This is a genomic window from Nocardia vinacea NBRC 16497, assembly GCF_000308835.1.
GTDB lineage: Bacteria > Actinomycetota > Actinomycetes > Mycobacteriales > Mycobacteriaceae > Nocardia > Nocardia vinacea.
In genome coordinates, this window is record NZ_BAGN01000182.1 from 1 (window position 1) to 57,130 (window position 57,130).

Annotated in this window: 57 protein-coding genes and 1 tRNA gene (1 of these 58 cut by a window edge); 28 read left to right on the plus strand and 30 right to left on the minus strand. The window is 64.4% G+C overall.

Features of this window, described 5'->3' with window-relative positions:
* The 3 genes from ON44_RS24630 to ON44_RS24640 all read left to right on the plus strand — a co-directional run.
* Positions 1-846, plus strand: an 846-nt coding sequence (locus ON44_RS24630) for an LLM class flavin-dependent oxidoreductase (protein WP_040694214.1), incomplete at its 5' end; no start/stop codon positions are given.
* A 47-nt stretch (positions 847-893) separates the two neighbouring features.
* Positions 894-1,514, plus strand: a complete 621-nt coding sequence (locus ON44_RS24635; RefSeq protein ID WP_040694217.1) for a hemerythrin domain-containing protein — start codon at positions 894-896, stop codon at positions 1,512-1,514.
* A gap of 880 nt (positions 1,515-2,394) precedes the next feature.
* A complete protein-coding gene (locus ON44_RS24640; RefSeq protein ID WP_157187289.1) occupies positions 2,395-3,837 on the plus strand; it encodes a HEPN domain-containing protein in 1,443 nt (480 codons plus the stop codon).
* 461 nt (positions 3,838-4,298) lie between these two features.
* On the opposite strand, the gene ON44_RS24645 is transcribed toward ON44_RS24640, so the two are convergent.
* The 8 genes from ON44_RS24645 to ON44_RS50445 form a co-directional block, all read right to left on the minus strand.
* Complete coding sequence (locus ON44_RS24645; RefSeq protein ID WP_157187290.1) at positions 4,299-5,378, minus strand: AlbA family DNA-binding domain-containing protein; 1,080 nt, start codon at positions 5,376-5,378, stop codon at positions 4,299-4,301.
* Positions 5,379-6,191: 813 nt separating this feature from the next.
* Positions 6,192-6,743 (minus strand): cysteine peptidase family C39 domain-containing protein, encoded by a 552-nt coding sequence (locus ON44_RS24650; RefSeq protein ID WP_083898117.1) that lies wholly within the window; start codon positions 6,741-6,743, stop codon positions 6,192-6,194.
* On the minus strand, positions 6,740-7,813 hold the full coding sequence (locus tag ON44_RS24655; protein ID WP_051182402.1) for a D-alanine--D-alanine ligase family protein: 1,074 nt from the start codon (positions 7,811-7,813) through the stop codon (positions 6,740-6,742). Before ON44_RS24655 ends, ON44_RS24650 begins: the two co-directional genes overlap by 4 nt.
* A gap of 172 nt (positions 7,814-7,985) precedes the next feature.
* The gene (locus tag ON44_RS24660; protein WP_040694223.1) at positions 7,986-8,288 is read right to left on the minus strand and encodes a hypothetical protein; all 303 of its coding nucleotides are present in this window, start codon (positions 8,286-8,288) and stop codon (positions 7,986-7,988) included.
* A gap of 37 nt (positions 8,289-8,325) precedes the next feature.
* Positions 8,326-8,577, minus strand: a complete 252-nt coding sequence (locus ON44_RS24665; RefSeq protein WP_157187291.1) for a hypothetical protein — start codon at positions 8,575-8,577, stop codon at positions 8,326-8,328.
* 3 nt (positions 8,578-8,580) lie between these two features.
* A complete protein-coding gene (locus ON44_RS24670) occupies positions 8,581-8,841 on the minus strand; it encodes a hypothetical protein (protein WP_157187292.1) in 261 nt (86 codons plus the stop codon).
* Between the two features lie 217 nt (positions 8,842-9,058).
* On the minus strand, positions 9,059-9,487 hold the full coding sequence (locus ON44_RS24675) for a DNA-directed RNA polymerase subunit beta (RefSeq protein WP_245567318.1): 429 nt from the start codon (positions 9,485-9,487) through the stop codon (positions 9,059-9,061).
* Between the two features lie 61 nt (positions 9,488-9,548).
* Positions 9,549-9,716 carry a hypothetical protein gene (locus ON44_RS50445; protein ID WP_157187293.1) on the minus strand — a complete coding sequence of 56 codons (168 nt, stop codon included), beginning with the start codon at positions 9,714-9,716 and terminating at the stop codon, positions 9,549-9,551.
* Positions 9,717-10,002: 286 nt separating this feature from the next.
* Between ON44_RS50445 and ON44_RS24680 the strand changes: the two genes are divergently transcribed.
* Both ON44_RS24680 and ON44_RS24685 read left to right on the plus strand, forming a co-directional pair.
* Positions 10,003-11,388, plus strand: a complete 1,386-nt coding sequence (locus ON44_RS24680) for an NsdA family TPR-like regulatory protein (protein ID WP_040694228.1) — start codon at positions 10,003-10,005, stop codon at positions 11,386-11,388.
* The gene (locus ON44_RS24685; protein ID WP_040694231.1) at positions 11,385-11,939 is read left to right on the plus strand and encodes a GNAT family N-acetyltransferase; all 555 of its coding nucleotides are present in this window, start codon (positions 11,385-11,387) and stop codon (positions 11,937-11,939) included. The genes ON44_RS24680 and ON44_RS24685 overlap by 4 nt, the downstream gene beginning before the upstream one ends.
* Positions 11,940-12,079: 140 nt before the next feature.
* On the opposite strand, the gene ON44_RS24690 is transcribed toward ON44_RS24685, so the two are convergent.
* Positions 12,080-12,868 carry a DUF3626 domain-containing protein gene (locus tag ON44_RS24690; protein WP_245567319.1) on the minus strand — a complete coding sequence of 263 codons (789 nt, stop codon included), beginning with the start codon at positions 12,866-12,868 and terminating at the stop codon, positions 12,080-12,082.
* A 1,044-nt stretch (positions 12,869-13,912) separates the two neighbouring features.
* Between ON44_RS24690 and ON44_RS24695 the strand changes: the two genes are divergently transcribed.
* The 5 genes from ON44_RS24695 to ON44_RS24710 all read left to right on the plus strand — a co-directional run bounded on the left by ON44_RS24695 (position 13,913) and on the right by ON44_RS24710 (position 19,618).
* On the plus strand, positions 13,913-14,368 hold the full coding sequence (locus ON44_RS24695) for a hypothetical protein (RefSeq protein ID WP_051182442.1): 456 nt from the start codon (positions 13,913-13,915) through the stop codon (positions 14,366-14,368).
* Positions 14,369-14,511: 143 nt separating this feature from the next.
* Positions 14,512-15,951, plus strand: coding sequence for an FtsK/SpoIIIE domain-containing protein (locus ON44_RS24700; protein ID WP_051182404.1), 1,440 nt, complete (start codon positions 14,512-14,514; stop codon positions 15,949-15,951).
* A gap of 331 nt (positions 15,952-16,282) precedes the next feature.
* Entirely contained in the window at positions 16,283-18,007 is a 1,725-nt protein-coding gene (locus ON44_RS24705; protein WP_245567320.1) for a replication initiator, read from the plus strand.
* A gap of 14 nt (positions 18,008-18,021) precedes the next feature.
* Complete coding sequence (locus ON44_RS50450; RefSeq protein WP_157187294.1) at positions 18,022-18,264, plus strand: hypothetical protein; 243 nt, start codon at positions 18,022-18,024, stop codon at positions 18,262-18,264.
* A 73-nt stretch (positions 18,265-18,337) separates the two neighbouring features.
* Positions 18,338-19,618: a site-specific integrase gene (locus tag ON44_RS24710; RefSeq protein ID WP_040694233.1), complete on the plus strand. Its 1,281-nt coding sequence runs from the start codon at positions 18,338-18,340 to the stop codon at positions 19,616-19,618.
* Between the two features lie 77 nt (positions 19,619-19,695).
* On the opposite strand, the gene ON44_RS24715 is transcribed toward ON44_RS24710, so the two are convergent.
* A tRNA-Ala gene (locus ON44_RS24715) sits at positions 19,696-19,768 on the minus strand.
* A gap of 122 nt (positions 19,769-19,890) precedes the next feature.
* On the opposite strand from ON44_RS24715, the gene ON44_RS24720 reads away from it, so the two are divergent.
* From ON44_RS24720 to ON44_RS24730, 3 genes are all read left to right on the plus strand, one after another.
* Positions 19,891-21,402, plus strand: a complete 1,512-nt coding sequence (locus ON44_RS24720) for a DUF222 domain-containing protein (protein WP_051182405.1) — start codon at positions 19,891-19,893, stop codon at positions 21,400-21,402.
* 1,077 nt (positions 21,403-22,479) lie between these two features.
* Positions 22,480-22,812 carry a transglycosylase family protein gene (locus ON44_RS24725; RefSeq protein WP_040694236.1) on the plus strand — a complete coding sequence of 111 codons (333 nt, stop codon included), beginning with the start codon at positions 22,480-22,482 and terminating at the stop codon, positions 22,810-22,812.
* Positions 22,813-23,219: 407 nt separating this feature from the next.
* Positions 23,220-25,178: an MFS transporter gene (locus tag ON44_RS24730; protein ID WP_040694239.1), complete on the plus strand. Its 1,959-nt coding sequence runs from the start codon at positions 23,220-23,222 to the stop codon at positions 25,176-25,178.
* Between the two features lie 36 nt (positions 25,179-25,214).
* On the opposite strand, the gene ON44_RS24735 is transcribed toward ON44_RS24730, so the two are convergent.
* The 6 genes from ON44_RS24735 to crcB (ON44_RS24760) form a co-directional block, all read right to left on the minus strand.
* Entirely contained in the window at positions 25,215-25,952 is a 738-nt protein-coding gene (locus ON44_RS24735) for a DsbA family protein (protein ID WP_040694596.1), read from the minus strand.
* 119 nt (positions 25,953-26,071) lie between these two features.
* A complete protein-coding gene (locus tag ON44_RS24740; RefSeq protein WP_083898119.1) occupies positions 26,072-27,352 on the minus strand; it encodes an MFS transporter in 1,281 nt (426 codons plus the stop codon).
* 328 nt (positions 27,353-27,680) lie between these two features.
* Entirely contained in the window at positions 27,681-29,321 is a 1,641-nt protein-coding gene (gene pgm, locus ON44_RS24745; RefSeq protein WP_040694241.1) for a phosphoglucomutase (alpha-D-glucose-1,6-bisphosphate-dependent), read from the minus strand.
* Positions 29,322-29,368: 47 nt separating this feature from the next.
* Positions 29,369-29,731, minus strand: coding sequence for a fluoride efflux transporter CrcB (gene crcB / locus ON44_RS24750; RefSeq protein WP_040694242.1), 363 nt, complete (start codon positions 29,729-29,731; stop codon positions 29,369-29,371).
* Entirely contained in the window at positions 29,728-30,102 is a 375-nt protein-coding gene (locus ON44_RS24755; RefSeq protein ID WP_051182407.1) for a DUF190 domain-containing protein, read from the minus strand. The genes crcB (ON44_RS24750) and ON44_RS24755 overlap by 4 nt, the downstream gene beginning before the upstream one ends.
* A 33-nt stretch (positions 30,103-30,135) precedes the next feature.
* Entirely contained in the window at positions 30,136-30,594 is a 459-nt protein-coding gene (gene crcB, locus ON44_RS24760; RefSeq protein ID WP_306306512.1) for a fluoride efflux transporter CrcB, read from the minus strand.
* Positions 30,595-30,772: 178 nt separating this feature from the next.
* Between crcB (ON44_RS24760) and ON44_RS24765 the strand changes: the two genes are divergently transcribed.
* Positions 30,773-32,047, plus strand: a complete 1,275-nt coding sequence (locus ON44_RS24765) for a lipase family protein (RefSeq protein WP_444543893.1) — start codon at positions 30,773-30,775, stop codon at positions 32,045-32,047.
* Between the two features lie 129 nt (positions 32,048-32,176).
* Here ON44_RS24765 and ON44_RS24770 read toward each other — a convergent pair whose 3' ends face one another.
* Positions 32,177-33,676 carry an MFS transporter gene (locus tag ON44_RS24770; RefSeq protein ID WP_040694246.1) on the minus strand — a complete coding sequence of 500 codons (1,500 nt, stop codon included), beginning with the start codon at positions 33,674-33,676 and terminating at the stop codon, positions 32,177-32,179.
* Between the two features lie 117 nt (positions 33,677-33,793).
* Here ON44_RS24770 and ON44_RS24775 point away from each other — a divergent pair, with 117 nt between their 5' ends.
* Positions 33,794-34,468, plus strand: coding sequence for a TetR/AcrR family transcriptional regulator (locus ON44_RS24775; RefSeq protein WP_040694248.1), 675 nt, complete (start codon positions 33,794-33,796; stop codon positions 34,466-34,468).
* Between the two features lie 55 nt (positions 34,469-34,523).
* Positions 34,524-35,819: a D-arabinono-1,4-lactone oxidase gene (locus ON44_RS24780; RefSeq protein ID WP_040694250.1), complete on the plus strand. Its 1,296-nt coding sequence runs from the start codon at positions 34,524-34,526 to the stop codon at positions 35,817-35,819.
* Positions 35,820-35,979: 160 nt separating this feature from the next.
* On the opposite strand, the gene ON44_RS24785 is transcribed toward ON44_RS24780, so the two are convergent.
* Entirely contained in the window at positions 35,980-36,726 is a 747-nt protein-coding gene (locus ON44_RS24785; RefSeq protein ID WP_040694252.1) for an SIR2 family NAD-dependent protein deacylase, read from the minus strand.
* A gap of 123 nt (positions 36,727-36,849) precedes the next feature.
* On the opposite strand from ON44_RS24785, the gene ON44_RS24790 reads away from it, so the two are divergent.
* From ON44_RS24790 to ON44_RS24800, 3 genes are all read left to right on the plus strand, one after another.
* On the plus strand, positions 36,850-37,758 hold the full coding sequence (locus ON44_RS24790; RefSeq protein WP_040694253.1) for an oxygenase MpaB family protein: 909 nt from the start codon (positions 36,850-36,852) through the stop codon (positions 37,756-37,758).
* A 320-nt stretch (positions 37,759-38,078) separates the two neighbouring features.
* Positions 38,079-38,492: an arsenate reductase ArsC gene (locus tag ON44_RS24795; RefSeq protein ID WP_040694256.1), complete on the plus strand. Its 414-nt coding sequence runs from the start codon at positions 38,079-38,081 to the stop codon at positions 38,490-38,492.
* 48 nt (positions 38,493-38,540) lie between these two features.
* On the plus strand, positions 38,541-38,951 hold the full coding sequence (locus ON44_RS24800; protein ID WP_040694258.1) for a VOC family protein: 411 nt from the start codon (positions 38,541-38,543) through the stop codon (positions 38,949-38,951).
* Here ON44_RS24800 and ON44_RS24805 read toward each other — a convergent pair.
* The 3 genes from ON44_RS24805 to ON44_RS24815 all read right to left on the minus strand — a co-directional run bounded on the left by ON44_RS24805 (position 38,938) and on the right by ON44_RS24815 (position 40,740).
* Entirely contained in the window at positions 38,938-39,648 is a 711-nt protein-coding gene (locus ON44_RS24805; protein WP_306306513.1) for a helix-turn-helix transcriptional regulator, read from the minus strand. The two genes, ON44_RS24800 and ON44_RS24805, sit on opposite strands and share 14 nt — an antisense overlap.
* 10 nt (positions 39,649-39,658) lie before the next feature.
* Positions 39,659-39,976: an alpha/beta fold hydrolase gene (locus ON44_RS24810; protein WP_157187295.1), complete on the minus strand. Its 318-nt coding sequence runs from the start codon at positions 39,974-39,976 to the stop codon at positions 39,659-39,661.
* A gap of 281 nt (positions 39,977-40,257) precedes the next feature.
* Complete coding sequence (locus ON44_RS24815; RefSeq protein WP_040694266.1) at positions 40,258-40,740, minus strand: hypothetical protein; 483 nt, start codon at positions 40,738-40,740, stop codon at positions 40,258-40,260.
* 134 nt (positions 40,741-40,874) lie between these two features.
* Between ON44_RS24815 and ON44_RS24820 the strand changes: the two genes are divergently transcribed.
* Genes ON44_RS24820 through ON44_RS24830 form a run of 3 tightly spaced genes read left to right on the plus strand, consistent with a single transcriptional unit; the run spans position 40,875 to position 43,208 of the window.
* Positions 40,875-41,645: a dienelactone hydrolase family protein gene (locus ON44_RS24820; protein WP_040694267.1), complete on the plus strand. Its 771-nt coding sequence runs from the start codon at positions 40,875-40,877 to the stop codon at positions 41,643-41,645.
* Between the two features lie 38 nt (positions 41,646-41,683).
* Positions 41,684-42,625: a threonine/serine dehydratase gene (locus ON44_RS24825; RefSeq protein WP_040694269.1), complete on the plus strand. Its 942-nt coding sequence runs from the start codon at positions 41,684-41,686 to the stop codon at positions 42,623-42,625.
* 40 nt (positions 42,626-42,665) lie between these two features.
* Positions 42,666-43,208 (plus strand): thioredoxin family protein, encoded by a 543-nt coding sequence (locus tag ON44_RS24830; RefSeq protein ID WP_040694271.1) that lies wholly within the window; start codon positions 42,666-42,668, stop codon positions 43,206-43,208.
* Here the strand turns inward: ON44_RS24830 and ON44_RS24835 are convergent.
* Complete coding sequence (locus tag ON44_RS24835) at positions 43,205-43,495, minus strand: hypothetical protein (RefSeq protein ID WP_174415132.1); 291 nt, start codon at positions 43,493-43,495, stop codon at positions 43,205-43,207. The genes ON44_RS24830 and ON44_RS24835 overlap by 4 nt on opposite strands.
* Positions 43,496-43,608: 113 nt before the next feature.
* Positions 43,609-44,769, minus strand: coding sequence for an MFS transporter (locus tag ON44_RS24840; RefSeq protein WP_040694277.1), 1,161 nt, complete (start codon positions 44,767-44,769; stop codon positions 43,609-43,611).
* Positions 44,770-44,850: 81 nt separating this feature from the next.
* Between ON44_RS24840 and ON44_RS24845 the strand changes: the two genes are divergently transcribed.
* Both ON44_RS24845 and ON44_RS24850 read left to right on the plus strand, forming a co-directional pair.
* Positions 44,851-45,294, plus strand: coding sequence for a MarR family winged helix-turn-helix transcriptional regulator (locus ON44_RS24845; protein WP_040694280.1), 444 nt, complete (start codon positions 44,851-44,853; stop codon positions 45,292-45,294).
* A 27-nt stretch (positions 45,295-45,321) separates the two neighbouring features.
* On the plus strand, positions 45,322-45,921 hold the full coding sequence (locus ON44_RS24850; RefSeq protein ID WP_040694282.1) for a TetR/AcrR family transcriptional regulator: 600 nt from the start codon (positions 45,322-45,324) through the stop codon (positions 45,919-45,921).
* Between the two features lie 3 nt (positions 45,922-45,924).
* On the opposite strand, the gene ON44_RS24855 is transcribed toward ON44_RS24850, so the two are convergent.
* The 3 genes from ON44_RS24855 to ON44_RS24870 form a co-directional block, all read right to left on the minus strand.
* Entirely contained in the window at positions 45,925-46,290 is a 366-nt protein-coding gene (locus ON44_RS24855) for an META domain-containing protein (protein WP_040694285.1), read from the minus strand.
* A 95-nt stretch (positions 46,291-46,385) separates the two neighbouring features.
* Positions 46,386-47,099, minus strand: coding sequence for a helix-turn-helix domain-containing protein (locus ON44_RS47040; RefSeq protein ID WP_083898120.1), 714 nt, complete (start codon positions 47,097-47,099; stop codon positions 46,386-46,388).
* Between the two features lie 97 nt (positions 47,100-47,196).
* A complete protein-coding gene (locus tag ON44_RS24870) occupies positions 47,197-48,105 on the minus strand; it encodes an NADP-dependent oxidoreductase (protein ID WP_040694293.1) in 909 nt (302 codons plus the stop codon).
* A 248-nt stretch (positions 48,106-48,353) separates the two neighbouring features.
* Between ON44_RS24870 and ON44_RS54080 the strand changes: the two genes are divergently transcribed.
* Positions 48,354-49,271 (plus strand): QcrA and Rieske domain-containing protein, encoded by a 918-nt coding sequence (locus ON44_RS54080; protein WP_051182409.1) that lies wholly within the window; start codon positions 48,354-48,356, stop codon positions 49,269-49,271.
* Here ON44_RS54080 and ON44_RS24880 read toward each other — a convergent pair whose 3' ends face one another.
* From ON44_RS24880 to ON44_RS24890, 3 genes are all read right to left on the minus strand, one after another.
* A complete protein-coding gene (locus ON44_RS24880) occupies positions 49,272-50,180 on the minus strand; it encodes an EamA family transporter (RefSeq protein WP_040694296.1) in 909 nt (302 codons plus the stop codon).
* A gap of 40 nt (positions 50,181-50,220) precedes the next feature.
* Positions 50,221-51,525, minus strand: a complete 1,305-nt coding sequence (locus tag ON44_RS24885) for a glycosyltransferase 87 family protein (protein WP_083898121.1) — start codon at positions 51,523-51,525, stop codon at positions 50,221-50,223.
* Between the two features lie 65 nt (positions 51,526-51,590).
* On the minus strand, positions 51,591-51,986 hold the full coding sequence (locus tag ON44_RS24890; protein WP_040694299.1) for an ankyrin repeat domain-containing protein: 396 nt from the start codon (positions 51,984-51,986) through the stop codon (positions 51,591-51,593).
* A gap of 111 nt (positions 51,987-52,097) precedes the next feature.
* Between ON44_RS24890 and ON44_RS24895 the strand changes: the two genes are divergently transcribed.
* Positions 52,098-52,295: a hypothetical protein gene (locus tag ON44_RS24895; protein WP_083898150.1), complete on the plus strand. Its 198-nt coding sequence runs from the start codon at positions 52,098-52,100 to the stop codon at positions 52,293-52,295.
* A gap of 50 nt (positions 52,296-52,345) precedes the next feature.
* Complete coding sequence (locus ON44_RS24900) at positions 52,346-55,390, plus strand: ATP-binding protein (protein ID WP_051182410.1); 3,045 nt, start codon at positions 52,346-52,348, stop codon at positions 55,388-55,390.
* Positions 55,391-55,457: 67 nt separating this feature from the next.
* Here ON44_RS24900 and ON44_RS24905 read toward each other — a convergent pair whose 3' ends face one another.
* Positions 55,458-56,321, minus strand: a complete 864-nt coding sequence (locus tag ON44_RS24905) for a helix-turn-helix transcriptional regulator (protein ID WP_040694305.1) — start codon at positions 56,319-56,321, stop codon at positions 55,458-55,460.
* 102 nt (positions 56,322-56,423) lie between these two features.
* Between ON44_RS24905 and ON44_RS24910 the strand changes: the two genes are divergently transcribed.
* Positions 56,424-57,130, plus strand: the 5' portion of a protein-coding gene (locus ON44_RS24910) for an SDR family oxidoreductase (protein ID WP_040694615.1). Its footprint extends 43 nt past the window's final position; 707 of the gene's 750 nt are visible here — the first part of the coding sequence; it begins with the start codon at positions 56,424-56,426; its stop codon lies off the right edge, out of view.

Genomic DNA, 57,130 nt, shown 5'->3' on the forward strand with positions numbered 1-57,130 from the left:
ATGCAGACCCTGACCCAGTCCGAGCACGTCGTCGCACTGAATCCGGCCTCCGATCAGCGCAACCGCGCCAGATTCGACGAATACCTAGCGGTGATCGAAAAGGCTTGGGCGCCGGATGCGTTCAACCACCACGGCGAGTCCTACCAGGCACCATATCCGGCCGAGGGGATCCGCGACTGGGCGCTCGCAGACTGGACACGCACCTACGGGAGCGCCGGCGAAGTCGACGACGACGGCACCGTCCGCAAGATCGGCGTCGTCCCGAAACCACTGGAAGTCCCGAAGATCTTCATTCCGAACACGTTCTCGCAGCAGACCGCGATCGACTCCGCTCGGCACGGCCGCACCTTGGTCCTGGCGGCGGGAAACCGCGATCGAGCCCGCGAGACCGCCCTGCTCTACCGCGAGACCGCCCACGCGGCAGGCCGGGACCTGCGCATCGGGGAGAATTTCGGCATGCTGGTCAAGATCGCCTTCGGCGACACCTTCCAGCAGGCATTCGACTACGCCGTGCGCACATACGGGTTCTGGTACCAGAACTTCTTCCAGAAGTTCGGCTTCACCGAAGTGTTCCGCACCGCTGCCGACGACCCCACCCGGCCATTCGATCTCGGCGACGCACGGGCCCTGACCCAGCGAATGATCGACAGCGGCCAACTGCTGTGCGGGACCGCCGAACAAGTGCACGATCAGGTCGCCGAAGTCGCGAGTGTCTACGGCGGCGGCGCGCTGGACTGGCTGATCTACGAGACCTGGGGCCAGTCACTGCCCGACAGCGAACGCATCGACGCCCACCACTACCAGCTGAAGGCCTACGCCGAACACGTCATGCCGGCTTTTCGCTGACATACGACCGTTCCCGAATCTCCGAGCACGATGAAGGACGACCGATCATGGACAAACCCGACCTCACCATGATGTTCGTGGTGCACAACGCGTTTCGCCGCGATCTCGCCCGGATGCGGGCGGCCGCGGCACACGCCGACGATCCGGATACCCGCCACGCACTACGCACCGGATGGGAAACATTCACCCGCTACCTGACCGTGCACCACACCGCCGAGGATCGGTTGCTCTGGCCGCCGATGCACGCCGCGCTCGGCGACCAGCACCAGGATGTGAAGCTGCTGGCGACCATGGCCGACGAGCACACCCGGCTGGATCCGCTGATGGACCAGATCAGCACGGTATTGCCGCAGGGTTCACCCGCGCGTCTGGGAGCGCTTTTCGACGAACTCGCCGCCACTCTGACCGATCACCTCGACCACGAGGAGTCCGCCGCATTGCCGCTGGTCCAGCAGACACTCACGGCAGGCCAATGGCAGCATTTCACCGACCTGCAACGCCGCAGCGTCGGCATCCGTGGCGTGGCATGGTTCTTCCCGTGGCTGCTGGACGACGCCTCACGGGAGACTCGAACCGCCGTACTCACCTTGGTCCCGCCGCCCGTGCGAGTACTCCACCGCCTGATCTGGGAACCCCGCTATCGACGCCGGTCACCCTGGAGGCGATGACGTCGGTGCGGTGAGCCATCCTCGCAGCGCGTGGGGCCGTGCAGCGCTGGCGGCAGTGTTTTGCGCTGTTCATCGGCGGAATCGACTGGCCGGAAGTCGATCTCGGGTGAGGTTGCTCCCGGTCTTCCGGTCGGGTTGATCTTGCCCGTGTTTTCCGGCATCAGCGGTTGAGAGGAACTGGCTGACGATGACCACCGGCCCGAGCGGGTTCGGTGTTCCTGCAATGCCGGAAACGAACAAAGCCGCAGGTCTCGACCTGCGGCTTTGTCATCGAGTGGAGCTAAGGGGACTCGAACCCCTGACCCCCACATTACGAGAACTCATGACTACCACAGACAACTACGAACGACTCGACTGTCGGAAAAATATCACCTGACCAGCTCATACGACGACAATCGACTACTCAGGACTATCGAACACACATACGGTAGATCGCCACGTTGGTGGAATTTGTTGGGACTTAGTTGGGAGCATCCTGCGGCTGGCATCGGCGTGTCCAATACGTGACACGCCATGACTTTCCACCATTGGTTAACCCTCCGCTATGCGGACCGAGTTTCTCACCTGGTTGCCGGGCGGCGGCAGGCAGCGGTCAATGCGGGTAGGTGCGGCGGTTTGGTTGTGACAGCCGATGGCGACTTCGCCGGTGTAAGCAATGGGTAAGGCTGCACCATCGGTTTGAAGGTGGCCCGCGCAACGTGGACTCACCGAGACCAGGCAGCACACCGGCTTTGCAACGGCGGGATGGAGCACAGCTCGCAGGGTCAATATCTCAGTTACACACTCCCAAAATCCTCGCCTTGGGAAGTTAGAATGGCGCCGGGTGATACCGAACCCACCTGAATCACGTTGGGCGAGAACCGGGATGGTGGTCGTATAGATGGATCCTGATGACAACCCGCTGAAGCTCAAGCAACCGACTGGCACGTTCGCTTGCCAATGGTTGATCCCTGACCCAAGTTCGGGTGCATTCCGAAGTTGCACGGGTGAGGTTGACCTCCGTAGCGAGGAACAACCCGAGGGCCGAATTTCCGATGTTATACCAGGCATTACCCAAGGCGGCTTTCCGCAAAGGCTGCACTTCGAACGTCTTCGCGGAGAGATGGCCACTGGAGCGGAAATTTTGCTCCTTGATGTGACCATTGAAGCCTTCGGCCTGTGGGGCTTCCCTGGATTCCGGTTCCCCGAGGGAAATGCAACCATCTTCGCGGCCGTCGCGCTGGTCGGGCGCGAAGTGGAAAAATTGAATGATTCGAAAATAAAAGCCATCAAAGTTCAAATTTCGAACATCGACAGAATATCCGCCAGCGCTCCAATAGTGAGCACAACTTTCCCGAATAGACTTCGCGACGATGTGGAGAATCGCTTTTCGGCACAAGTCAGATCCGGCGGATGTGAATGGTCCGACGAAACCGCCACGATGACAATCGATTACATTTTCGCCGCGACAGTCACCGGTGGGTATGAATTTGGAGTGCGCTGCACTCCAATAATAATGATTAGCCTCAATAGGCCCGAGGAAGTTCTACAAGCCTACAACAACTGGGTGCGGACACTCTTCCGAGTAATATCGGTTCTCACCGGCCGCCAAGAACAAGTTACATACCTTGAGGTTCAACCAGATGGCGATGGAGACCCCTACTTCTGCCAGGTATTCGCTTCGCCAATCTCGCAATCCCCCTACTTCCCGCCGAAAGGACGCCTGCCTAAACGAGAGGACTCAGCACTCAAGGTAGATCGCGACAACGTATCCCTCCTTGAACTGGTCAAGAAATGGCAAATATTGGAGGATGAACAGAATCCGCTAGTGTATACGTACGACCCCTATTCCCTGGGCGCCGATCAGCATCCGAGGGCGCGCTTCCTTCTTCTAATCCAAGCACTCGAAGGCATCTCGAATCGAGAAAATATACTTAACGACAGGCTCGCCTCCTTCCAGAAAACCAGAAATGAAGTAATAAGCGCGTGCATGAAATTTCTGACCGGTAAATACCGCAAATTCGCCAAGTCGCAGTTTAAAATGTCACCGATCAGCTTGGATGATCGGTTGAAAGAAATGTTCGCATTGTTGCCGGTAAATCCGGCTCCTGCTCTACGTGCATCCTCCCTGGTAACTAAAGTATGCGAAGAACGCGAGGTGTCGATGGAAGCTGCCTTAAGAATAATCAGGAACGACCTGGCCCACGGAAATAGGACATACGACTATCGGGAACTAGCGGAGGTTGCCAGAACCCTTCAATCAGTAGTGCGAGCCCATGCTCTGCGCATCTTGGATCTGAGTCCAGAAATCCAATCGAATGTTCTTGACTTCGACGATAGATGATCCACAAAGTTCGGAAGGTAGATTTGGCCTCCCGCCTGACGTTGGGCCGTATCAGCTATGGCAAGCCCCGAAGGGTCGCGGCAGCGCTACGTCGTAGAGCTCGACAGCGCCCGCCCTTGACTCGGCTGGGCGTCGGGCGAGTGATGGTGGTGTCGGGAATCCCTGGCCCCATCTTTCCGCGCCCGGCTGCAGCGGAGCGAGGAGCGACGCACATCGGCGGGGTGACATCTTCATCACGTACTTCCCGATTCACACCGCCAATGCGGTGTGATGCGGAACTTCACCCCGGTCGATGCCTATTCCAGGATAGGCGGTCTGACCTGCGGAAATCGCGTCTCGCCTAGTTGTCTACCGGACATTTTGCGATGTAGGTGATTTGAGTCCATAGCCAATGGAAGACCCGGCTCGCAGCGACAGCGCTACGGCCGGGCCTTTACCCGCGGAGCCGGAAGGACCCGCCTTCATGACGAGTGGCCTGGTTGTGGATCAAGATTCCTATCGCTGTCGTCGGCGTCATACAGGAGCTTGCCCGCAATCAATGAATGAAGGGATCGTGCTGAAACTGAATAGGATGCGTCGCCGCGCCGCTGCGGTATCATAAAGAAATTTTCATATAGTTCCTCCCCAGCTGCCGTCCCCTCCACGATGAAAGGTCGGGCACGCTCAGACTGCGGAGGGACGTAGACATATAACAATTCGCCCCGCGAAGCCTTGCACACGGAAATTTCAAGATCTGTAATCGGCGGAAATACTCGTTGGTCGATCGTCTTTCTATAGCGTTCGATGATCTTACCCGGTAGAGTCGTCGGTACCAATTTCTCGATCCGGTCGCCGCCACCGCTGTTACGCGTCCGCATCCCGATTACGAGCAGACCTCCACCCGGACTATTGGCGAACTGAGCAACATCTTTTGCAAGCTCGATCCGCTGAGAATGTTTGGTCAGATCGTAAAGTTGCGACTTGGCGTCCAACCATGAATTCTCCAGTAGCCCCACCAACAGCTCGGGGACACCTCCTGTGAGCGCGCGTCGGGCCGACCCCAGATCGACGACACGTCTCGGATTCTCGAGATCGACCAACCGGGCGATGCCATCGAATAAATCGAATAGTTCATGAAATTCGTACTCAACATGTTCGACATAAAATTCAATACACCAGACGTACTCATATTCGGTGTATCTGATGGTTGAAAACTCCAATCCGTCCGTAAAGTTTCTCTCTATAATATTCTTCGCGAGTAAGACCGCACTATGCGATGGCTCCCCGGCGGGACAAATGACTTCCATCGCGATTTCAATTCGACCGAAATTCACCGCCTTAAAGTTCAAGACACCCCAGCGAAATTCTTCCCCGCCATAGACTCCAACTCCGATATAATCGGCTCCTTGGAGGCCTTCGCGAAACGCGTTAATCAGTTCGTCCACGCGGAATTTTGCAATGTTGCTAGGATTGGTAAATTCTTCCAGCTGCAATGTCGGGAAATCATCACCCGTAACGACGACGAATCGGTGATCGTCGGACAGTTCAGCGCGAATAGGCATGCCGAACATCCTCCCAAAAGGACCGACACAGCACTACCGGTTTAGGTCATGACACAGCCGGTCCGATACCCACACGAGATCGGGACCAGCGCCATGAGGACTACAGCTGGTACTTGGTTGACCGCGTGCCGCACGATGACGGGCAGCCGAGCACTCGGTAAGCACCCTTGCTTTTCAATGACCGCCGTAACCGATATGCCTTCGCACAGCTTGCCTGGCGCTGGAGGCCTTGGTCGTCGGCGGGACCACGGGGGGTTAGATGGCAAGCCCCGAAGGGGTGCGGCAGTACTTTGGAGCGGTTCGCCGATGATTTGGGCACCTGATCAACTCCGCGGTGGGTTGTGCGTGGGCCGGTGAGGTAGTTCGGTCACCATCCTGGTTCTGCGCCGGGGTGCCCGCCCGGGAGCGGAGCGGGAGGGCGGGCACCCCGGGCGGCGCGCGCATGCGCGCCGCTCTTGATTCTGTAGAGGGAAATTCGGCAAGTTTTCATACTTGGGTTTTCCGGCTTCTTTTTCTTCTTTTCTTTCTCTTCCGGGGGCTCCCAAATTCTTCTCACTCTTCTACATGAACCCATCAAGCCTGCGGGACAACAGATTTCGCGGGACTGATCGGATTCCCCGCACATCCAGCGACGCATCCCGGCAGGCACTACGGCGCAAGGCTCCAGGAGTGGGGCGGCGAATCCGGCACGACGGGGAACTCACGCGTGCCGGGATCAGGTGACGAAGGCCCCCTCGCCTCAAGATCTGTTCTGGAACCGGGGCCTCTGTTCGTAGGGAAGAGTCCCTTTGCAGCTGGTGCTGGGAGCCTGGATCAGGTCGGTTGCAGCATGATCGCGCGCCCGGTCCAACTGGCCCAGAACCGTCGCGCCGGGACCTCCGAATGCTCGGCACCCCATCGGGACGGGTCGGCGAATCCCGCGATGGTGTCACCGTCGCGATCTGCCTCGCCGGTAAACACGATCAGGTGCCCGCCCTTGCGGCCGTCTTCAGGCAGTTGCCACGTGCAGGAGATGATGCTGGGTATGCCGTCAGCGGCCATACTCTGAAGTGTGGAGCGGTCGACCGCTTCGGCAGTACCGGCGAGGCCGTGCCGTGTGGCCAGCGCGACCAGTCCGGCGTGTGTCCAGCCCACCCCGGTGGCATACGCGTTGGTGTCCAACCCCTCTCGGAGTAGTTCACGCTGTAGCGGCACCGGCAGGCCATGGAACTGGAGCAGCATTCGCAGGCACGCAATGCCGCAACACCGATCACCCCATGTCTGTGGGCCGCCATCGGGCCATGGGAAACCAGAGTCGTCGGTTTCGTCGTCGGTGAAGTGTTGCGGGAACCGGTGGACATCCAGCGGAAGGCGGTGCAATCTCACTCCGTTCGATCCGGGGTAGCCCGCTCAATGTAGGGCAACGCCGCCTCGAGTTGGGGCGAGGGGCCGCGTTGCTGCTCAACAAGCGATCGGAGCGCCCACGGAGGACGAACTCCGTTCTCGATCGCATCCGCAAGCAGCATCAGGATCAGCTCCCGGTATCCGATTCCGACCGCGTGGGCCGCAACGGGCAGGTTGCTGTGCCGCTGCACACCCGGAGTCGTGTTCACCTCTAACGCGTATGCGACACCAGCCGTATCGACCATGTAGTCGATACGGATCGCGCCACGGCACTGAAGGAATCCGTATACCGCCAGCGCACCGAAGGACATCGCGTCGAGGGTGGCCGATGCCAGATCATCGGGAACCTGATAGGTAACCGCTGGACCATCGCCGCCGCCGAGCTTGGTTTCCTCGTCGTAGTAATCGCGTTCGGTGAGGACTTCCAACGGCGGCAACGCTTTCGGCCCGGTCGGGGTGCCGAGCACCGCAACTGTCATCGCACGACCGACGACGAACTCCTCGAGGAAGAATCGGCGAAATCCGCGTTCACGGAATCGGTGCGCCGCGTTGGCGGCTTCGGTCAGTGTCTCGACTCGTTGCAGCCCGACGCTGGAGCCGCCGTCGACCGCTTTGAGCATCGCGGGCATCGGGAACGCCGGGATCGCCGATTCCGTGATCAGTCCGGAGTCGCGCAGTGTCGGGATGCCGACGTATTTGAACACCGCCTTCGAGGCCAGCTTGTCCGCACCGATACCGCCCGCGAGAACACCCGACGACGTGTAGGGCACGTGCAGGTAGTCCAGCAGACCTTGAAGACGGCCGTCCTCACCCCAGGGGCCGTGGACGTTCACGTATGCGACGTCGAACGTGCGGACCCGCTCGACGAAATCGGCGGCGGTCGGGTCGAGGTGTTCGGCGTCGATACCGGACTCGGTGAGGGTTTCCATGATCGCAGTCAGCGACCATTTCTCGTGCGGTGTGTTGCGAATGTAGACGCGATCCTCTTCTGAGACCGGCCCGTACAGGACTGCGACGCGCACGCCCTTCAAATTCGCGGGGACGTTGATCATGTCGGGCTCCTTCGGGATGGCTGAGGGTGGTCTCTGGAACACAGGTCCGAGCCGCGCCGGTTAGAGAGCAACCCGCGGCCAATCGTGGAAGAGACACTCGAATACGTTGTGTAGGTGGGTTATTCGGCCAAGCGGGTGCCCGCACTCCTGGGACCGCACTCTTCGGGCGCGATCACGGTTGCCCGCCCGAACGCGGCACAATTCCAGCCGGAGTCACCAGATCGCACGCCAACGCAACTGCCTTCGCGTGTCCGCCGAAGTGGGCGAGGTCGGGGGTTAAGATGGCGGAAGCTCCTGCCTTGCATACGGTTTCGACTACCAGTGTCGTCGGCATGTAGGTGTCGGTACCGATGGTGAGCAGTCCGGCTAGTTCGTAGCCTTGGCGCTGTGCCAGATGTCTGATTACCTGCTCGTATCGTTGCCGATCCGATCCGGTGATTTCGAGCAGCAGCAGGCCGATTGCCTTGGGTTGCATGGAGAGTCCTTCGCTCGCGTTCGCGGTTCCTACCCGGTCACGGCGTTTCGGTGTCGACGACGCTGATAGGCGTGATCGTGGGGGCGTCCGCTTTGTCCAGGTCTGAGTCCGAGTCGGATATCCACCCGTCCTCGTCAACCCACATCATCGAGCCGTCCGCGCGCTGAAATATCGGACGGCTATCCACGGGGGCACGGTCGAGTTTCTTGTGAGTGTCCTCATGGAAGGCAGCGAGCAGCGCCCGCACCGATGGAGCGATATCCGTTCGTGTGGAACGCAATTCGGTCATCTGCTAGCCGCCTACGCCCGGCGACGGGAGATCCGCCGGATTGAGTAAGGCGGCCCAGTAGTCCTCGCGTACCGCGTCCCACAGGTCGCCATGCTCGGAAAGCAGCTCGCGGGCGTCGACCAAATCCGGGTATGTGTCGAACATGATCGTTCCGGGCTGCGCGTCGGGCGGCTTGGTCAGCGATGGCGGGCGGTAGGCGGTGAATGCTTCGGTGGTGAGCTGCACGCGCAGTATGCGGGCAGCGCGGTTGACGAGCTGCCACACTGCGAGCTTCCCGGGTATCGCGTTGGTGTGCAATGGATTTCGGTTAACCGCGCCTCCTCGAGCCGTTCTGTATCGGCCCACTCGTAGCCTTCGAGGTAACGCTCCATCAGTTCGATCCGTGAAAGGCGCACAGCCGCGTGCAACGTGCAGTCGGCGAGGTTGACGCCGACCCTGCACATCAACGGCCCGAGCCAAGAGCCAAGGGCAACAACGACATTCACCCATGAGCGGCCCGCCGTTGCGCGGGTGGACGCTGACCTGAGCGTGTCCGTATCGCGTCGACCACGACCAGACCAGACGGGCGGAACGTGCACCGGGGCGGTTCGACCCAGCGCCGGAACATCCCGCCGCGATCCGTTGGGGATGGCAATGCGATGGTTCCTCCGGCGCGCACCACCGAGACGTTGAGCCGGAACATTTCTGCGAACAGGCTGTCGTCGTCGGGGAGATCTGGCCTCACAAGGTAGGTCCAACGACCGGAGCGCGGATGCGACAGGATCGGGCCGATATCTGCCTGTCGGCGCTGCATGTCGACCTTGACCGCCTGACCGAGTGGGGCGGGCATCATCAGTGCAAGCACATATTCGGCGTTCATGACGATGCGTCCGAGGTGGGGCGGGTCGATATTCGCGGGAAGATCGCACACGCGCCGGTAGTAGGTGCAGCGTGATACGGGCGTGTCGCCAAATGCTATGTGGTCCATCGGATTAGACCTCTTGGTCGCGGTGGTCTGTGCGGCTCTGCTCGGTCGTATCCCACTCGCGTAGGGCGTCTGCGAAGCGCTCGACCACATCGGCGGGAAAGTCGACGGCGACGGCGACGGGCGGACCAATGAGCGGTATCCGGCGCGGTAGTTGTCGTTCTGGGTTGAGCATGGTGCCCCTTTCGCGTTCGCTCCCTGCGCAATTCGATTCATGAGCACCCGACGCCGGATGCTTTCGCCAAGGCCAAACGATGCTGCTGGGCTTGATGCCGGGACGTGGGTCCGGCGTCGCCCGGTGTCGAGTGCTCTGTCAGACTCCGCCCTGACGCGACCGCTTGGGAACGCCGGGAATAGGGAGGTCTGGGGGAGGTTCGAGGGAGGGCGCACCCGTTCGGCGGCTATCGCGCCATCTAGGTGAAATGATTTGAGGAAGTTGCCGAACGAGGGGAGGGCGGGCGGTGTCCGAACCGAATCACCAGCTGAGCGCCGCGCGGACTCGGATCCGCTCCGCGACGACCGGGCACGCGCTGACGCGGGCCGAACTCGCGGACGCGGTGAACGCGTGGGTGTATCGGCAGACCGGACGGGTGGTCCAGCTGTCCGGCAATTACGTGGGCAAGCTCGAACGCGGTGTCTTCCGCTGGCCGAACGCCGATTTCCGGGCAGGGCTGCGGGCAGTGCTCGGTGTCGCGACGGATGCCGAACTCGGTTTTCGGCCCGCCGAGCGCGGTAGCGATGTGGTTAGCATGGGGGCATCTACGAATGACCCGCCGATGTTCCTGCCGAGCGCAGGGAAAGAGGTAGATGACGTGCTCCGCCGGACCTTCCTGCTCAGCGCGTCAGCAGCTGGCGTAGGCGCAGTGCTCGGCTTGGAATCAGCGCGCCATGGACTCAACCGCGCGATGTCGGATGGGGTGTCGGTCGATCTCGACGACTGGCGTGAGGTGGTACGGGAATACGGATCCGCGTACGTCACGCACACTGCGGACGAACTGCACGAAATGCTGTTGGTAGATGTGCTGGGCCTGCAGATGGCGCTGAGTCTGTCATCGGGCGACGGGGCGAGACTCGAGCTGTACAAAATCGGCGCGTTGCTGAGCCAGTACATGGCGCAAGCGATCGGTGACCGTGGACAGCGGCGTGAGGCTATGCGCTGGTGGCGTACCGCCCGCAAGGCAGCTGACCTTTCGGGAGATCTGCACGCGATGGCATACATCCGGGGTCGTAAGGCAATCCGCGCCATCTATGACGGTGAGTCCCCGCACGTCATCATCGAGAACATTGCAGAAGCCGACCATCTCATTGCCAACGGCCCGATTATCGGGCGTCCGAGCCTGCTCGCTGCTCGCGCGCAGTCACACGCCCTCCTCGGCAACGCCGACGATGCCGAGGTGTCGTTGACTGCACTACGAGAGACGTTCGCCGCGTTGCCTTCCGCGGTAACCAGCGATCACGGCTGGCACTGCTGGGCTTACCCTGAGGAACGAGTCAGGTTCGCGGAAAGCTTCGTGTACTCCCATCTCGGTGAGACCGAAAAGGCCGAGAAAGCGCAGTCAGCAGCGCTTGCCCTATACCCGCCGAATAGTCGTCGTGGACCCGTGCAGATCGAGTTACAGCGCGCGCTGTGCCTGGTGCGTAGCGGCGACCCGTGCGGGGGAACCGCCTACGCGACAACAACTTTGGATGACCTTCCGACCGAGCACCGTACTCGCTTCGTTATGGGCTTGGGGGAACAGGTGCTTGCCGCAGTGCCGCCTGATCAACGGCGCACACCGACAGCCCGCGAGCTGCATGAACTCCTGCGCGACGATGCCTTCGGTGCACAGCGGGCGATCGAACAATGAAGGCCGACGCCGATAACAGCCCGTTGAGTACCGAACGCCACGATGCCGCCGCGACGCTCGGGCTGGCTGACGAACTCAAGGCGGTGTATCTCGCCTCGCATCGCGAGCAGCAAGCCGACCCGTGGTACAGCCCCGCGAGGTTCTGGGAGCGGTTGGAAGAACTGTACGCACCAATCCCGAGTTTCGAGCTTGTCACCGGACGAGTTGGCGGCCGGATGGTCGGTTACGCATTCGGGACCCGGTACGGCCGACCGCAAGCGGTATGGGACAAGGCAGTTCGCATTTACCCCGAGCTTGCGGTTGAAACGTCTGGCCTGGTGTATATCTTCCGCGAGTTTGCCGTTCACCCCGACTATCAGGGACACGGATATGCACGAATCATCCACGATGCGTTGCTATCCGGACACCCTGAGCCGTTGGCCTATCTACTCGTCCGGGTCGGCAATCCAGCTAAAGCCGCTTACGAGTCCTGGGGTTGGCGAGTGATCGGGCAAGACCAGCCGTTTCCCGATTCGCCGGTGATGGACGAGATGGCCAAGCTGATGCGGTGATCGCGCACTGTCGTTTGCCACCCCCGTTGTGGGACCACCACGTTGCCAGTTGTGGGACACCGACGGCAGTACAGAAGTGGAACAGGTTATCGCGCAATCGATTGGCGAACGCTGCGTTCTCGAACGACCGACATGAGGCACTACGGTGCGTTTTGTCTTCCCGGTCGGTTTGTTCCGAAGCGGGCGAGATAGTGCCAGACTTTCTTCAATGACTGGGGATCGTATTCGCGTGACTGCGCGGCCTTGCCGAGGAGGTACGCGTCCAGTACGCCGTTCACCGCGATCGAAATACCCAGGTCTACGTATTGAACCCCGCGATACCCGGGGTACCGGAGCAGACAATCGACGCTGAGGTGAAATCCGTTGTGCCACTCGACAGCACACGGAAGCCTCCGTGCGGCGGCCTCGATGCTGGTTCCATGGTGGCTGGGATCGAGCACGATCGCCTCGACATCCCGATCGAGCCGGACGGGCCCGTGGATGTGCGCCTCGATGTAGGTATCGAGCATGTCAGTGTCGGCGTCTGCCTCGGCCAGTGCGATAAGACTCATACGTGATGTCACGCCGAAATTCGATGGGTTCAGATGGCTGTCGGGGTAGCAGAATGTCGCGCGGTCCAACACTGCCGCGGTCAATCGCAAATGTGCTGATCCGAACCGCGGCGCGGCGCCGAATGGCAAGTTTCGGAAGTTCAGCGCACCGTAGACCGGGCGATGTTCGACTGGTGCTTGGTCATAGGCACCGCCAAACATCCGGCTCTCCCACTGCCAACGGTCGCCACCGGGATACGCGGTCAGGCCGCCGTTGCTAGTTCCCGTGACGAATTGCGAGCGGTAAAACCCATCATCGACCAGGGCTTCAATAATGAGCCGGTCCCCGACCAGCCAATCGGGATGAAAGTTCACTGTCACCGGTACCGAGGAGTCCAACGAGCGCCCCTGAGACTGTGTGGCGACATACTCCACGGCCCGCGTTGCGCTTACGAAAGAGCGGTCACCATACACATGCACAGTCTGCTCGAGGATCGGATGTACGCAACTCGACATGTCCGAGCGTTCAGCTGTCGTCGCCAGGATCGGTCCGCACAACGGATCTGGATCATGTTCTCTCAGTGGATCACCTGCAGTCGGTGTCCCACGACTGGTGGCACGACCGGCGCAAATTCGATGTGGGGCCTTGCTTTCGGTCGCAAGATCAGGATCATGGAGGTTGGGAGAATCAGCAGACGGCGTGGGCACGAGACGAAAGGATGGAACGGATCGTGCCGCTGTCGCATGCATTTTGGAACGGCAGTGATCACCTGTGCGTAGGTGGTCCCGGTTCGTCGTGGCGTGAGAGTTTCCGTGTCGCTGAGGGATTCGCGATACGTAATCGCGGCTGGGCCGCGAACTCTATTGCCTTACTTGATATTTCATCATTGTGCACGCATCGGGCGGTAGTTAGGCCGCCCTAATGGACAATAACGTTGTCACTTGGGGCTCTGGACATTGAGGGGTCGCTGTGGTGACGATGGAATGTTGATCAATGAGAGGCAGGTGAAGAGTATTCGATGATGTGAGCATCGGCTGAGCCGAACGGTTTTCGTGCTGTCCCCCCGCGCCAACGAGGGGACAGCGTGAACGAAACACACTCCTAGAAGGCATACGGGTAGTAGCCCAGCCTTTCGGAGTCCCCATTTCATCCAGTGCAGAAACGGCGGTCTCTGCTGTGTTCAGAGTAGTGCATTCCCGCGTGTTGGAACACCGATCATCGGGTTCTTGCGGCGAATTCGCAACAACCTGGGGCTGTGTTCGGCCGATCGGTGGCCGTGGTGCGCGGGGGTGTGTCGGCGGTCGTGACCCGCCTGTTTCCGCTGCTCACCGCATGTGTGAGCCCTCCCATCAGCGGTTGCGGTGTGCGACCGCGTCCAGGCTGCCGCCGTGGTGCGGGGCCAACTCGAGAATCCGATTTATCACAGATGAAAGGTGGCCGTCGTGGCCAACGACAACAAGTCCGACATTCGCAGAAACTTTCGATACGCCGTGGAGTTCACGGAGTTCTTCGCTGCTGGGCTGTATCAGATCGGGGATGTCCGCCCCGATCTGGAATACACGGGCAACCCGGACCGTCCGGGACCGCAGAAGCGGGACGAACACACGGGGCAGCTGGTGTGGAAGATTCCGGTCACCGACCCGAATGAACCCAACCCTCGCCGCGCCAGCTACGAGGTTCTGCTGTTGTCGGATACAGAACCCGAACCCACCACCCAAGAGATCGCGCCGGGTATGCGGCCGATCGCGTTGGCGGGGTTGACTGTTCAGCCGCGTGTGGGTGGGCAGAACGAGTTCAAATATCTGACCTACACCGTGCGGGCGAGCGGGTATGCGACCCCGCCGGGGTCCGGTAATCGGTCGGCGGGTGGATCGGGTGCGGGTAAGTCCCCGGCCTGACCCTGATCGCTGACCGCTGTTTCTCGTGTGGCGGGTCGGCTCGCCGCGATGGAAGCCGACCCGCCCTAACCCCACCTACGAGCCGTATGAGGCTGTGGGGCAACAACATTCGATAATGCCAACCGAAAGAGGTTGATAGGCAAATGGTTCGTTCCGCAGAGTATGAGAAGCCCCCGGCGCGTCCGCCGACGATCATGGATGATCTCGGGCAAGGGCTGATGTATCTGCTCGAGGCGCTGATGCTGGTGCTGGCGCATCTGTTGTGGTGGGCAGCGTTGTTCCCGATGATCTCGCTACCGCTCGTGGCGACGGGCGCGACGGCATGGTGGCTGGGCTGGCTGTTCGGTGCCGGTGTCGCCGCGCTATCGGTCGCCTCGTGGGTGATCTGGTGGGCCTGGTGGCCTGTCTCGTGGCGGCGGTGGGTATGGGGTCGGATGACCTCGCGCTATCTGTCGTGGAAGCGCTACAGGCGGCGCTGGAAGACACTGACCGCGATCCACGGGTTGACCAAGATTCTCGACAACGGGGTCCAGACTCCCGCATTGGTGAAGATCACCATCGGCGATACCGCCGATGAACTGCTGGTCAAGCTGGTGGGCGGTCAAACGGTGCAGACGTGGGCCAAGCAGTCTGATGCGTTGCGCCACGCCTTCGGTGTGGTCGGGGTCCGGGTCCGCAACGCCGAATCGGGGTTCGTGCGCCTTCAGGTCATCCACACCGATCGGTTGATCGATCCCATCCCGCTGCCTCGGGTGGCACCGAAAACCGTTGACCTGGAAGCGCTCACGATCGGGCTGACCGAACTCGGGGAACCGTGGCGGATTCGTCTGCTCGGCAATCAAGTCCTCGTCGCCGGAAAGATGGGCTCGGGCAAAGGGTCGGTGGTGTGGTCGTTGATCGCCGCACTCGGCCCAGCGATCCGGGACGGAAGCGTGGTGCTGTGGCTGGTTGATCCCAAGGGAGGCATGGAGTACGGGGCAGCTCGGCAGTGGTTCGCACGCTTCGCCTACGACAACGGTCCCATGGCGCTCGAGCTGTTGCGTGACGCTGCGGCGTTGGTGCAGTCCCGGGGCGTGCTCTACATGCCCAAGGCCGAACGCAAGATCACCCCAACCGTGGCCGAACCCCTGGTCGTGGTGATCATCGATGAGGCCGCGAGCCTGACCGCCTACTACAGCGACCGCAAGATCAAAGACGAGATCACACGGTTGATGGGCATCGTGCTCACGCAATCCCGGGCGGTGGCAGTGCCGATGGTCGGAGCCCTACAAGACCCATCCAAAGACGTGCTCGAACTCCGGCAGCTCTACCCCTACCGGATCGGTTTGCGAATGAGCGAGCCGACACAACCGAACATGCTGTTCGGCCAGAGTGGGCGGGACCGGGGCGCGCTGTGCGATGAGATACCGGAAACCACTCCGGGGGTGGCCTATGTCGAGCACGAGACATCGGTGGAAATCACCAGGGTTCGAGCCTATTGGGTGACCGATGACGATATCGAGTGGATCATGCGCGCCTATCCACCACTGCCACGCCACCCCGACGGCACACCCCGACTCGACGACAATCCCGAGCAGCAATGAACACTCAGACTCTCCCATAGGCGATCAACACCCCGGTGATCGGGGAAACACCACATCCCGACAAGATAGGTAGCCTGGAATAAGCCGCGCCGGGCAACAGCACGAAACACCCTCTGCGAGCGGCATTCTCATTCAGCGCGGGTAGCGCATCCTCAATCTTTCGATACAGCGCGGGTAGCGCCCAGTGGCAGCCGAACCGGCGGGGTCACGTAATTTCTGAAACCTGTTCCGGCAGTTGAATTTCGTTCACGACACGGCACCGAGCCGAATTCCGCTCGGTCGGTGTTTCTCGGTCTGGTGCCGCGTCTTCGACTACGGAACAGGTGATCTCATGTCAGACAGTGTCGGTGACGACCAGGCACAAGTGAGCGGGCAAGACGAGCAACCACGGCGGGGGCCGTCGTTCGATGAGGTGGCGGTGGAGACCGCGAAACGGTTCGGGGTGTGTATCCGGCCGATGGTCCTCGAACGTGCCGACACCATAACCGGGGCGATCTCGCATATTCCGGTGCCGTGCGGCAACACCATGGAAGCGGTGTGCCCAGCGTGCGCAAAGAAGGCAAAAGCTTTGCGGCTGGCCCAATGCCGGGAAGGCTGGCATTTGGACCACGAACCCGAAATCCCGTGCGCACGACCGACCTTCGATCAGACCGGGCTTATGGCGTACCGAGCCGATCTGATCGCCGAGTGCGAACGAGTCCACGCCGGGGAAGCCGGAAACCTAGGCGAGATTCCGGAACTGCTCGATGACATCGCCTGGGTGGATAAACAACTGACCGCATTGGGGATGCGAGGCAAAACACCCGCACCCGAACCGGTCGACGCCAGCGACGACGGCACCGACCCTGCCCCTGATTCTGATTCTGATTCTGATCGCAGGGATGGTGAGCAGGATTCCGGGCGTGCTCGGTCGACTCGTCGCCGCCCCGATGTGCCCGAGTTGCCGCGTAACCCGATCCAGAACCGCACCCTCGGGCGCGAATACGCGGGCAAGTTCAAACCATCGATGATGATCACACTCACCCTGCCCACCTACGGGCACGTGGATCACGACGACGGCACCCCCATCGACCCCGACAGCTACGACTACGACCGGGCCGCGTGGGACGCGATCTGGTTCGCACGCTTGTTCTCCCGTTGGATACAAAACCTGCGCCGCGTGGCCGGCTGGAACGTGCAGTATTTCGCCAGCGTCGAACCCCAACGACGCGGCGCACCCCATGCCCACATCGCAATCCGCGGCGACATCCCCCACCGAATCATCCGGCAAGTCACCCAAGCGACCTACCACCAAGTGTGGTGGCCCCACCCGAACGAAATGCTCTACCACGGGGCGCGGGCGCCGCTGTGGGACCGCGAGGCCAAGACGTTCGTCGACCCGGACACGCGGCTACCGCTGCAAAGCTGGGACGCCGCGATGGACAGCACCTGGGATTACGAGAACCCGGCGCACCTGGTGCGGTTCGGTACACAGGTCCATTCCAAAGGCATCCTCGGCGGCACAGAGGAAGCCAACCGCCACATCGGCTACCTGTGCAAGTACCTCACCAAATCGGTCAGTGAGGTTCTGGAGGCGAAAACTCCTCGGCAACACGCGCATTACGACCGGCTACACCAAGCGCTATGCCGCACACCATGTTCTGAACGGTGCGCGGTGTGGTTGTTGTACGGGATCGTCCCCAAAGGCGCGAAATCGCGGATGCAACCCGGCCGCTGCAAGGCACGCGCACACCGCCGCGAAACCTTGGGGCTGCCCGGTAACCGCGTGCTGACCTCGGAGTTGTGGACCGGGAAAACCCTCGGCGACCACCAGGCCGACCGAATGGAATTCGTCCGCGCCACCCTCGCGGCGGCAGGGATCGACAAACCCACCCCCGACCCGCACCGCTACACCTGGTCGAAACTCGCACCGGGAACCCGAATCCCGTCACGGGCGCATCTGCTCATGGCCGCCATCGCTCAACGCATCGCCTGGCGCGCCGAATACGACCGGGCCATGCTCGCCGCCGAACCTCCACCCGGCCCGGAGAGATCGACCGCCATCCGACACAGCTAATCTGGAGCAATCAAATGAGTATTGATCTTCCTGCCGGACCGGGGTCTTCTGAACACGCACGATCACGGCCGGTTCGACAGTGGGCCACCACTAAAGCCGCTGCGGCGCACATCTGCGTACATCCCGAAGTGCTGCGCCGCTGGAATCGCAATCGTGACAAGTACCCGTGGCTACCGCGACCCAAGCGGGTCGGAAAGGATTTCCGGTGGGATCTGAACGCGCTCGACGCGGCGCTCGAGGCACGCACCGACGAGTGAACCGCGCCGCTGAGAGGATGCGGCGGTGAAGCGGGGCAGACCTGCACGCCCTATCGGCGTCCCCGGTACGCCGATGCTGACCGAATTATCGGCCGGGCATTGGGAAGCGCGGATACTCGTCCGCGACGCCTCCGGCAAGCGGCGTGACCTGAGACGGGTCTCCCCGGTCAGGCTCGACACACGCGGCCGAAAGATACCCGACCGCAACGGGTCTCACGCTCTGGATGCGGTGATGGCGGCTGCGGCGGCTATCCGGGTGGACCTCGGCGGGGAACTGTCGGACTCCACCACGGTCCAACAGCTATGGATTCTGTACCGGGGCTATCTGGTCGAACAGGGCCGCGCGGGCAGCACACTGGAACGCTACGACGTGGCAGCGGAACTGTTCACCACCGCGTTCGGGCAGCGGCGGCTACTGGAGGTCACCACGTCATCGGTTGAGGCGTTCCTCAAGCAGGTCGGCGCGGCCAAAGGACCGTCTTCGATGCGGACCGGCCGCAATGTGTTGTCGGGCATGTTCCGCTACGCGGTGCGTAAAGATGCCCTCACGGTCAACCCTGTCCGTGAATCGGAGATGGCGAAGAACGTGGAGGCCAAGGGCCGTACCGGCGGCGCACGTGACATCACCATCGATGAACTGCGGTTCATCCTCGCGGCGGTGCGGACTTCGCAAGTGCCGTGCCCGCGCAAGCTCTCACGCACCGAGCGCAACCGGAAAACTCCGGTGAAGGCGTACACCCCGCCCACGGTCGCGGAATACTGCGACAGTGCCGATCTGGCCGACGTGGTAACCCTGCTGGCGGCAACGGGCCTGCGGCGCAGTCAGATTCTCGGCGTGCTCTGGACCGACATTGATCTCGAGGCCCGGACTCTGCGCAGTACCGGCAAGGTCGTGCGCGTCAAAGGTGAGGGCCTGGTACGCATAGACCGCGACGACGACCCCAAGAACCGCCGGGGAACAATCGCCCTGCCTGACTTCGCCGTCGAGATGCTCAAGCGACGCAAAGCGGTACTAGCGGCCCGCAAGCTGGCCGCCCCGCCGGACCCGGACACACCGACACTCGACCTGGTTTTTCCCTCGGCCGTGTGGACGCTGCGCGATCCCCAGAACGTCGGCCACGAATGGCAGCGGGTACGTGAAGCGCTGGGCATGGCCGATGACATCACCGCGCACAGCTTCCGCCACGCCGTCGCGACGATTCTCGATGACGCGGGCCTGTCGGCAAGGATCACCGCTGACGTACTCGGCCATGCGGACCCCGCCATGACCCAGCGGCGTTACATGGCACGCGGGCGAACTCACCACGCGGCGGCGGAAGCACTCGAACGCGCCGTCAATGGTCCGGGGAATTAGTTGGGAGTTTGTTGGAGGATTGGCCGCTTTCGGTTCGTCTCACCGAACCAAAAAGCGGCCATGACCTGCAAAAAGAGTGGAGCTAAGGGGACTCGAACCCCTGACCCCCACACTGCCAGTGTGGTGCGCTACCAGCTGCGCCATAGCCCCGAGTGGGTCGCTGTCGGGTTTCCCCGACCGCCTGAACGAAGTTACACCACTGGCGTGTCGGCAACCAAATCGCCTCGATTCGGGGGTGGTGGAGTGAGTTGTTGGGTCGTAGAATCGAACATATGTTCGATAGCAATGATCTCTCATCCGCGGACTTCGGGGCCATGACCGACGAGGGGCTGATCGAGGCTCTGCGGGCGGCGCATGGGTGGGCGGCGGTGGCGCAGGCCGCTGAGGTGTTCGCGGTGCGGGAGTTGTATCGACGGCATCGGGCCGAGAGTGCGGAGCCGGGGCCGGGTGGGGTGCGGGCCGGCGAATTCGCCGCCAGTGAGGCCGCGGTGGCATTGCAGGTCGACGAGGGGACGGCGGGGGCGTTGATCGATATCGGTCTGGCACTGGAGGATTCGTTGCCGCGAACGCGGGCGGCTTTCGCGGCGGGACGGATCGATCTGGCCAAGGTGCGGGTGATCGTGGACAGCACCCGAGCGGTGGCCAGGGAGGTGCTGGACGCGCTGGAGCCGCGACTACTCGAGGCGGCGGGACGAAACAATCCGGTGCGGCTGCGGCAGGCGGCGCGGCGGTGGGCGGCGCGGCTGGATCCCGGCGGCACACAGCGCCGGCGGGAACTGCGGCAGGACGAGCGCGACGTTCGGCTCCGAGCGGTACAAGACAGTATGGCGGTATTCGACGGATTACTGCCCGCGCCGGGGGCACAGACAGTGGCGATGCGACTGCGCGAGATGAGTACGCAGGTGTGTGCATCGGATCCGCGGAATATGCCGCAGCGGCGGGCGGACGCTCTGGTGGCGCTCGCGGATGGTTCCGGACGGCTGAAATGCCAGTGCGGACGCGGTGAGCGTTGTCCGAAGTTCGGTACGCCGATCGAACAGCCGCGCAGACCATTGATCCAGATCGGGATTCCGGCGGACACGCTGCTCGGGATTCAGGAGGCACCGGCATTTCTGGCGGGGTACGGGCCGATCGACGCGGCGCTGGCCCGGATTCTGGCCGAACACGCACGCTTCCAGGTCATACCGGAACGCTCGACCGACGACGAGGCGGCCGTTGTCGATGAGGCGATGCCGTGGCGGCCAACGGCGCGACTGGAGCGGGAGGTGCGGGCGGTGGACGGCATGTGCCGCTTTCCCGGATGCGTCATGCCCGCCGCCGAATCCGAACTGGACCACGGTCACCCCTTCGACCACCAACGCCCCGACCGCGGCGGACGCACCAGCCGCACCAAACTAGCCACACTTTGCACACGGCACCGTCGCCTGAAAACGTTGGCGGACAACAAAAGACTCCCCTGGCGCAGCTGGCGCGCCGATCCGGATCGCCTCCAATGGACCGTACCGACCGGCGATATCCACACCACGGTCCGCGAGGGCGCGCGATACCTATTTCCGCGCACCGACATCGACGCTCCCGTTGCCCCCTACACCGGCCACCACAGATCCGAACCGCCCGAAACTCCTCCCGCAATCCCCATCCATCCCGCCGACCGACCAACCGCCGAAGACATCGCCTACCCGCTCGACGGCTACATAGTCGTCCACGGCCAACTCCGGCGAATCCGCCCCGAAGACGAGATCCCGGAGGATAAGCCCCAGGCGGCCCAGTTCCCCGGCCGCTGATCGAGCCATTCCGCTTCGAGCGGGCGCAGGACTATCAGGTACCGGATCCCACCGAGCCGGCACAAAAGTAGCCAGGTACTGGATCCGCGCCAAGCGGGCCCCAAGGCGGGACCCCGCCCCACCCCGAACGGCAGAACACCGACCAGGTCCCGAGCCACCTGAGCGGAGCGCAAGACCGGCACGGGTCCCACACCAAGCAGAGCGCGTAAGCGGTCAGCTCCCGGCCCCAGCCCAGCGGAGCACAAGACCAGCAAGGCCAATCCACCGAGCGGGACGGAAGACGGGCCAGATTCCGAATCCATTCCAAGGGAGACCAGGACCGACAGGACCCGCCCCAATCGGTACACGGGACCGACCAGGACCCGATCACCCGAACATCGTGCAAGACCAGCAGTGCCCGGTCCATAGCTGCCGTCGACGTGCATCAGCGACACCAACCGCGCACGGCATGCCGACCACTGACGTTCGCGCATGATCGCCCATGCGCCGTCGCCGAGTGCACGGGCCGTCGGCACAGCTCGGCTGTGTGGGCGGCGCCAGACCTGCCGGGGTTGCCCGCTGCGGCACAGGCCGATGTCCGCACCGAGCGGCGCCATCGATTGCGACTTTGCTCGATTTGTCTACCGCGAGTTGAGGCGAGCGGATTTCACAAATACCCCAGCGGATAACAACTTCACCATCCGCACCTCGCGGACGTGCATCGAGCCGACAGCAAAACCGGACATTCATCCCAGGATTCGACCCTTAAACGCGACGGACGTCACCATTTCACAGTGATACCGAACACATAACGTAACTATCACGAACGATCGTATATATACATTTTTACGCATTCGAACTGCGTGAATGTCGAAAAATTACACCTGCGGTCGAGAACATTCAGACGTTATCTGCACGTGATCTGTCGCGAATTCTTCGCTAGCGTCGTCAGCAGTCCGGATCAACGCGAAGGACTCGAACTCGAACCGCCGAACGCCGGTAACCCTGCCCCACGGTTCGAGAGGTCCCCCGACATTGCTGGGGGCAGGGACACGGCGGAAGTCCGCCGGTGCCGAGCGGGCGCAGCCAGGAATCCACATGACTCAGAACCGTAAGCTCACCCGTGCCCTTGGTCTCGCTGCCGTCGCCGGTGCCATCGCCGCCGTTCCGTTCGGCCTGTCCACCGCCACCGCATCGGCCTCCGGCCACAACTGGGACGCCGTTGCCCAGTGCGAGAGCAGCGGCAACTGGAACACCAACACCGGAAACGGCTTCGCCGGCGGCCTGCAGTTCACCCAGAGCACCTGGGCCGCCAACGGCGGCTCGGGCAGCCCGGAGAACGCCAGCCGCGAGGAGCAGATCCGCGTCGCGGAGAATGTGCTGGCCACCCAGGGCCCGGGCGCTTGGCCCGTGTGCGGCGCTTACCTGTAAGCCCGAATAGACCTGACGGGGTCCGTGCCATCGAGCACGGGCCCCGTTGTCGTCAGTACGGTCGGTAGATATCGAACGAAATCACCGGTGCCGGAATTATTTCCAGCAACCGAGCAAGCAACCGCCGTACAATTCAACCGGCCGCACGCTCGACATCGGGATCGAAAACCCCTCCGCGGCGGCAGAATTCATAACCCCCACCCCAGCTCGAGATGCCTGCGACGTCAACCGAGAGTCCCACTCATCGGTACCGTCTATTTCAATTCCGCAAATCGAGCGTTCTTATGGTCCAAAACACCTGCGGGGAGTGATTCAGCTCACTACCCTGTGTCCACCCGGCAACTCGTCCTGATCCATGCACGGTTCAGGTCTTTACGAAATGCCGTGGCTAGAAAGGCATCTCGACCATGAGCTCGACCCAGACCGCAGATCCGCCGACCCTGCTCACGGGGCTGTGGCAACGCAAGCTACCGCACTATCCCGATACACCCGCCCGCTCCTGGTATCTGGCCGTCGTGGTCATCGCCTCGATCGCGCTCTACTACCAATTATTCGTCACCGGCGCCGTTGGCAATGAACTCATCGGCTACTTCGACCTCTCCTTCGCCTACTTCGTCTGGATCTTCATCATCGGCGCCGCCTTCGGTGCGGTGGCCTCGGTGCTCGCGGGCGTGCTGGATCGATGGGGCCGGGCGAATATCGTCGCCTACGGCGTGGTGATCTGCTCGCTGCTGACCCTGTTCGCGGTGCCCGCGACGACCACCAAGGAGCAGTACCTGTTCGTGTACTGCCTGGTGAGCATTGTCGAGGGCGCGGTGCTGGTAGCCACACCGGCTCTGATCCGCGACTTCTCCCCGCAGCTGGACCGGGCATCGGCAATGGGCTTCTGGACGCTGGGACCGGTGATCGGCGCCCTGGTCACCACGCAGATCTCCACCCGCACGCTCGACGCACATCCGGACTGGCAGTACCACTACCGGCTGTGCGGCGTGATCAGCCTCGTCATCGCCGTGGTCGCGGTGATCGGATTGCGTGAGCTGAGCCCGCAACTGCGCGACCAGATCATGGTGACCTTGCGCGACCGTGCGCTGATCGAAGCCCGCGCTCGCGGTCTGGACGTCAAGGAACTCGAGCAGGGCGTGTGGCGGCAGATGTTGCGCCCCAACATCATCGGCTCGGCCTTGGCGATCAGCCTGTTCCTCGCCTTCTTCTACACCATCGTGTCGTTCCTACCGGTGTATATGGCGACGAACTTCGGCTTCAGTCCGGCCAAAGCCAATGCGCTCGGCAACTGGTACTGGGCCGCCAATGCGATCGCCCTGGTGCTGGCCGGGATCGTGTCGGACAAACTCAAGGTGCGCAAGCCGTTCATGATCGTCGGCGCGCTCATCAGCATCGTCGGCATGTACCTGTTCATCGGCTACACCGATCAGCCCGATACCGATTACTACTCGTTCGCAACGGTTTTCGTGGTGATCGCGGTCGGCACCGGCATCGCCTACTCCACCTGGATGGCGAGCTTCACCGAGACGGTCGAGGCCCGTAATCCGGCCGCGACCGCGGTGGGGCTCGCGGTGTGGGGCGGCACGCTGCGCAGCGTCGTCACCGTGGTGCTGTTCGGATTGCTGATCGTGGTGAACGCTGCCGGTCCGCTGGTCAATTACGGACCACGGCTGTCGGAGATCGCGCACAAATACTCCCAGCAACTCGCGACCATCCAGACGGTCGGCACGGAAACCCTTGCGGCACTGCAGCAGAACCCCAATGATCAGGTCGCACAGGTCACCGCGCTGACCAAACTGACCGGCGCGTCACCGGCCGATATCCAGACGACCGTCGGCCTCAACACCCGCTACCCGCAGGAATTGGCGACGCTGCAGGCGATCGATTCGGCGACACTGGCCACGCTGACCACGAATCCGGCCGATGCGAACGCAGGGCTGGCAGCGGTCGGACAGGTCGCGAAGAAGTTCGGCATTCCGGTGGATCAGGCGATCGCGCGCCTGCAAGCCGTGCAGCAGATTCCGGCCGCTGACCTCGCGGTGGCGGCGACCGTCGGCCCCAAACTGGCGCAGGCGACTACGCAGTTGCAGTCGGTCGGCACCATTCCGGCCGATGATCAGGCCTATCTCGCCGCGCACGCCAAGGAAGTACAGCAGGCGCAAGCCGATTCGCCGAAGCAGTGGGAACGCTGGTGGTGGATCTGCCTGGCCGCACAGGTCGTGTTCCTGCCGTTCGTCTTCCTGATGGCCGGACACTGGAGCCCGAAGAAGGCGGCCGCCGAGGCCAAGGCGCACGATGAACTCGTCGAGCGCGAACTGGCCGCGATCGCGGAGGAAGAGCCGGAGCCGGAACCCGCCGGTTAGTTGCGTCGTGCCGGGCGGTACGGCCGCCCGGCACGATCACTTGGTCAGGTCGACAACCCATTCGTGGTTGTTCACGTCGATCTTGTTCTTGCCGTCGAAGACCGCGGGCGTTGCGACCTCGCCATTGGCATCGGTCAGGGCGGCACGTGCCATCTGCGCGTGGATCTTCGCCGCGTCGAGTTTCGCGCCGGAGTTGATGCACTGTACCGCCTCCAGCGAGGCGCCCGATTCCTTCGCGACATTCGCGAGATCGTCATTGCCGAGATCCGCGCCGCCTTCGTTCGGCTGCTTCGAGGTGAACAGCAGCGCATGGAATTTCGAATACACCGGACCCGAACCGTTATCCGCGACACATTCGTTAGCGGCGACCGCACGGGTCGAATAATCCTTGCTCTTCGACTTCGGGTCGAGGAATGTCACGAGGTGGTAGCGGACGGCGAGTTTGCCCTCGTCCATCTGCTGCGCGATCTCCTGACCGTAGAGTCGCTCCAGCGCGCCGCAGGACGGGCACAGCGGATCCTCGTACACATCGATGGTCTTCGCCGCGTCCGGGCGACCGAGGAGAATCGTGCCGTTGTTCTGGTCCAGGACCGCGCGCACGTCCGCACTGTGCACCGATCCATAGCCGTCATTGCGGATCGTGGCGTCGTCGCGCCCCCACCGGAACGCGAGGATCACGATCAACACGATGAGCGCGAGCGCCACGCCACCCAGGGCATATGTGGTCGCACTGGACATCGGCCGCGGCGTGTACTTCGATCCCGATTCGCTCACCCCGAACACTCTGCCCCAACCACACCCCACCTGATGCACGGGGTGCTTGATCACCATGCATTGATGCAGGCAAACGTTGAGAGCGCCCGCCAGGGTCACATGGTGATCAGAAGTCCAGATCAGCGGGAGGCGTAGTTGTTGTCGTGGGGGTCGGGGGTGGGGGCGTCGACGAGGCGCTCGGGGCCGTAGGTGTGGGCGGGTGGGCTATCCGCGATGGCTTCCACTTTCGATTCCACAACGCGTCGGTGCAATGGTTCCGGGACGAGTGTCCAGATGGCGGCTGCGATGGCGAGCAGAGCGCCGGTCAGGGCGAGGGCGAGGCCGTAGGAGAAGTGTTGGGCCACGGCGCCTACCGCGACCGGGCCGATGACGGTGCCGAGATCGGCCGCCATTTGGAACCCCGCGAGGACCGGGCCGCCACGGGCCTTCGGTCCGATGACGTCCGCGACCGCCGCCTGTTGGGCGGGGGTGAACATGCCCGAGCCGAGCCCGGCCACGAATGAGGTCAGCAGCAGCCAGGGCAGGTTCGACGCGAGACCGAGTCCGGCGGTACCGGCCGCGCAGATCAGGGATCCGATGATCAGGAAGGGTTTGCGCCCGAAGCGGTCCGAGAGCCGCCCTGATGCGAAAAGCACCGCCACATTGCCCGCGGCGAACACCGTCAGCGTGACACCCGCCATGCCCGGTTGCTGATGCAGCACTTCGACAACGAGCAGCGGCACCAATGCCATCCGCACGCCGAATACCGCCGCGCCATTGGCGAAATTCGACAGCAGTACCGCCCGATACTCCGACCTTGCCAGTCCCTCCCGGAACGACATCAGCCGCAGCCCGCCCACCGGTTCCGGTGCGGCCAGGGTCGAATGCCGCAGGTTCACATAGACCACCGCGGTCGCGAGCAACAGCGCCGCCGCGTAGATCAGGAACGGCGCCCGCAGTCCGAGCCCGGCGAGCGCACCACCGACCAGCGGCCCGCTCACGGATCCGATCAGAAAGCTTGTCGACCACAGCCCGGACACCCGCCCGCGCTGTGCGGGCGGCGACATCCGGATCACCAGTGCCAGCGACGACACCGTGAACATGGTCGACCCGACTCCGCCCGCCGACCGCAAAACCAGCAGCTGCCAATAACTCTGGGCGAATGCGCTGGCCCCGGTCGACACCGCCACGATCAACAAGCCCCCGAGATACACCGACCGCTCCCCCAGCCGCTGCACCAACCGCCCACTGACCGGCGCGAACAACAGCCGCATCAACGCAAACGCACTGACAATCGCCGAAGCCGCGGCAACCCCAACCCCGAACCCCCGCGCAAACTGTGGCAGCACCGGCGCCACCAGGCCGAACCCGACGGCGATAACAAACGATGCCCCGACCAACACCCAGATCTCAACCGGCAACGCCCTGGATGCCGCCCCACTCCATCCAGCCCCCGCCCCACCCTGCTCCCCAACAGAATCCGATGCCCCAACCGATCCCGCCGACCCCCACGCCTTCGCCGACCCCGCCGCGCCCGCCGACGCTCCCGAACCTAGTGACCTCGCCCCCTCCCCACCGGACGCCGCCGCAGTCTCTGCCGATCCCGCCGATGCTCCCGGCCCTGGTGAATCCGACGCGCCCGACGCCGCTGCCTGCCCCGCCCCCACTGGCGCTCCCGCCCCTAACGCGCCCGTCTCCCCCGCTGAAGCTCTCGAACCTAGCGACTCCGACGACCCCGCAGTCGATCCATCACTCACCGGACAGCGCCTGCCCAACCACTTCTTCCGCGGCCGCTTGGACCTGGGTCAGGTGTTCGGGGCCCTCGAAGGACTCCGCGTAGATCTTGTACTTGTCTTCGGTGCCGGAGGGGCGGGCGGCGAACCAGGCGTTTTCGGTGGTGACCTTCAGGCCGCCGAGAGGGGCGCCGTTGCCGCGGGCTCGGGTGAGGACCGCGGTGATCGGCTCACCGGCGATCTCCTTGGTGGTGATCATGTCCGGTGTCAACTTCCCGAGCAGTGCTTTCTGTTCCGGGGTCGCCGCGGCATCGATGCGGGCATAGGCCGGACTGCCGTACCGCTTCTCGAGTTCGACATAGCGCGCGGACGGGCTCTGGCCGGTGACCGCGGCGATCTCGGTGGCCAGCAGGGCGAGCAGGATGCCGTCTTTATCGGTGGTCCACACGGTGCCGTCCATCCGCAGGAACGATGCGCCCGCACTCTCCTCACCGCCGAAAGCCAGACTGCCGCTGAACAATCCGGGCACGAAGAACTTGAAGCCGACCGGCACCTCGTACACATCGCGCCCGAGCACGCTGACCACCCGGTCGATCATCGACGAACTCACCGCCGTCTTGCCGATCTTGGTGAGCGCATCCCAGCCCATCCGGTTCGCGACCAGATATTCGATGGCGACCGCGAGGAAGTGGTTCGGATTCATCAGTCCGCCATCGGGTGTGACGATGCCGTGCCGATCCGCGTCGGCGTCGTTGCCGGTGGAGATGTCGTAGTCGTCCTTGATGGCGATCAGCGAGGCCATCGCATAGCGCGAGGACGGATCCATCCGAATCTTGCCGTCGGAGTCCAGCGTCATGAACCGCCAGGTCGGATCGACGAACGGGTTGACGACCTCGAGCTCGAGGTCGTAGCGCTGCCCGATCTCCTCCCAGTAGTCGACACTGGCCCCACCCATCGGATCGGCGCCGAGTCGAATCCCTGCGCCGCGAATGGCGTCCAGATTCAACACATTCGGCAGATCCGCGATGTAGTGGTCGAGGTAGTCGTAGCGCTCGACGCAGTTTTCCAGCGCATGGCGAAGCGTGGTCCGCCGCACCCCGGCCAAGCCGTTGCGCAACAGTTCGTTGGCGCGGTTGGCGATGGCGTCGGTGGCCTTGGTATCGGCCGGACCGCCGTGCGGCGGGTTGTATTTGAAGCCGCCGTCGCGCGGCGGATTATGCGACGGCGTGACGACGATGCCATCGGCCTGATGCTTTGCCCCACCGCGGTTGTGCCGCAACACCGCATGACTCAGCGCGGGCGTCGGGGTGTAGCGATCGCGCGCGTCGATCATCGCGGTCACATCATTGGCGGCGAGCACCTCGAGTGCGGTGGTCCACGCGGGTTCGGACAATGCGTGGGTATCGCGGGCCAGATAGACCGGACCGGTAATCCCCCGCGTGGCACGGTATTCCACGATCGACTGGGTGATGGCCAGGATATGCGCCTCGTTGAACGCGGTATCCAGACTGGAACCCCGATGCCCCGAGGTGCCGAACGCCACCTGCTGCGCCGGCTCGGCCGGATCCGGGATGCGGCTGTAGTAGGCCGTCACCAGACGCGCGATGTCTTCCAGGTCGGTGGGACGCGCGGGTCGCCCGGCTCGATCATGGGCCATGCTCGGGTCTCCCTTCCGTGTCGGCTGCGCCCGGCTCGTCATCAAAATCATGTCCACAACCACTGGGTCGTGGCCGCGGCGACGAACACCGCGGTCAGGCTGGTCACGACGCTGATCACCACATTGCCCACCGCATAGGCGTAGGCACCCTCGGCCGCGAGCCTGATCGTCTCGTAGCCGAATGTGCTGAATGTGGTCAGCGCACCGCAGAAACCTGTTCCCGCGGTCGCCAGCAGCCAGCTGTTCGCGCCGGCGCCGATCAGTCCACCGAGCAACGCCGAACCGACAATGTTAACGGTCAATGTGCCCAGCGGCAGCAGAGATTCGAATCGCGCGGCCATCGCACGGTCGATGAGATACCGCGCAGGCGCGCCGAGCATGCCGCCGACCAGTACGAGCACCACCATCATCGAGCGACCCCCAGCGTCGGCTGCCAGATCTCTACTTCGGACAATGCGACATTCACCGCGGCGAACACCTCGGAATTCTGTTCGACGAAGTCACGCAACCGCTCGGTCTCGTCAATGATCATCACCAGCACGGGTAGGTGTTCGGCCAGATCGAGGATCCGACTGGTGTGGATGCGCGAGGACGCGCCGTAACCTTCCACGCCGCGCCACACGCTGGCGCCGGCCAGTCCGGTGTCGCGGGCGCGCCGCACGATCTCGTGGTAGAGGGGCCCGTGCCGCCACTTGTCGTCCTCGTCGAGCAGCAGTGTCAGCCGCGCGGCCGACTGCCACTGTCCCGCCGCCGGACCAGTGCCCGTCGGTGAATCTTTCATCGCCTGACCCCCTTCCGTCGCACTCTCCACTATTCAACTCGTCCGCCGTGCCGTACCAGTAGCCCACCGCGCCAAAACCATGCCGAGCACGACCGCCCCCAGGCCCGCCACCACCGTTCCCCCGAGATAGCCGAGCGCCTCGACCGGCGCACCCGATTCGAGCAGTCTACGAACCTCGAGGCTGTAGGTGGAAAAAGTGGTGAAGCCGCCGAGCACGCCGATACCGAGAAATGGGCGGAGCAGTCTGTGGGCTACCCATACCTCGGTGATCAGAACCATCAGAATTCCGATCGCAAAGCATCCCACGACATTGATCGTGAAGGTCGCCCAGGGGACCTGGTGCGGTTGTGCGGGCCACCACACGCCGATGCCGTAGCGTGCCAGCGCGCCGAGACCACCGCCGAGGGAGATCACCACCAGCACCGACGGCTCGACGGCAGGGATGCGGGCCCGCTGACCCATGCGCTGACCTCCTGCCGAGCCGAATGTCACCGGCGCAATGCTAACGGTCGGGTCGGCGGAGCCGAACATCCGGGACGACGGCACGCACCATGACCAGCGTCGTTCGTTGACACGGCGGCGGCGAGAACGTACGAATGCCTGGAAGGTTTGGCCGAAGTTCCCACCCAACCCCAACGGACACAGGTCGGGAGCGATGATGGCGGCACGAATGGCGGTATCCGAAGCGCCTGGAGAGACGGCGCAAAACGGGCGCCAGCAACTGATCGGCAGATCGATTCGTGGCAACTGGGGATCTTCGGTCCGGCGCCTCGGTATCGCGGCATTGGCGGTCGCGCTGGCCGGACTCGGCTATGCGCCGCCTGCCATGGCACAGGCGATCTATCCGATTCCAGAGCCGGATGGTTTCTATTGGGCGCCACCGGATGTGGGCAACTTCCAGCCCGGCGATGTGATCCGCAGTCGGCCGGTGGCCGCGGCGGGCTTTCCAGGCGCGACAGCATGGCAGTTGCTGTACCGGTCGACCGATTCGGCAGGCAATCCCATCGCGGCCATGACCACCCTGCTGCTACCCGCGGGCGGCGGACTCAACCGGCCGCTGGTCTCGTATCAGGCGTTCATCAATTCGCTCGGCCTGCAGTGCGCGCCGTCGCACAGTCTCTTCGACGGCGGCATGCAAGAGGCGCCCGCGCTGAATCTGCTGCTGGCTCGCGGCTGGGCGGTCGCGGTTCCCGACCACCTCGGGCCGACCAGCGCCTATGGCGCGGCCCGCCTCGGCGGTCGGCTCACCCTGGACGGGATACGCGCGGTAAAGCGTTTCGCGCCAGCCGATCTCGCGGCTAGTCCGGTCGGCATGGCCGGATACTCGGGCGGCGCTATGGCGACCGGATTCGCGGCGGCAATGGCACCGGAGTATGCGCCGGAGCTGCCGATCGTCGGGGTCGCGCAGGGCGGGGTTCCGGTGAATATCGGCAAGCTGGCCCGCGATGTCGGCAGGCAGCCGAACCCGCTGTTCGGCCTCGGATTCGCTGCAACCGTCGGTCTGGAGCGCGAATATCCGGCCCAGCTGTCGATGGAGCGGTTCCTCAATCCCGAGGGTTGGGCACTGCGCAGCCAGGTTGCGAATGCCTGCACCTCCGAAATCATCGCGGCGGGCGCGAACAAGGACTTCGACGATGTCTTCAACGGCTCGATGTTCGACGCCGACGACACCACGATCGGGATTCTGGACGAGAACAGCCTGGAGATATATCCCGGTGTACCACGCGCTCCGATCTACGAATGGCACGGCGCCAACGATCATCAGGTGGATCCGCAGCTGGCCCGCGAGGTGGTGGGCCGCTATTGCGCGGCGGGCACGCCGGTGCTGTTCGACCTGATTCCGGGCACCGACCACAATGCGGCGATATTCGCCGGTGCGCCACGGGCATTCAACTATCTGTCCGACCGATTCGCGGGACTCCCGGCGCCCAGCAACTGTGTCTAATCTGCAGCGCCTGCGGCGCTGCGTGTTCGCTCGTAAGACTCGCTCCGTCGGGGTCACGTGTGAAAGTTCCGGCACGACACAAGCCCGCATCTCGAGTGACGCGGGCTTGTGTCGTTCGAGCGGAACAGATCAGTGGACGATTACCGGTTCGCCTTCCGACGGAGCCGGAACCGTATTCGGCATCAGGAATGCGGTGATCACCGCACCGGCCACGAAAATCGCGGTGGCCCACCAGAAGCTGGTCGTGTAGCTCTCGATCTGGGCCTGTGCCACGGCCAGCGGACCCGGCGTATGCGACGACAGGTAGTCCGTCGCGGCCGAGGCGGCGATGGTGCTCAGCAGCGCCGTGCCGATCGAACCGCCGACCTGCTGGCTGGTGTTGATCATCGCCGAGGCGACACCGGCATCCTCGTGGTGCACACCGGCCGTCGCACCCTGGAAGGCGGTCGACATCGCACCACCGAGACCGAGACCCATCAGGATCAGGGCGGGCAGGATATTCGCGACATAGCTGCTGTCCAAGCTGATCTGGGTCAGCCATGCCATGCCGATCGCGGCGACCAGGAAGCCACCGGCGACCACCATTTTCGGACCGACCTTCGGCAGCAGCAGCGAGGGCACCGTGGTCGAGGAGACGACCATGCCCGCCACCATCGGCAGGAACGCCAGACCGGTCTTGATCGGCGAGTACCCCATGCTCAGCTGCATGTAGTAGGTCAGGAACAGGAAGATCGCGAACATTCCGATGCCCATGACGAATACCGTCAGGAACGAACCGCCGCGAGTGCGGTCCAGCACGATGCGCAGCGGCAACAGCGGATTCGCGACCCGGGTCTCGATCCACACGAACACCGCGAGCAGGGCCGCGCCACCGATCAGGAAACCGAGGGTGACCGGGTTGCCCCAGCTGGTCGACTCGGCGTGCGAGAACCCGTAGACGATGCCGAACAGTGCGGCGGTCACCACGACGGTGCCCGGGATGTCGAGCCTGGGCCGCTCGGCGACCACATGCTTGGCCAGCAGCAGCACCGCGCCGACCAGCGCGACCGCAGCGAAGCCGAGGTTGACGAACATCACCCAGCGCCACGAGGCCCATTCGGTGAGCATGCCGCCGAGCAGCAGACCGATGGCGCCGCCCGCACCCGCGACCGCACCGAAGATGCCGAAGGCCTTGGCGCGCTCACCCGGTTCGGTGAAGGTCACCGTGAGCAGCGACAGCGCGGCGGGCGCGAGCAGCGCACCGAAGACGCCCTGTCCGACGCGGGCCGCGACCAGCATTTCGAAACTGGTGGCCGCGCCGCCGACCGCGGAGGCGACGGCGAATCCGATCAAGCCGATAATGAAGGTGTTACGTCGGCCGAACAGGTCACTGAGTCGGCCACCGAGCAGCAACAGGCTGCCGAAGGCGAGCGCGTAACCGGTGACGACCCACTGCCGATCGCCATCGCTGAAACCGAGGTCCTGTTGCGCTGCGGGCAGCGCGATATTCACGACGGTCGCGTCGAGCACAACCATGAGCTGAGCCACGCCGAGTACGGCGAGCACCCACCAGCGCAGGGCGTGCGAGCCGCGGCGGCCCGAGTCGGTTTTCTCGGGGGCGAGTGCCCCACGGTCCAACGTGGTAGTCATGTGTCCCCTTTGTCTCGAGGCTTGATCCGGAGAAGGCACCTCCGCTTACTGAGTTAAGCTAACACAATAACGGAGACATCTCCTCCACTTAATCCCGCTTATTGCTAGGATGTGCCTGTGAATCCCGCCACTACCGTGCCTCCACCTCGGCGTCTACGCGCCGACGCTGCCCGCAATCAGCAGCGCATCGTCGAGGCAGCCCGCCAGCTCTTCGCCGATCACGGATTGGAGATCACCCTCGATGACGTGGCCGAACGCGCCGGGGTCGGCGTTGGCACCGTCTACCGGCGCTTCGCCAACAAGAAGGAATTGATCGCCGAGGTCTTCGAACAGAACGTCGGCGAATTCGCCGTCGCCGCAGAGACCGCAGCCAAGCATCCCGACCCCTGGCTGGGGCTGGTCCAGTTCTTCGAGTACGCCTGCACCCACCTGGCTACCAATCGCGGCTTCAGCGAGGTGATGCTCGAACTCGAGGAGGATATGGAGCGCTTCGCCCAGTTGCGCGACCGGATCAAGCCGACCATTGCCGCGGTCATCGATCGCGCGCGCAAGGCCGGCGCACTGCAGCCCGATATCGAGCCCTCGGACTTCTTCGCGCTGATCCATATGGTCGACGCACTCGCCGAGTTCTCCAAGCCGGTCAATCCGAATACCTGGCAGCGCTATATGGCCATCGCACTCAACGGCGTTCGCAGCGATGACACGCCGCGCCGACCACTACCGGCACCCCCGTTGACGGATGAGGAAGTCGAACAGGCCAAATCGTTCGCCTGCGCCGGCCGCAAGCGCTAGCGCAAAAACCGGAGATATCTAGCGCTCAACTGAGCCAGCCCTTACAGTTGGACGCATGACCAACTCGTGGGGGAACTGGGCCGGGGATCAGCAGTGCGCGCCAGCCGCCATCGTCGCCCCGCGCAATGCCGAAGAATTGGCCGAGATCATCGGCCACGCCGCCACCACCGGACAGACAGTACGCGTCGCCGGTGCGGGTCATTCGTTCACCGATGCCGTACTCACCGACGGCATCCTGCTCGACCTCGCGAAGCTGAACCGCATCCTCGACGTGGAGCGGGAGACCGGCCGCGTTCGAGTGGAGGCGGGCATCACCCTCAATGCCGCGAGCAATGCATTGCATCCGCTCGGCCTGGCCTTCCCCAATCTCGGCGATATCGACGTGCAGACCGTCGCGGGCGCGACCGCCACCGCCACCCACGGCACCGGCGCGACACTGCAAAACCTCTCGGCCGCACTGCAATCCATCGAACTGGTGCTGGCCGACGGCAGCCGAGTCGAGTTGAACGAGGAGTCCGATCCGGACGGCTGGCGCGCGGCGCGAGTCAGCGTCGGGGCGCTCGGCGTGGTCAGTGCGGTCACCCTGCAGATGGTGCCGTCGTTCGTGCTGGAGGGAATCGAGCGGCCGGTGCCGGTCGAAGACGTCCTCACGGATCTGGACGCCTATGTCGACGGCAACCAGCATTTCGAGTTCTACATGTTCGGCCACAGCCCGCTGGCGATGACGAAGCGCAATAACCCCGTCGACCTGCCCGAACAGCCGCGCGGCCGGGCCGCCGACTGGTTCGCCGACATCCTGATGTCCAACTACGCCTTCGACGCGCTGTGCCGACTCGGCAAGCGCCAGCCGCGGCTGGTGCCGTGGATCCATCGGGGCGCGGCGTATGCGGGCAGTTACCGCCGCCAGGTCGACCGCTCCTATCGAGTCTTCGCCTCACCCCGGCTGATTCGCTTCACCGAGATGGAATACGCGATCCCGCGCGAACATTCCGTCGCCGCCATCCGCGAGATCAAGGACCTCGCGACGCGGTTCGATACGCCGATGCCGATCGAGGTGCGCTGGGTCGCCCCCGATGACGCGTTCCTCTCCCCGGCCGGTGGCCGCGATACCTGCTACATCGCCGTGCACCAGTACCGCGGCATGGACTTCGAGCCGTATTTCCGCGCCTGCGAAGCGGTTTTCGACAAGTACGACGGCCGCCCGCACTGGGGCAAGCGCCACTTCCAGAGCGCCGAGACGCTGCGGCCGCGCTATCCGGACTGGGATCGCTTCGCCGAAGTGCGCCGCCGCTTCGATCCCAAGGGCCGCTTCGCGAACGCCTACGTCGAGCGGGCACTCGGCTCGGTCTGATTGCAGCGCCTGCGGCGCTGCGTGTTCGCGGCCCCCGGGTGTCTCGCGTCCGAGCCGTCGAGACTCGCGACTTCGTCGCATGCGCTTCGACGGCTCGGACGCGAGACGGGCCGCGAACGGTCGCTCGTAAGACTCGCTCCGTCGTGGCGCAGTCGCATGGTCAACCAGGCAGCATTTCGGCGACCAAGCGCGGGAGGGCGGTGCCGATGGGTTCGCGGATGACCTCGGTGGCGATGCTGTCGTAGGGCGTCGGTTCGGCGTTGACGATGACCAGATCCGCGCCGCTGTCGACGGCGATCGCGCACATCGATGCGGCGGGCTCCACCTGCAGCGAGGAACCGATGGCCAGGAAGATATCGCTGGCCTCGGCGGTCAGCGCGGCCTTGGTCATGGTGCGGCGATCCATCTGCTGGCCGAACATGATGGTCGCGGATTTCAGGATGCCGCCGCAGGCCGGACATGGCGGATCCGCCTCGCCCGCGGCGACCCGGGCCAGGGTGGCCGCCATGCTCGTCTGGTATTCGCAACCGACACAGACGACTTCGAACATATTGCCGTGGATTTCGATCACCCGGCCGGGTGAGGATCCGGCACGCTGGTGCAGTCGATCGATGTTCTGGGTAATGATCGTGATGGTGCGCCCGGCGCGCTCCAGGTCGGCCAGTGCGGCGTGCGCGGCATTGGGTTGGGCCTGCCAGGCCGGATTGTCGCGGCGGGCCAACCAGGAGCGTTTGCGCAGCTCCGGATCGGCGAGGTAGGCATCGTAGGTCGACAACAGTTCGGCGATGGGGTCTTTCGTCCATACGCCGCGGGGGCCGCGGAAGTCGGGAATGCCGGAATCGGTGGAGATGCCCGCGCCGGTGAGCACGCCGATCCGCCCGTCCCGTTTGCGCCAGTCGGTCGTCACATCGATTCAGCCTAGGGGGCTGCGTTATCAGTGCCCAGGGCGCGCGGTCGACAAGCCAAGTTAGTGAGAGATTGTTACACTAAGTCTCTCAAGTTCTTGGATGGTTGATCAAAGGAGATCGCAATGACCGCCGCCGCCGCATTCGATGCCGATTCACGGACCGCACCGGAGCGCCGCCCGTTCGCACCGGGTACTCGAATGTGGGACGAAACCGGCCTGATCACCTTCTCCCTCACCGCCGGCTCGGCATTTCTGCTGCAGACCATGGAACCGACCATCGCCGCCGTGGTCGACGAACACTCCACCTTCCGCACCGATCCGCTCGGACGCGCGGTGCGCAGCATCGGTTCGGTGATGATGTGGATCTACGGCGGCGACGAGGCGATCGCCGAAGCGGATCGCCTGCGCAAGATGCACGCCTCGCTCAACACCACCACCCCCGATGGCGTCCGGCACAAGGCGCTGGCCTCTGGTCCGTGGGCGTGGGTACTGCACACCGGCACCTTCGCCTTCACCGAGAACGCCGAATACTTCGCCCGCCGCCCGCTGACCCCGGCCGAGAAGGACGCGTACTACCAGGAAACGGTGCAGCTCATGCGCAATTTCATGGTGGCGCCCAAGGAGATTCCGGCGAACTACACCGAATTCGAGAAGTTTTTCACGGATACGGTGGAGAACCACCTGCAGGAGACCGGCACCGCGCACGACTACCTGCGGGTAATCCAGTCGATCGCGCCGCCCGAGCAATTGCCGCGTGCATTGCGGCCGGTCTGGAAGCGCATGGTCGCACCGGTTGGTCGGCTGCAGTATTTCGTCACCGTCGGCACCACCCCGGAGGCGGCCCGGCGCAAGCTCGGCCTGACGTGGTCGGAGTCCGATGAGCGCAAGCTGAAGGCGTTGGGCTGGTTCATCGCTCGCACGGTGCCGCTGCTGCCTGAGCGGGTGCGCTACTTCCCGATCGCGTTCGAGGCACGGCGGCTCGAGCGCGATCGCGCGCGTCTGCGCAAGGTCATCAATCTGCGTCCCATGTGACGCCTCGCGCGCGTCCACGGCCCGCGGTTGCCGCTCCGGCACCGCGGGCCGCGTCGTATCCAGGCAAAATGCCGATTTCCTGACCGACCGGTTTCTTCTTGACCGATATCCCGCGTGCAGCAACAACTCTCGAGCGACGGGCCTCGAGATGCCTTGGCGGACAAAGTCGCCCCCCTCGTCGCGAAACATATTCCACCCGTCCTGGTATACGTATCACGCACCCTACGACGCAGACCCGGTGCAGCCGCCCGACAATCCCGACATTGCGCCCAGAACCACGGCACAGCTCCGATTCACCAGCCTGAAAGGTATTCCCGCACATGGCTCACAAGCCCAGCGTGCTGTTCGTCTGTGTCCACAATGCGGGCCGCTCGCAAATGGCCGCCGGATTCCTCGATGCGCTCGCCGGCGACCGCATCGATGTGCACTCCGCCGGGAGCACGCCCGCCGACGTCATCAATCCGGCCGCCGTGGCGGTCATGGCCGAACTCGGTATCGATATCTCGACGCACGCGCCGAAGCTGCTGACCGTGGACGCGGTGGCCATGTCCGATGCCGTCGTCACCATGGGTTGCGGCGATGCCTGCCCGTTCTTCCCCGGTATCAGCTACCGCGACTGGATGCTGCCCGATGCGACCGGTGAGGACATCGCCATCGTGCGCTCGATCCGTGACCGGATCCGCATCCTGGTGGAAAACCTGATCGCGGAACTGATCCCGGCCACCGCCTGCTGAGTCCGATTTGTTCAAGACGCCTACCGAAGTGCCGCATACGCTGCGGATATGACTCCACAACTCAATGTCATCGGCATTGTCGTCAGCGATATGGCCGCCTCACTCGCCTTCTACCGACGCCTGGGTCTCGAGTTCCCGGAGGCGGATGACGGGCATATGGAGGCACCCTTGCCCGGCGGTATGCGGCTGACGCTGGATACCGAGGCCGTGATCAAGTCGTTCCACTCCGACTGGCAGCCGCCGACTTCCGCGGGGCGACTCGGCCTGGCCTTCCAGTGCGCGGACCCCGCCGAGGTCGACGCGGTCTACAGCGAACTCATCGATGCCGGATACCGCGGCGAACTGAAGCCTTGGGACGCCTTCTGGGGCCAGCGCTACGCGACGATCCTGGACCCGGACGGCAATAGCGTCGATCTGTACGCCCCGCTGCCGGATCGAGCCGTCGCTATGAGCGGGTGAGCAATTCGCTCAACGGCATGCCGGCCAGTTCGCGCACATCGCGCGCGAGGTGGGCCTGATCGGCGAATCCGGTACGAAATGCGGTGTCCGCGAGCGGTACTCCGCTGCGGGCCACCGCGAGCGCCCGCTGCAGCCGCAGGATCCGCGCCAATGTTTTGGGCCCGTAGCCGAAGGCCGCGAGCGAGCGTCGATGCAACACCCGCGCACCGAGCCCCGCGGCCTCTGCCGTCGCCGCGACCGACCATCCGGCGTCCAGCGCATCGACGATCCGCCGCAATACCGGGTCGGGCGGTTCGGTGTCGCCGGCCCGCCGCATTGCGATCGCCTCCAATGCGACGGTCTGATCCGCTGCCGTCCCGACCTGTTCCGCGAGCCGCCGAGCCGCCGCCCCGGGCCACAGATCCGCCAACTCCACCCGTTTATCGCGCAATTCGTGCGCGGGCACCCCGAGCAGTGCGGGCGCGCTGCCCGGTGCGAATCGAATCCCGACCCATCGAGTGCCCGTCGCACCATCGGCCATATACGCCCGGGTGTCCGGTCCGGCCACCAGCAACCTGCCATTGCTCCACAGCAGGTCCATACATCCGTCCGGCAACACCGGTACGGCCGCGGCCCCGGTGACATTGGTATTCGTCCACACCACGGCACCCGGGAACCGCGACGGCCGCTCCCGGTATCCCGGCACTACCTCTGCCACCAATCCGAGGCTACCCGCGACGTCTCGTGCCTCGGTCGAGGAAGGTCAGCAGCCGGTCGGCCAGCCACTGCGGCCGCTCCTCGGGCACGAAGTGACCGCAGTCCGGGATCCGTTCCAGCCGCATATCATCGGCGTAATCGCGATAGCTGTCCGGCACGCCCTCGGAGAGCGAATCGCAGGCACCGTTGAGGTGCAAGGTCGGAACTCGCAGGCGCATCATGCGGTAGTGCCGTGCGAAATGCGGTACCTCGTGCAACACCACATTGCGATTGAAGTCGATGGTCGCCGCATTCGCGCCCGGTGTGCGCATCCGGGACAGATAAGCCACCGTGACCGACCCCCGGCGAACTCGGCAATGCCGATGCCACCGTCACCACCGACCTGCACACCCTGGGTCGCCTCGGCACGCGCCAACTCGATCCGGCGGATGTGGTCGACCGCGTGCACGTCACAGGCGATACCGAACTCGCCTTGCGCCTACTGGGATTGGTGATCGGTCACCGATGGATTCCCGGCAGCCGCGTCGTCGCATCGAGCAGACCGGACCACACCGCCGAGGAGGCACATCGTATGCTCGGGACGCGGGCTGGGCGCCCGCGTCACAGCGATTCAGTGCGGGGTGATGCCGCGCGGGACGACCCGGATCAGGTGATCGTCGCCCGCGGCGATTTTCGACTCCGGATCCTTACATCCGACGGTGACCTCGGCGCCGGCGGGTGAGGAAAAGGTCCACAGCGTCATCCACTCTTTTCCGCCGATTGTTTCCTGTTTTTTCGTATTGGTGGAACGGAGGTCTTCGTTGCGGCCGGTGCTGTCGGTTACCGCGCAGCGTAGGCTCCCGCTCGCCGCACCCCAGTCGACGGGCACCTTGATATCCATTACGGCATCGGCGGGAATCGGCACTTTCTTGGTCTCCCCCAACGGAATCCGCACGCCACCGTCCGGCTCCTCGTTTTCGACGGGCGTCGCACTCACCGAACTCGTTTCCGATGGTGCGGACGAACTCGACGCGGCCGTCGTGGACTTGTCATCGGTGCATCCCGCCACGGTAACGGCGAGTGCCGCCGTCGCCGTCATCCAGATCAGTTTCACAGGTCAACCTCTCTTCGACAGAGCATGACTACAACTTCCAGATGGACGCAGACTACATGGCGCGAAAATCGGCAATTTGTTCGCAAATAAGAGGACTCGGTGGATATCGAAAATCTCCGATAGCGTCATATGCCATGACGATGCCCGTCGCATTCAGCACCCTCGATGTCCGCACCGCGGACGGCAATGCCGACGCCTACCTGGCCCGACCCGATGACGGCACCACCCATCCCGGGGTGCTGTTCAATATGGACGCCTACGGCCTGCGGCCGTGGCTGCGCGAAATGATGCAAGCCATCGCGGCCGACGGCTACACCGTGTTGGCGCCCAATATTTTCTACCGAACCGGGCCCGCTCCGGTGCTCCCGATGCCCGATTCCGCCGATCCGGAAGGGCATGCGAAATTCTTTGTCGCACTTGGCCCGGCGCGGGCGGCGCTCACTCCCGAAAAAGCATTGCAGGACACCCGAACCTATCTCGATTGGCTGGACGCGGCCGACTTCGTGACACCGGGTCCGGTGGCGGTAACCGGATACTGCATGGGCGGCCGGCTCGCCTTGCGCGCCGCGGGCGCATTCGGCAATCGCATCGCCGCAGCCGCCAGTTTCCACGGCGGCCGGCTGGCGGTCGACGAACAACCCGACAGTCCGCATCACACCGCCGCGGGCATCACCGCCGAATTGTTGATCGCCCATGCGAGCCAAGATGATTCGATACCCCCGGAGCAGATCACCCGTTTGGAAAAGGCTCTCGACGCGGCGGACGTCCGCTATGCATCGGTGGTCTACCCGAATACCCGCCACGGTTTCACCATGCGCGACACCCCGGTCTTCGATCAGGCGGCCTACGACCGCCACCTCACCGATCTGCTCGACCTCCTGCACCGGGCGTTCCCCAGCGCCTGACGAGAAGGGCAAGATGATCAGTGAGGACAGGAGCGCGAATGGAACTGAGCTACGGCGATGTGAAGGCCGCCGCCGATCGGATCGCCGGACACGTGCGGCCGGTCGCCATCGCATCCGGGGACGCGATAGCGACGACCGGCGAGCTATGGCTGGCACTGGAATTCATGCAGCACACCGGCTCGTTCAAGGCCCGTGGTGCCCGAAACTTCATCCAGGCGCACCAGGACGACGGGACGCTGCCAGATGCGGGCGTGACCATCGCATCCGGCGGAAACGCCGGACTCGCGTGTGCGTGGGCGGCCCGCGAACAGGACGTACGGGCGACGGTATTCCTGCCGACCACCGCGCCGCTGGTCAAGGTCGAGCGGTTGCGCGGTTACGGCGCGGATGTGCGCCTGGTCGGCGCCGAATACGCCGACGCACTCGCCGCCTGTCGCGAATTCGCCGACACCAGTGGCGCTTTGCCTTCACACGCGTACGACAACCCCTACATCGCGGCCGGAGCGGGCACCCTGATGGTGGAGATCCACCACCTGCTTCCCCGACTGGACACCATCGTCACCGCGGTCGGCGGCGGCGGTCTGTTCGCCGGGGTCGCCACGGCCGCGGGTCACTACGGCGTCCGAACGATCGCGGTCGAGCCGGAACACTGCCGTGCGCTGCACGATGCGATCCAGGCCGGACGGATCGTCGACGCGACGGTCGATTCGGTCGCCGCCGATTCCCTCGGCGCCCGCCGCGCCACCGAATTGGCACTGCACGCGGCCCAGAACTATGACGTGACCTCGGTGCTCGTCCCCGACGCCGACATCATCGCGGCCCGTCTGGCGCTGTGGCAGGACCGCCGACTCGCGGTGGAACACGCCGCCGCAACGGCGGTCGCGGCGCTGACCACCAACGCGTATCGCCCCGAGCCCGGTGAGCGGGTCTGCGTCGTCCTGTGCGGGGCCAATACCGATCCGGCGGATCTGGCGCGATAAAGCGCACTACGCTCGATATCGACTCGGATGGAGGCACATCATGTCGGTTCAATCCCTGATGGTCCCGATCGGAACGCCGGCTCCGGAGTTCAGCCTGCCCGACCTCGACGGTCAGCTGCACACCCGCGCCGACTACGCGGACGGGCCCGGGCTACTGGTCATCTTCGCCTGCAACCACTGCCCGTATGTGCGGCACCTCGAGTCGAAGCTCGGCGAGGTGCTCGGCACGCTGACCATCCCGACGGTGGCGATCTGCACCAATGACGCCGACGCCTACCCGGATGACGCGCCGGAGCACCTGCGGGCCCAAGCCGACCGTGCCGGTTGGAAATTCCCCTACCTGATCGACGAAACACAACAGGTCGGTCGAGCCTTCCGGGCCGCGTGCACGCCGGACTTCTTCCTCTACGACGCACACCTCGAACTCGCCTACCGCGGCGCATTCGACGAATCCACCCCGGGCAACGGTAAACCGGTGACCGGCAACGAATTACGCGCCGCGGTCGAGGCGGTACGCACCGGAGCCCCCGTGCCCGAGCCGCATCGGCCGAGCATGGGTTGCTCCATCAAATGGCGTGCCTAGGTGCCGATCACGGCATTCATGATGGTGCCCGCGCTGGTCGCGACTACACCGCCGATCATGGCTCCCGCCACCATCTTCGGCGATTGCAGACCGCCGCCGGACCACTTCTCCCAGGCGAATCGACCGCCCGCGTAGGTGATGGCGGTAATGCCCGCCAGCAGGATGAACCAGGTGAAATAGCGCACCATCTGCAGGATCTTGTCCGCGAGGGGCGGCGCCTCAGGTGTCGGGTTGCCGAGTTGGGCCAGGACTGCTCCATACGTGTCATGTGCCGCGGCGAGAATCATGCTCACAGTCGTACCCCTCTTCTGATATCGGCGACGCTGGTAAGCGCCTAGCCAGATAATAGCGGCTCGACTCGAGACAGATTGTGCAGCAAGCGGATTCAACGACATTCCGGTCAGCTGGATTCCGACACGGGCTTGCGATCACGCCGCAGCATGTACAACGCGATCGCCGATCCCGATACCGTGAGGACAGCGGCTATCGGATAGATCGAACGCAGTCCCGGTCCGTCATCGATGGCCCAACCGCCGATGCGGCCCGCGCATGCGGCGGCGAGCTGGAATCCGGAGGCATTGACCGCGACCGCCAGTGTGGGTGCCGCGCCCGCCGCGGTCACGACCCGAATCTGCATACCGGGAATGATCGCGAAGGCCAGCACACCCAACACGAAAATCAGTGCCACCGTGATCAATTGAATTTCGGCGACGCCCCAGAGCAGCGCAGGGACGCTCGCCAGCGCGGCGAGCAGACCCACCAGCGATGGCATCAGCGCCTTATCGGCCAGCCGTCCACCGAGATAATTGCCGAGCACCGCGCCCGCGCCATACACCAGCAGCAGCGCGGGAACCACACTCTCCGCGAAGCCGCTCACCTCGGTGAGCAGCGGGGTGAAGTACGTAAAGACCGTCACCACACCGACATTGCCGAGCACGGTGAGCCCTATCGCCAATCGCACACGGCGATCGGCGAATACGCGCAGCTCGCCGCGCACAGATCCGCTCGACGGCGCGGGCATCGTCGGCAGGAAACGCAGCACGAGCAGCAGCGCGACGGCCGCGCACACCGCGACCGACACGAATGTCGCACGCCAGCCGAAAGTTTGGCCGATGGCCGCGCCGATCGGCGTGCCGCCGACAATGCCCAGATTCATGCCGAGCGCCACCTGCGCCACCGCCGATGCCTCGCGGCCGGGTTCGGCCGTCGATACGACCGTCGCGATGGCGACGGCGAAAAACGTTGCCACCACGACTCCTGCGGCGAATCTGGCCAGCAGCACGGTCGAATAGTTCGGTGCGAGAGCCGAACCCAGGTTCGCGACGACCGCCACCGCGACCAAACCGACCACGAGCGGTTTGCGCGGCAGCCCCGCCGTCGCCACGGTCACCACCGGCCCACCGACGATCATGCCGAGCGCATAGGCGCTCACCAGCAGACCCGCCGCGGCCACCGACACCCCGAGACCATCGGCCACCTCGGGCAGTATTCCGGCGATTACGAATTCGCCGGTGGTCAGGCTGAAGACCACCAGCATGAGCGCAAAGACAGCAGGACGCATATATCCACCCCAGATAGTTACAACTCAAATGATTCGAACTATAACTATCACAGTTCGAAGCATGACACTAGACTCGACGACATGAAGGAGCAGACGCCACCGAATCTCGCCGTGGATACCGAGATCGATCGGGATGTCTGCAAGCTGGTGCATCAGTTCACCCACCGCCTCGACGTGCACGTTCGCCGCGTCGCCGAGGCGTTGGATATGACGCCGTCGCAGGTGATCGCCCTGCGTGAACTGTCGGATCCGATTACCGCGCGCGAATTGGCCACCAGAATGTCGTGCGAGCCGTCGAACGCGACCTTCGTACTGGACCGCCTCGAACAGCAGGATCTGGTTCGGCGGCAACCACATCCGACCGACCGGCGCGCCAAGCAGATCGTGCTGACGGCAGCCGGGGAGCGGCGGCGCGCCGAGGCGCTCGATCTGCTCGGCGCGCAGTCACCACTGACCTCGCTCACCGCCGCCCAGCAGCAGACCCTGCGCGATCTACTGCAGGCAATGGTGCCGCCGGTTGTTTAACCATACGGTCGGACGTACTCTTTAGTGATGACGGAGGACAAACGCCTGCTGCGCGGTGCACGGAGTCGCCAGCTCGTGCTGCGCCAAGCGGTCGACACCGCATCCCTCGACGGTCTGGAGGGTTTGAGCTTCGGCAAGTTGGCGACCGATACCGGGCTCAGCAAGGCGGGTGTGCAGACCCTGTTCAAGACGAAGGAGACGCTGCAACTCGCGGCGCTCGATTTCGCCCGCGATATGTTCATCGATGCCGTCATCCGGCCCGCCCGCGCGCAACCGCATGGGGTGCAACGGCTTCGCGCCCTGATCGAATTCTGGATCGTCTACGCGCAGACACCGCTGTTCACGGGCGGCTGCTATCGGGTCGCGAATATGTCGGAGTTCGACAGCCGTCCCGGTCCGGTCCGTGATGCCTTGGTACGCGATCAGCGGGACTGGATGGCGATTATCGCGGGCGAACTCCGGTATGCCGTCGATGCGGGCGAAATCGCCGATCTGGATATCGATCTCGCCGCCTTCCAGATCGACGCGGTCCTCTGCGCCGCCAATACCGCGCTACGCCTCGGCGAAGCCGATGCGGTGCCCAAGGTCCGTCGAGTTGTCGAAAGCTTCCTCATCCCGGCGACCTAGGGATCAGGGGCAGTCGGCGGCCTGCTGCAGCTCGATCCTGATCCGGTCATCGCTGAGGATGAGGGTGCCGTCGCCGGTGGTGGTCCATGTGGGCGCGAGGAGCAGGAAGTCGAGTAGCCAGGAGTCCTGGTCTGCGAATTCCGGCGGATAGGACAGCACGGTGGAGAACGGGGACCGGGTTTTCAGGACGCCGCTGTCGGCATCCACCTCGAACATCACGGTATTGGCGCCCGCGTGCGCGGACAGGCGGCGGGTCTCGTCGACGAACCACAGGGTGATCCGGGTGCCGCGGACCAGGAATCGTGGTCGGCCATTCTCGGTGACGGATGAGGAGACGTAGCGGTGGCCCCAGAGATCGGAATCTTGCATCGGTGGATCGGCCCTTACTCGCATCGTTCGACAGCCCATCTATCCTGATTCCCGCGCCGAGCGTGCAGAACGGCCCGGTCCACTGAACGAACCGATCAGCGAAGATTCTTCTCGATTTCGCGCGCGGCATGCGCGACCAGCCCCGGCAGATTCGGCGGAAACTGTTGGGACAGTGAGATACAGCCGATCGCGGCCGCATCGCACATGCTCGGCTGACGGATTGCCGCTGCGGCACAACAGATCCCGGCGATCAGCTTGTGATGATCTACGGAAACCATTCCGGCATCGACGATTCCGGAGCAGACACGCTGCCATTCGGCGGCAGAATAGGTCGGCGGCGGGACGGTATTGTCGGCCCGTCCCGCGAAGAGCACCTGCGCCAGCGCGGTGCGATAGACCAACTCCGGATCGACGGTGGTGTTGACGAAGAACTCGGCACCCTTGATCCCGGAGACCATCCGAACCTCGCCCCCGTCGAGAATGCACACCGCGACAGTCGAATTCGTCAATGCGGACAATACCCGGGCGGGCCGTTGCGCGGCCCGGCGCAGGATAGGCGCGGCCTGCCAATGCCGCCCGAGCTCGGCCATCCGCTCGCCGACGAAATACCGCTGCTCCACCCGCTGCACGGCACCGAGCGCCACCAACTGTTCGGCCAACCGATATGCGGTGGCCTTCGCCAATCCGGTAGTGCGGGCCAGTTGCGAGAGTCCGCAGCCCTCCGGTGCCACCGAAATGGCCTCCAGTATCTGGAAACCGGCATCGAGCACACCGCGGCTCGCTCCGTCAGCCGATGGGCTACCGGCCATCGCGCCCGCCCTCCTCCTTGCCGCGGCTCCTATCTGCACGCGGCAAGAAAAGATGGTACGCCGGTTGTCGTTCGCAACAAGGCGTTCCGGACCGGGGTCAGCTCACATTGAGGACGACCTTGCCTGGGCCACGCCCCTTTTCGCTCTCCTCCTGCGCGGCTGCCGCCCGCTCGAGCAGGAAGGTCCGCGCCTCCCCCGGCAGCCGGAACGCACCGCTGGCGACACGTTCGGCGACCTGCTCGAGCAGTTCGGTAGGCCGCTCGGGACTGCTGCCCGCGAGGAAGGTGACACCGAGTTCGCGGGCAGCCGGATCGGCGATCGTCACGATCCGGTCGGTGCCGCCGCGCAATTCGATGGCGGCGGGCAGCACACCATGTCCGGCCGCGTCGAAGACCGCGTCGATGCCGTTCGGCGCGAGTTCGCGCACACGCTCGGCCAGCCCGGCGCCGTAGGTGGTCGGGGTGGCGCCGAGTTCGCGCACAATGTCCTGATTGGCCGCGGATGCAGTGCCGATCACGGTGACGCCCTCGGCCGCGGCCAGCTGCACCGCCATCGACCCGACCGCACCGGACGCACCGTTGATCAGCAACGTTTCCCCCGGTTGTATTTTCAGTGCCGCCAATGACTTCGCCGCCGTCGAAACCGCGACCGGGAGCGATGCGGCGTCCGGCCAGGACAATTCCTCGGGTTTCTTCACGACGGCATTGCTGAGGGTGTATTCGGCATACGCCGCGACCGCCCAGCCCAGTACCTCGTCGCCGACCGCCACATCCGTGACATCCGGACCGACCGCATCGACCACCCCCGCGATTTCACCACCGGGATACTGCGGAAACACCGGCTCGCCGAAAGACAACGCGCCGGAACGGATCTTCCAATCCGCTGGATTCACCGCCGTGGTCCGCACCGCGACTCGGACCTGCCCCGGGCCCGGTTCCGGGATCGGGATGTCGACGATCTGCAGTACGTCCGGACCGCCGAATTCGTAGAACGCAATCGCCCGCATCGTCCCAGCCTACGGGTGGGACCGCGCGCTTACGGGTAGCGCCGCCAGGTTTTCTCAGGAGAGTCTCATCGAACACCTGCCCTTGGTCTCAGAACCGTTCCGTTCAATGACCGGTGGCTGCCCCGCCCGGTCCCAGTCTCACCCGGGCGGTAGGCAGCGCCAACTTCGGCAAGAATCCGAAACGACCTCGAACCTAATCGACGGCTATCTCGTAACTCCTACAACAACGAGCCGACAACGCCGAGGTCATGATGAGCGTCGAACACGTCAACCGTCGAACAATCGTCATCGGAGCGGGGGCCGCGGCCGTTGTCGCAGCCTGTTCTACGAGCGAGAACTCGTCGACGCAGGCCACCTCCAGTTCCACCGCGATACCGACGACGACATCGAGTTCCGTTGCCGCCGAACCTTCGCCGCCCCCGACCGAGGTGCCTGCCGGGCCGGAACCCACCCCGGGCACCGCACTCACCCGCACCTCCGATGTGCCGATCGGGTCCGGGGTATTACTCGGCGATACTGTCATCACCCAGCCGAGTCCGGGTAATTACCAAGCTTTTTCGGTGATCTGCACGCATGCGGGCTGTGCCGTCGCCACAATCAGCGGCGGCACCATCAATTGCCCTTGTCACGGCAGCAGATTCAATCTCGACGGATCCGTCGCCACCGGTCCGGCCACCCAGCCGCTCGCCGCGCGCACCATCTCGGTAGAGGGCGACTGGATCGTCGCGGGCGCCTTCGCGCCGCTACCCGCCGCCCGGCAAGAGGTCCAGGAGCAACCCGCACCGGCACCGCCGGTCGAGGAAGGCGCACCGGAGAACGCCCTCACCCGCGCCTCCGACGTACCAGTCGGCTCCGGGCTCATCCTCGGCGATACCGTGGTGACCCAACCGAATCCCGGTAATTACCAGGGCTTCTCGGTGATCTGTACACATCAGGGCTGTGCCCTCAACGAAATCGCGGGCGGCACCATCAACTGTCCATGTCACGGCAGCAAATTCAATCTCGACGGATCCGTGGCGACCGGTCCGGCAAACGAACCGCTGTCGCGCCGCGAGGTATCGGTACAGGGCGACTGGATCGTCGCGGGCGCACCGGCGATACCGCCGGTGATCAAGCCGTGGTGGTGCGAGATCCCGATCTTCGCGCCGGGTAGTGCGGACTGCTGACTATTTCCGCCGCGATGTTCGGGTGGCTCCGATGGAGGCCGCCACCACGCAGATGACGCCCGCCCATTGCGCCGCGTGCATGATCTGGCCGAGGACGATCAGTCCGGCGAGTGCGGCAGCCGCGGGTTCCAGGCTCATCAGCACGCCGAAGACACGCGGTGGAATGCGCCGCAGCGCTTCGAGTTCGACGGAATACGGCAGTACCGACGACAGCATCGCGACCGCGAAACCGGCAGCGAGGACCGAGGGCTGGAACAGTGTGGCGCCCGCGTCGGCAATGCCGACCGGGACCATGAGCACACCGCCGAAGGCCATCGCAATGGCCAATCCCCCGCCGCCGCTGGTCCGGTCACCGAGTGCGGCACTCAGCAGAATGTAGCTCGCCCACAGTGCTCCCGCGGCCAGCGCGAACAGCACACCCGACCAGCCGACATCGCCGCCCGCCTTGGTCAGCAGCAGTACGCCGCCACCGGCGAGCACGGCCCACACCGGATCGGTCCAGCGCCGCGAGCCGGCCAGCGCGACGGTGAGCGGTCCCAGGAATTCGAGGGTGACCGCCATACCGAGCGGAATCCGGTCGATGGCCTGGTAGAAGCACAGATTCATGGCGGCGAGCACGGTGCCGTAGCCGAGTACCACCGGTAGCGCCCGCCGCTCGATCCGCAGCGCGGACCGCCAGACCACCAGCAGCACCACCCCGGCGAAGAACAGTCGCAGCGTAACCGCACCCGCGGCCCCGGTGGCGGTGAACAGCTGCTTGGCCAGTGCCGCGCCGACCTGCACGCTGACGATCCCGATCAGCACCAATGCCGTCGGCGGCACCCCGCCGAGCCCGCGCGCGTGCACCGCGCGCAGGGGCGTCAGCGGCCACGCCGACTTCGGATTCCGTTCGATATCGATCGCGACCACGCGGTGCCCTCCGTCCAAAAACCCAGCATCCCAGAAACGGTCAGGCCGCCGGGCGAGGACCTGCCAGATCGACGAGATCGATATCCTTCGGCGCGGAATCGCGTTCGCCCGCTTGCGACTTCGCCCGCTTGCTGGCGACGAGATACGCAACGACCAGCAACACGCTCAACCACACGTAGGTGTTCCCCCACAGGTGTTGCCAAGGCGTCCAAGCCAATTCGCGGCGATTATCGCCCGGCAGCCAGTTCTGCGGCCCGTAGACGAATGCCGCGGTGGTGAGGACGATCGCCACATACCAGCCGATCGCCCGACCGCGCGGCAGCGTGGTCGCGTAACAAACCATCGCGAACAGCGCAGGGGCGATCATCACCCAGTGATGCGACCAGGAGATCGGTGATACCAGCAGCGTGAAGACAGCGTTGATCGACAGCGCGAGTGCGGGCACCTCGGCGGCCTGCCGCATGGCCGGGACCACCAGCGCGAGCAGCGCCGCACTCAGCACCAGCCACAGCACGGTGAACAGCGGCTTCTCCACGCCGAATCGGGCGAGCACGGCCTGGATCGACTGGTTGGTATGGAAGGAGGAGCCGCTGAGTCCGGAGACATTGCCGAGTCCGCCGAACCAGTAGTTGACCGATTCCTTGGGCAGGATCGCGAAGCTGAGCGCGGTCGCCACCGCACCGGTAATCGCGGCTGTGACGGCGGCGCGGTAATCCCGGCGCACCAGGAAGTAGAGCACGAATGCGGCCGGTGTCAGCTTGATCGCGGCGGCAACGCCGACCAGCATGCCGCGCCGCCATTTCGGCTTCGCGGTGAGCGCATCCGCGGCGACCAGCACCATCAGCAGCAGGTTCACCTGTCCGAAGTCCAGTGTGGAGCGGACCGGCTCCAGCAGCATGGCCAACGGTGTCGCGCAGGAGGCGGCAAGCAGTGCGAGTCGCAACGCGCCACGCTCGGGCCAGCGCCGCCGCGCGACCAGATACAGCGTGACGGCCAGCGCGAGCGTCGAGGAGATGAAGAAGGTGAAGGCCGCGGCATCCCATGGCAGCAGCGCGAACGGGCTCAGCACCAGTGCGGCGAACGGCGGGTAGATGAACGGCAGGCCGATGCCGATGGTGGTCTGCGGCAGCTGGCCGTACATATCCGCGCCGTCGCGCAGCGCCTCGATACCGAGCCGGTACACCTGCAGGTCGATGAACCCACCGGTGATCCGGTGGAAGGGCCACAGCGGCGCCATCAGGCACCAGGTGGCGAAGGCGACGAGCAGTACCGGCACCAGCCACACCGCGCGCCCGAATCGTCGGTTCACGGGCTTCGACCTATCTGGGGTGGTGACACTACTCATCCGCGGCGACTATACCGACCCGCACGAACGCAGCCGAATCCGCGTTGTTGCTCATGGCACAACGCTCAGGACGCCCCGAACAAGCCCAGCAGATCGTTCTTGCCGAACATGGCGGCCGCGGCCCGCGCGGACGGCGTCCCGGCGTCCGGATCCGCACCCGCGGCGAGCAGGGCGCGCAGGATCTCGGTCTCGCCCTTGAAGACCGCACCGGCCAACGGGGTCTGCCCCTTGTCATTGGCTCGATTCGGGTCGGCATCGCGCGCGAGCAGCACCTGCACGGCGTCCTGATGACCGTGGTAGGCGGCCAGCATGAGCAGCGTGTCGCCGTTGTCGTTGGTGAGGTTGACCGGGACTCCGGCATCGAGGTACGCCGTGAGCCGCTCGGCATCGCCGTGCCGAGCCAGATCGAAGATCTTGGTGGCGAGTTCGATCAGGTCCGGGTCCGTCTCGTCATTGCCCATCTGCCAGTACTACCACTCGCGATGCGCCGGAGACGGCAGTTGTCACGGAATGATTCGGCCTGTCGCGGTCGATAACAGTTTCATAACTCGGCGATCGGGTAACCCGTGAACATGACAGTGACGCACAAGCGATTTCACCGCCCCGCCGGTGTCGATCGCGGAACCGTGTTGCTGGCCTCGGCAACCTGCCTGATTTTCGTGGCCGGCATCGCCACCATCACCCGTTCCTTCCCGACCAGCGCGGCGGCCGCCGGATGCATCGCGGCCGGACTTGCCGTGACACTCGGCATCCTCCCGCACAGTCGTTAGCCGATCACCAGAACCTCGACTCCACTACTCGATACGGCAGGCTTACTGCCGTGCGTGTACTGCTGCTCGGCCCTTTCGAGGTCCGCGATGACGAGGACCGACCACTCCGGATCGCCGGGGTCAAGGTGCGCGCATTGCTGGCCCGGCTCGCTATGGAACCCGGCCGAGTCGTGCCCGCCGATGCGCTCGCCGATGCGATCTGGGACGGACGCCCGCCGGATAACGGCACGAATGCGTTGCAGGCCTTGGTGTCTCGAGTCCGGCGCGCGGTGGGCACGGCGCGGGTCGAGGGACTCGCGCCCGGTTATCGGCTGGTCATCGATCCGGTCGATGTGGATGTCGTCCGGTTCGAGCGTCTGGCCGCGGCCGGGCGGGAATCGGATGATCTGGCCGCGCTGCGCGAGGCCGAGTCCCTGTGGCGGGGTCCGGCGCTGACCGAACTGCTGGAGCTGCGGTTCGCGGCCGATGCGGCGGTGCGGTTGGACGAGTTGCGGCTCGGCGCGGCCGAACACCGGCTCGGGCTGGAGGTCGCCGTGGGCAATGATGTCCTCGACGAAGTGCGCGCGCTGGCCGAGGCGCATCCGCTGACCGAGCGCATCCAGGCTCTGTTGATTCGTGCGCTGTATGCGGCGGGTCGGCAGGTCGACGCATTGGCCGCCTTCGAACGCACCCGGGATCGGCTCGGCGACGAACTCGGCATCGATCCGTCCTCCGAACTGAGCGAACTGCACCTGTCGATTCTGCGGCAGGAATCCGCGGCGCCGCGCCGACGCACCAACCTGCGCGCGCAGGTCACGAGTTTCGTTGGGCGCGAAGATGATGTGGCCGATCTGACAGCGCGACTCGCGGCAGCCCGGCTGATCACCATTGTCGGACCGGGTGGTGCAGGTAAGACTCGACTCGCCGTCGAGGTGGGCGAGCGGGTTTCCGGTGGCGTCTGGCTGGTCGAACTCGCCGCGGTGCGCGATCCGGAACAGGTTGCGTCTGCGGTGCTCACCACGATCGGTGTGCGAGAGGTCGGGGTGCTGGAGCCGTCGGCGGGTGATCCCGTCGACCGGTTGGCGGAATTCCTTGCGCAGCAACATGTCCTACTGATTTTGGACAATTGCGAACATCTCGTCGATGCGGTCGCCGAGCTCGTCGACCGGCTGCTCGGTGCGTGTCCGGAGCTACGGGTGCTGGCGACCAGCCGGGAATCACTCGCGGTCGATGGCGAACACATTCACCAGATACACCCGCTGTCGTGGCCCGATGATGCGGCCGTGGCCGAAAGCTATTCGGCGGTGCGGCTTTTCGTGGAACGAGCGCGAGCGGTCCGTCCGGATTTCGCGCTCGACGCCGGTACCGCCCTCGCCGTGGTCGAGATCTGCCGACGGCTGGACGGTTTGCCGCTGGCCATCGAATTGGCGGCGGCGCGGCTGCGGGCACTATCGGTCGGCCAGATCGCGGCGAAGCTCGATGATCGGTTCACGCTGCTCGGTCGCGGCAGCCGGACGGCGCAGGCCAGACATCGGACACTGCGCGCGGTCATCGAATGGAGTTGGGCACCGCTGTCGGAGCCCGAACGTGAACTTGTCATGTGGCTGGCGGTCTTTCCGGCCGGTGCGACCCTCGATGCCGTCGACGATCTCGAGTTGCTCACCGGGTTGGTGGACAAGTCGTTGGTCGAACGCGGCGGCGAGCGGTATCGGATGCTCGAGACGATCCGGTCGTATGCGTTGGAACGGCTGGCGGAGTCCGGCCGGGAGGCGGTGGTTCGGGGCAGGCAGGCGCAGTACATGCTGCGGCTCGCCGAATCGGCGGAGGCCGAACTGCGGTCCGCCGCGCAGCTCGACGCGCTCGCTCGACTCGATGTCGAGCGCGACAATATCGCCGCCGCATTGCGATTCGCGGTCGACACCGATGCTGTCGATTTGGGCATTCGGCTGATCGCCGCGATGTTCTGGTACTGGACGTTGCGCGGGATCCACAGCGAACGGCTGCACTGGATGCGGGCGGTGTCGGAGCTTCGGGGCGAGGTGCCGGACGAGCTGCGGGCATTGCGCGGTGTGCTCGATGGGTTGTCGAGATATGAGGGCGGGGCGATCGATGACGGGATGCGGGCGGTGGCCTCCGGTCTCGAAATCGCAAGGAGCTCGGGTTTACCCAGTGGACCGGCTCGTACGGTGTTGCTGGTAGCGCCCGCATTCCTCGAGGGGCGGGGCCTTTCGGCTTCATGGCAAGGGCTCGTCGGATGGGAGCGGGGTATTGCGCTCTTACTCGATGGTACGAGCATCGACCAATTGGTCAGCGCGAAAAAGGAATTCGAGTCGGCGGGCGAACGTTTCGGTCTGTCGACGACGCTTCAGTCGATCGCGGACGACCAGATGCGCCGTGGTGATCTGCCCGAGGCGATCACTTCGCTCACCCGTGCCACTACGGCCTTCGAAGAGCTCGGCAATGCGGGTGATGCCGCGGCCGTCTGTGCCGAATCGGCCATTGCACTGGCTCGACTCGGCGAACTCGACCGTGCCGAAGTTGCGCTGGCCCGGGCCGGACAACACGTCGAGGCGGCCGGAGAGCCGGGCACCGCGACATATGTGCGGCTTGCGCGTGCGGAGTATCTGCTGCGTCGCGGGGATCGGAAAGCGGCACTGCGTGAACTCGAGCGGGCCGAAACCGGTCTCGCGAACACTGCCTTCGGTACTCGAATTCGGGCTCGGAGTGCCGGTTTTCGAGCGCTCATCGCAATTCTCGACGACGATCCGGTGCGGGCTCGGCGAGTCCTCGATACGGCGACCAGGGGGCTGATCATCGGTCGAAACGGATCGATGACCACTGCGAGCGGGGCACAACCATACGACTTGGCGATGTTCGCGCACTTGTATGCCGCGTTGGCAATGCGCGACGGCAACGCAACCGCCGCGGCCCACTTACTCGGTGCGGCGGCCGCCATGCTCGGCACCGAGGATCGGCGTGGGTACGACAATCTCATCGCACCGGCAGACCGAGCCCGCGAAGCACTCGGTGCTGAAGCCTTCACCACTGCCTACGAGAGCACAGCGGGCCTGCGACCCACCGCCGCAATCGAATTCCTGCGGTCACAGGCGACATGAACGCCGATTCTCTTGTCATGCGAAGGGCGCGCAGCTACTGCTCGTCGAGCCCCAGGGTGAAACTGAGTCAGTTATCGGAATCCACTGGTATGGAAGCGGATTCGGGGACCGCACCCGCGACGATCATGCCGAGCAACGCGAGTGCGCGCTCATCGGCCGAATCCTGCTCGGCGTGATAGGCGATGAGGATCTGGCCAGGAGCTCCGTTGACGGCGAACGTTTCGTAGGACAGCGTGAGGTCGCCGACCAGCGGGTTGCGAAAATGTTTGACGCCCGCGGTTTTCGCGCGCACGTCATGACGGGCCCACAGCCGCCGGAAATCCTCGCTCTTCAGCGTCAATTCGCCGACCAGTTCGGTCAGGCGCGGATCGTCGAGGTCGGTGCCCGCGGTGGCACGCAGGCTGGCGACGGTATCCGCGGCAATGCTCGGCCAGTCGGCATAACACGCACGCGCCTGCGGGTCCAGAAAGATCGCCCGCACCATATTGACGCCCTCGGCCGAACAGGAGTTGACCGCGGTGGCCAGTGGATTCGCCGCGAGCACATCCATATGCCGACCGAGTACCAATGCGGGCGTATTCGGCCAGGAATCCATCAGGCGCAACAGCCCGGGGGCGACCCGCTCGGGCCGTCGCGTTGCCCGCTTGCGCCGGGCCGTCGGCCGCGCCAACTCGCGCAGGTGCGCGACCCCTTCCTCGTCCAACGCGAATACCCGGGCCAACGCCTCGACGACCTGCTCGGACGGATGCTTATCCCGTCCCTGCTCCAGCCGCACGTAGTAGTCCGCGCTCATGCCCGCGAGCATGGCCACTTCCTCGCGGCGCAGTCCGGCCACCCGCCGCTGGCCACCACCCGGAATACCGAACTCCTCCGGACGCACCAGTTCGCGGCGGGCGCGGAGGAACACGCCCAATCGGTTCTCGGAGTCCATGTACCCGAGGGTAGGACAACCGGGCCTGGCCTGGGTGGCCCCGCTACTACCAGGAAGTCCGCAGCCTGGCGGGTGACGATCTCGGATACGAACGTGGTGCTCATGACAAACAACCTCGAAGGCCGCACCGCGGTAGTCACCGGCGCATCAAGTGGCATCGGCGCGGCCACCGCCCGACAGCTCGCACACAACGGCGCCCGCGTCGCCCTGCTCGGCCGTCGCAAGGATCGGATCGAAGAACTGGCGGCCGAGATCGGCGGATCGACCCTCGCGGTGGTCGCCGATGTGGCCGATCGGCAATCAATGCGCGATGCCGCCGCGACCGTGCGCGCGGCATTCGGCCGGGTCGACCTGGTGGTCGCGAATGCGGGCGTCATGCTCGCCGCGCCGTTCGAAGCCGCGGACACCGACGAATGGGATCAGATGGTGGGTACCAATATCAACGGATTGCTCTACACCGGAAGAGCTTTCATCGATGACCTGCTCGCCGCGGCACGCGATGGCCGCCGCGCGGATCTGGTGCATGTCGGCTCGATCGGCGGGCATACCGTCTTTCCCAACTACGGCGTCTACACCGCGACGAAGGCCGCGGTTGCCCATCTCACCCGCAATCTGCGCGCGGAACTCGGCCCGCGCGGGGTCCGGGTGAAGAACATCGAACCCGGATTCGTCGAAACCGAACTCGGTGCGGGGATGCGCGATGAAGATCAGCGGGCCGGGCTCACCCAGTGGCGCAGCGAACTCGAAATCCTGCGTTCCGACGATATCGCCGATGCGATCGCCTACGCCGTCGCCGCACCGTCGCGGGT

Excerpts from the sequence above, each read along its gene's own strand:
- ON44_RS24830 (WP_040694271.1), top strand. The coding sequence starts at position 42,666 with ATGTCGGTTCAATCCCTGATGGTCCCGATCGGAACGCCGGCTCCGGAG.
- ON44_RS24700 (WP_051182404.1), top strand. The coding sequence starts at position 14,512 with ATGGTTCGTTCCGCAGAGTATGAGAAGCCCCCGGCGCGTCCGCCGACG.
- ON44_RS24845 (WP_040694280.1), top strand. The coding sequence starts at position 44,851 with ATGAAGGAGCAGACGCCACCGAATCTCGCCGTGGATACCGAGATCGAT.
- ON44_RS24770 (WP_040694246.1), bottom strand. The coding sequence starts at position 33,676 with ATGACTACCACGTTGGACCGTGGGGCACTCGCCCCCGAGAAAACCGAC.
- ON44_RS24790 (WP_040694253.1), top strand. The coding sequence starts at position 36,850 with ATGACCGCCGCCGCCGCATTCGATGCCGATTCACGGACCGCACCGGAG.
- ON44_RS24645 (WP_157187290.1), bottom strand. The coding sequence starts at position 5,378 with ATGCCTATTCGCGCTGAACTGTCCGACGATCACCGATTCGTCGTCGTT.
- ON44_RS24765 (WP_444543893.1), top strand. The coding sequence starts at position 30,773 with ATGGCGGTATCCGAAGCGCCTGGAGAGACGGCGCAAAACGGGCGCCAG.
- ON44_RS24850 (WP_040694282.1), top strand. The coding sequence starts at position 45,322 with ATGACGGAGGACAAACGCCTGCTGCGCGGTGCACGGAGTCGCCAGCTC.
- ON44_RS54080 (WP_051182409.1), top strand. The coding sequence starts at position 48,354 with ATGATGAGCGTCGAACACGTCAACCGTCGAACAATCGTCATCGGAGCG.
- ON44_RS50450 (WP_157187294.1), top strand. The coding sequence starts at position 18,022 with ATGAGTATTGATCTTCCTGCCGGACCGGGGTCTTCTGAACACGCACGA.
- ON44_RS50445 (WP_157187293.1), bottom strand. The coding sequence starts at position 9,716 with ATGCTCAACCCAGAACGACAACTACCGCGCCGGATACCGCTCATTGGT.
- ON44_RS24720 (WP_051182405.1), top strand. The coding sequence starts at position 19,891 with ATGTTCGATAGCAATGATCTCTCATCCGCGGACTTCGGGGCCATGACC.
- ON44_RS24795 (WP_040694256.1), top strand. The coding sequence starts at position 38,079 with ATGGCTCACAAGCCCAGCGTGCTGTTCGTCTGTGTCCACAATGCGGGC.
- ON44_RS24855 (WP_040694285.1), bottom strand. The coding sequence starts at position 46,290 with ATGCAAGATTCCGATCTCTGGGGCCACCGCTACGTCTCCTCATCCGTC.
- ON44_RS24640 (WP_157187289.1), top strand. The coding sequence starts at position 2,395 with ATGGATCCTGATGACAACCCGCTGAAGCTCAAGCAACCGACTGGCACG.
- ON44_RS24890 (WP_040694299.1), bottom strand. The coding sequence starts at position 51,986 with ATGGGCAATGACGAGACGGACCCGGACCTGATCGAACTCGCCACCAAG.
- ON44_RS24660 (WP_040694223.1), bottom strand. The coding sequence starts at position 8,288 with ATGCAACCCAAGGCAATCGGCCTGCTGCTGCTCGAAATCACCGGATCG.
- crcB (WP_040694242.1), bottom strand. The coding sequence starts at position 29,731 with ATGATGGTGGTGCTCGTACTGGTCGGCGGCATGCTCGGCGCGCCTGCG.
- ON44_RS24710 (WP_040694233.1), top strand. The coding sequence starts at position 18,338 with ATGCTGACCGAATTATCGGCCGGGCATTGGGAAGCGCGGATACTCGTC.
- ON44_RS47040 (WP_083898120.1), bottom strand. The coding sequence starts at position 47,099 with ATGGCCGGTAGCCCATCGGCTGACGGAGCGAGCCGCGGTGTGCTCGAT.
- ON44_RS24755 (WP_051182407.1), bottom strand. The coding sequence starts at position 30,102 with ATGAAAGATTCACCGACGGGCACTGGTCCGGCGGCGGGACAGTGGCAG.
- ON44_RS24780 (WP_040694250.1), top strand. The coding sequence starts at position 34,524 with ATGACCAACTCGTGGGGGAACTGGGCCGGGGATCAGCAGTGCGCGCCA.
- ON44_RS24730 (WP_040694239.1), top strand. The coding sequence starts at position 23,220 with ATGAGCTCGACCCAGACCGCAGATCCGCCGACCCTGCTCACGGGGCTG.
- ON44_RS24725 (WP_040694236.1), top strand. The coding sequence starts at position 22,480 with ATGACTCAGAACCGTAAGCTCACCCGTGCCCTTGGTCTCGCTGCCGTC.
- ON44_RS24840 (WP_040694277.1), bottom strand. The coding sequence starts at position 44,769 with ATGCGTCCTGCTGTCTTTGCGCTCATGCTGGTGGTCTTCAGCCTGACC.
- ON44_RS24665 (WP_157187291.1), bottom strand. The coding sequence starts at position 8,577 with ATGACCGAATTGCGTTCCACACGAACGGATATCGCTCCATCGGTGCGG.
- ON44_RS24820 (WP_040694267.1), top strand. The coding sequence starts at position 40,875 with ATGACGATGCCCGTCGCATTCAGCACCCTCGATGTCCGCACCGCGGAC.
- ON44_RS24895 (WP_083898150.1), top strand. The coding sequence starts at position 52,098 with ATGACAGTGACGCACAAGCGATTTCACCGCCCCGCCGGTGTCGATCGC.
- ON44_RS24635 (WP_040694217.1), top strand. The coding sequence starts at position 894 with ATGGACAAACCCGACCTCACCATGATGTTCGTGGTGCACAACGCGTTT.
- pgm (WP_040694241.1), bottom strand. The coding sequence starts at position 29,321 with ATGGCCCATGATCGAGCCGGGCGACCCGCGCGTCCCACCGACCTGGAA.
- ON44_RS24870 (WP_040694293.1), bottom strand. The coding sequence starts at position 48,105 with ATGCGGGCGATTGCGTTCTACGAATTCGGCGGTCCGGACGTACTGCAG.
- ON44_RS24835 (WP_174415132.1), bottom strand. The coding sequence starts at position 43,495 with ATGATTCTCGCCGCGGCACATGACACGTATGGAGCAGTCCTGGCCCAA.
- ON44_RS24825 (WP_040694269.1), top strand. The coding sequence starts at position 41,684 with ATGGAACTGAGCTACGGCGATGTGAAGGCCGCCGCCGATCGGATCGCC.
- ON44_RS24800 (WP_040694258.1), top strand. The coding sequence starts at position 38,541 with ATGACTCCACAACTCAATGTCATCGGCATTGTCGTCAGCGATATGGCC.
- ON44_RS24655 (WP_051182402.1), bottom strand. The coding sequence starts at position 7,813 with ATGATCAACGTCCCCGCGAATTTGAAGGGCGTGCGCGTCGCAGTCCTG.
- ON44_RS24685 (WP_040694231.1), top strand. The coding sequence starts at position 11,385 with ATGAAGGCCGACGCCGATAACAGCCCGTTGAGTACCGAACGCCACGAT.
- ON44_RS24885 (WP_083898121.1), bottom strand. The coding sequence starts at position 51,525 with ATGAGTAGTGTCACCACCCCAGATAGGTCGAAGCCCGTGAACCGACGA.
- ON44_RS24905 (WP_040694305.1), bottom strand. The coding sequence starts at position 56,321 with ATGGACTCCGAGAACCGATTGGGCGTGTTCCTCCGCGCCCGCCGCGAA.
- ON44_RS24705 (WP_245567320.1), top strand. The coding sequence starts at position 16,283 with ATGTCAGACAGTGTCGGTGACGACCAGGCACAAGTGAGCGGGCAAGAC.